Below are 55,925 nucleotides of genomic sequence, written 5' to 3'. Positions count from 1 at the left end.
AGGCCATGGGTGCCTCGCACACCTGGCATCCGACTTACATTCGTTTTGGCGACGACACGGTTCGCCCGCCCAGGGAAGGCATTGACCCACTGCGCACGCTGCGTGCCACCGATATCGTGGTGGTCGACCTCGGCCCGGTGTGGGACGGCTATGAGGGCGACTATGGCGACACCTTCGTCTTCGGCGAGTCAGCGCTGCACCGCGATTGCTTCAAGGTCTTGCATGAAGTGTTCGATGAAACCCGCGAGGCCTGGATGCGTGGCCTGACCGGCTGTGAACTCTATGACTTTGCCGAGGAACGGGCCGTTTCCAAGGGCTGGCGGTTGTCGCGCAACCTGGCCGGCCACCGTATTGCGGATTTCCCCCACGCCTTGTTCGGCAACCAGGAGTTGGCCGCGCTTGAGATCACGCCGAGTGAAATGGTGTGGGTGCTGGAGATCCAGCTCTGCCACCCCACCGAGCCGGTCGGCGGGTTCTTTGAAGATATCCTGATGCTTGAGGCTTGAAGGGCTACAGCGCAGCCCGCCATGGCCGCGGGTTGCGAAGCCTGGTAGGCCATTTCCCTGTTTTGCATGAACTTTGTGAGCGTTGTCCGCTCATACAGCCATTGGCCATCAAGGCGATTCTTGCTGCTCAAGTGCCGTTCTGGTGCTTGATGCGCGGCAGGAAAATTTCACAAAGACGCGAAATGGAAGTGTTTTTCCGGCCAAGGGAGTCTCTGGCTCGTTTTGGCACGTTGTACTCAATACGATAGGGACATCACCTGTGAAAAATGCCATCTGCGCCACCTTGGCGCTGTTACTAAGCGGCTGTCTGACCATGTCGGGTGAATACACCGTGACGGCTCAGGACGCCTCCGGCGCCCCGTTAACCAAGCTCGGCACGTTCACCGCCGAGGGCCATAACATTTACCCCATACGTAATGCGTTCTGCCTCAATGCGCCGGGGGCGACGGTGATCATTCGCGATGCCCGGACCGGCGAAGAACTGCGCAGCGAAAGCCCTTATCACTGCCGTTAGGCCTCAAAAAAAGGATTTCCATGAGAGCGTTTCTGATAGCCGGCCTGGCCGTGGCCGTGAGTGGCTGCGGCAATATTTCCAATATCCGTGCTTACAACACGCCCTATGTTGAACCCACAGCAGGGGATACCGCACGCTTGCGCGTGATCACCAATGGCATGGCGCGTGGTGTGCCGGGCCGTGATTGCATCGACTGGCGTGTGCCTGGCGCCGGGGTGATGGCCGTGTCCGAATCCGGCTTTGCGGGTCAGAATAATGGCCACAGCCTGGGCATGCCCGAGAGCAACCGCCGGGTGGAGGCGCAAGGCTCGGCACGTAGCGAACTGAAGGTGCCGGCAAACAAGCCTTTTGCCATGAACTTCCAGAGTGAAGGCTATGTGTCTGGCGGCAATGCCTATAACTGCAGGCAAAGCTTTCACTTCACCCCCAAGGGCGGGGAGGATTACGAGCTGATCCTGCTGGACGGTGGCCAGTGCCTGATTGCGTTGCAGCGCCTGAACCCGACGGGCAAATCAGAGAACGTGCCAGTGGAGAAGGCCAAGCTGTGCAATGCGATGGATATGTTTTAGGCCGCAAGCCCGACCTGTTTAACCACAACGCCGATCAATCTTGATCGGCGTTGTGGTGTTTACCTTCGCGTATCAGAGCTTCGGCAGTTGCCCCACACGGCCCATCATTTCCGTGACGATCTGCAGGTCCAGCAAGAACTGCTCGACGGTCTTGAACTCACCGTCGGTGTGCCCGGTGTACTTCACGTCCGGCTTCGCCAGGCCGAATTGCACGCCATTGGGCAGTTCGTGTACAGAGGTAGCGCCGGCCGACGTGCCGAACGTGTGCTCCATACCGAGGTTTTCGCTGGCCACCGCCAACAGGGCTTTCACCCACTCACCTTCAGGGTTGCGGTACATCGGCTCGGCCACCGAGTAGGTGACGTTCATCGCCACGTTGGTGTGCTTGTCCCAGGCGCTGATTTTCTCTTCGATTTCAGTTTTGAGCACCTCCGGCAATTTGCCTTTGGGGATGCGCAGGTTCACCGCCAGCTTGAAGGCTTTGTCATCCTGGCCGACAAACGTCAGCGAGGTGGTCAGCGGCCCCATGAACGCATCGGAGAAGCCCACACCCAACTTGCCGCCCAGGTAATCCAGGCCCCAGTTGTCAGCCGCATAGTGTGCAGCGTCGGTGATGTGGTTGTGCTTCAGCGCGATCTTGCCGTCAATGCTGTGGATCAACTCCAGCATGCGTGCGACCGGGTTGACGCCCGCTTCCGGCTCGGAGGAGTGCGCCGACACACCGGTGAGCGTCAACTTGACCTCTTTGCCGACCACCTTGGCCGTTACGTCGAAATTGCCGCCATTTTGCTTGACGTAGTCAGCACCGGCTTTCTGCAGGCTGGCGGCCAGTTCAGCAGGCTTGTCGCTGAGCAGGGTGGCGACCGAGGCCGACGGAATCTGGTTGGTGGCCATGCCGCCGGTCATCGAGATAATTTCCGCGCCTTTGCCAGTGCCTTTGCGCACCGGGAAGCTCGCCATGACGGTGCCGTAGCCTTTCTCGGCAATCACGACCGGGTAGCCGCCATCCAGCGCCAGGTTGTATTGCGGCACCGGGTTGTGTTCGAAGTAATAGGGGATCGCGTCGCCCATGGTTTCTTCAGTGGTGTCCACCAACAGCTTGAAGTTGCGCGCCAGCGGCAGCTTCTCTTCCTTGATCACCTTCATGGCGTACAGGGCGACCACTATGCCGTTTTTGTCATCCTCGGTGCCGCGGCCATACATGCGATCGCCAATCAGCGTGACCTTGAACGGGTCGAGCTTGGTACCGTCCTTGAGCACCCAGTTTTCCGGGGTTACTGGCACCACGTCGGCGTGGGCGTGAATGCCGACGACTTCATCGCCGCTGCCTTCCAGCGAAATTTCGTACACGCGGTTGTCGATGTTGCGGAAGTTCAGGTTGAAGGCTTTGGCCAGGCTCTGGATCTTGTCGGCGATCTTGAGGAATTCCGGGTTTTTGTACTGCGGCAGGCCGTCGACGTTGAAGGTTGGAATTTCGACCAGCTCGCGCAGGGTTTCGAGCGCGGCTTTGCCGTATTTAACGCGGGTGTAAATACCCAGCAGGCGGTTGATTTCGTTCTGCTGGTCGGCGGTCAGGGTTTTGTTGGCCAGGAAGGCGTCGATGGCCGGGCCGACATCATCGGTTTTCGCCAGGTCGCTCTTGGCCAGGGTGCCGAGGAAACCACGGAAATCGGTGGCTGGGGTTTCGCTGAAATGTTTGATAATGGTCGCGCTTTGTTCAGCGCTGATGTTGGCGAATGCGGGTGTGGCAATGGCCGAGAAGCTGGCCGCGAACAGGGTGGCAGCCACCAGTTTTTTCAGTGGGAAGTGCATGACTAGAGGCATTCCTTTGCAAAAGAGGAGTGGGAAAATTTCTGATCGAAATGTCAGAAACAATTTCACACACTACCATCACCAAGGAGTGGTAGGGGAGACCCGGATGAGGGAAATGTCCTACCTCGGTAGTTGAGCCATCAAGCATCAAATGTGGGAGCGGGCTTGCCCGCGAAGGCGGAGTGTCAGCCAGCGTCTATGTTGACTGACACGCCGCTATCGCGGGCAAGCCCGCTCCCACATTGTTTTTTTGCGTAGGAAGAACCGAGTTCAGCTCAAGGCTTGCCAGGATGCGGGTCCGGATACTGCTCCGCTACAGCCAGTGCCTTGGCATACGGCCCATCCCACAATTGCGCATGCATCACCACTTCCAATTTGAGCCACCAAAATTCAAATGTGGGAGCGGGCTTGCCCGCGAAGGCGGTGTGTCTGCCAGCGCCTGCGTTAACTGACACTCCGCTATCGCGGGCAAGCCCGCTCCCACATTGTTTTTTTGCGCAGGAAGAACCGAGTTCAGCTCAAGGCTTGCCAGGATGCGGATCCGGGTACTGCGCCACGACATCCAGTGCCTTGGCATACGGCCCATCCCACAATTGCGCATGCAGCTCGCCCACCCGCTTGGCCATCGACGCGTCATGCATCACCACTTCCAGGTTGCGCGAGTTATCCAGGTACCCGCCCAGCCAGTTGCTGGTGCCGATCCATGCTACTTGCCCGTCAACTTCCATGGTCTTGCTGTGGATCACTCGCGCGTAAGGGATAAACCCTTGCTTGGCCTGCGGCAGGGTGACGATTTTGACCTCAACGTTGGGCAGCACGGCCAGGCTTTTGAGGTAGGGCAGTTCCAGCGAGTCGGTGTTCCAGTTGGACACCATCAGCTTGATTGACACCCCACGCGCGGCGGCGGCGCGCACGGCGTTGTCGATCACCGCGTAGTAGGGGCGGGTTCGGTCCGGCCCGTAGGACAGCGGCGCGTAGTCGAGCAGTTGCACGCGCACTTCTTTCTTGGCCTCGCTCAACAGGCGCGGCAGTTCCAGCTGTGAATCGCCTACGCCGGGCGGGTTGTAGCGTTGCGGGCTGGCCACCAGATAGTTGCCGGTGCGTGCCGGCTCCTGGCCCGCAGCCGGCAGCGGCACGGCTTGCTTATCTGCAAGCGCGGCCTGGGCCTGCCAGTCCTGATTGAAGATCGCCTGCACCTGGTTGACCACGGTGGCATCACTGATGCGCAAACCGGTCTCGTGGATATGTTCCAGCGAGCGCCAATCGAAATTCTGGCTGCCGATAAACGCCTGCCTGCCGTCCACCACCATGTACTTGGCGTGGATAATCCCGCCGCTCAGTTGCCCGTACGAGAGCACGCGAAAGGTCAGGTTGGGAATTGCGCGCAAGCGCTCCAGGGTAGAAACCTCCGACAGCCGAAGGCCTTTTTCCTCAAGCAAAAAGCGAATCTTCACACCACGTTTGCCGGCGGCTTCCAGGTGTTCAATGACCTTGTCCATCACCGAACCGGGATGGTCGGCGGCGTAGAACTGGCCGATATCAATGCTGTTTTTTGCGCCATCAAACAACGCGATCCACACCGGCCCCGGCTGGCGCAAATCGGCCGTGCCCAGCGTGGTATCCACCGGCACGGTGTGCACCAGTTCAAAGCCTGGAATTGAAAAGTCCGCCTGGGCCAGCGGACTGAGGAGCAAGCCAGCGAGGCCTGCGATACGCAACTTTATCGATAGGGACATACACGTCTCACCGGACAAAAAGAATGGCGGGCGCATTGCGCGCCCGCCCAATGGTCACGCCGTGCGGCTGTGCAGTGGCGTGGGCACCAGGTGCGGCACTTCATTGTGTACGCGGGCACCGGTGGCGGCGCGGATCAGCAGGATTTTCAGCTGGTCGTTGATGCGCTCCAGGCTGTCCTGGAAGAAGTTGTGGAACACCACGCAGAACAGCGCGATGGCGATGCCCAAGCCGGTGGCGAACAACGCCGTCCCGATGCCACCGGAGATCTGGCCTGGGTCGGACACGCCGGCACTGGCCAGCGCCTTGAAGGTGTCGATGATGCCCAGGATGGTGCCCAACAGGCCGAGCAGCGGCGCGGCGGTGGTGATGGTCTCGATGATCCACAGGCTGCGCGACAGCGGCGCGCGGGTCTTCAGGTACTGGGTTTCGATTTCGTCGTCCAGGTCCTTGCGCGAACCCTGAGAAGCCTTTTGCGCCAGCACCGGCAGCACCATGTTCAGTGGCAGGCTGTCGCGACGGGGCAGGCTTTGCGGCAAGTCGCGCTCGCTGTGCACATTGGCGCCCAGCACCTCAGTCAAGGCCCGCGCCTGGCGGCGCACGTAGGCGAAGTAAATACCGCGTTCGATGGTGATGAAAATCGCAATCGCCATGGCGGCGTACATCACATAAAAGGTGATGTCGTGAAGCAGGTTCATGTCCATGATCTATAGCCTCGCAGTTAGAAATTCGCTTCCAGGGAAACAGTGACGGTACGGTCCAGGCCAACGATGTAGGCCGGGTCGCCATCGCGGAAACCGCTGTAGCTCGCCGCGTTGGTTTTGGTGGTGTACACGCCGTCCAGGTACTTCTTGTCGAACAGGTTGTCGACGTTCAGGCGCAGGGTCGCGTCCTTGACGACTTTCTTGTCCACGGGCAGGTAGATACCTGCGCCGAGGTTGAAAATGGTGCGCGCAGAGATGGCTTCGTCGTTGGTCAGGTCGCCATAAAGTTTGCTGGTGAACTTGCCGCCGAAGGTGCCGTAGAAGCGCCCGTCGTCATAGCCGACGTTGGCCGCCAGCATATTGGTCGGCACGTTGGCGAACTGCTTGCCGCTGGTGGGCAATACGATCGGTCTGCCGGCGCTGAAGACGGTCAGGTCGTCCTGCTGCTTGGAGCTGGTGTAGGTGTAGGAGGTGTAGTAATTGAAGTTGTGCGCCAGCTTGCCGCTCCACTCCAATTCCAGGCCTTTGTTGATCACGGTGCCGGCGTTGATGTCGGCCGAGTCCCCGTTGCTGTCCAGGGACGTGAGCTGGCGGTTCTTGAACTGCATGTAGAACAAGGTGGCGGCGAGGGTCATGTCTTCGCCGGTGTAGCGCCAGCCCAGTTCCTGGTTCCAGCTCAGTTCCGGCTTGGAGTCCAGCGAGCCGACGCCTTTGTCGTACAGCACGTAGTTCTGCGGAATGCGCATGTTGCGCGACAGGCTGTAGAACAGCTGATCACGCTCGTCGAGCTGGTATTTCAGGCCGGCATTGGGCAGCAACTTGTTGTAGGTCTGGTCAGCTTTGCCCGGTTGCTCGGTGAGGCTGCCGTGGTTGGTGCCTTCGCGCTCGACGTTCATGTAGGCAAGGCCGGCGATCAGGGTCCAGTCCGAATTGATGTACCAGGTGTCCTGGGCCCAGACTTTTTGCGCCGGCGTCACGGTGTAGCGATCGCGGCCCTGTACGGTATTGCCGTTGGCATCGACCACCGAGTCGCCATCCGGCCAGGTGTCGCTGGGCTTGCCGCTGTTTTTGAGGGCAATGAACGGCTGGGTCTGGCTTTGGCGCGCGCGTTCGTACCAGTAGCCGAATTGCAGGCTGTGATCACCCAGGTCCCAGTTGAGTTTGGTGGTGATGCCAGGGCGCCAGGTCTGTGTGCGCGAAGGGCGGTAGTAGACGCCCGTGGTGGACGAACCGTCGGCGTTGTACTGGGCCTGCGTTGGCAGGTTGCCGAGGTCGAAAACGCCGCCCTTGTTCGAGCCGCTGTTGAGCGCATAAGCGGAGGAGCCCACGCCACTGCCGTTGCCGTAGTAGTAATACGGGATCACCGACAGCGCCAGGTTGTCGCTCAGCTTGTACTGGGTGTTGAGCACGGCGGTAAAGGTCTGGAACGGGTTCTGCGCCAAGTCGTAGTAGCTGCTGATCTTGCCATTGGCGCCCAGCGCCGGCTTGGCCGGGTACGGGTCATATTTGCGGCCGAACTGCTGGAACTGCGCCTTGGTCAGCTGGCTGTAACTGTTGTTGTCCTGCTCGTGGTACTTGAGGATCAGGTTGGCGGTGTTGCCGTTGCCGGCGTCGAAAAAGCTGTTCCACTCCACCTTGTCCGCACGCACCGCGCCCGAGCCACGCCACATCTGGCCTTCGGTGTGCGAGGCCGACAGCCAGTTGCTCAGGCCGTTGACTTCGCCGGTATTGAGCCGCGCAAAGGTCTTGCGCGTGGCATTGCTGCCCACCACTTGTTTAACGAAGGCACCGGTTTCCTTGGTCGGGCGGATGGTCACAATGCCGATGTTGCCGCCGCTGGAACCGATATGCGGGCCGTCGGCTTCCGACGAGCCCTGGGTGACGAAGATCTGATCGATGTTTTCCGGATCGCCCAGCAGGTTGGAATACAGCGCGTAGTTGCCGGAGTCGTTGATCGGCATGCCGTCGACCGACATGCCGACCTGGTCGGAGTTCATGCCGCGCATGGTGAAGCGAAAGCCCGACAGACCGGTGTTGTCCTCACTGGAAATGTTCAGGCCCGGCGTGTACTTGAGCTTGTCGATGGCGTTGCCGGTGGCGGTTTGCTTGTCCAGCGCTTCCTTGGTGATGGTCGAGCGGCCCTTGGCGCTCTCTTCCTGGACCATGTAACCGCCCCCCGCGGTTGCCTTGCCCCCCTGTATTCCAATCGTGCCGACGTCACTGTCATTGGTATCGGCCATGACCACTGCGTGGCTCATGCTAGTCGCGGCAACGAGTGCCAGATGAATACGGGTGAACCTCATCACTGTCGTCCTGGTGTCGGGTGCTTATTGCACGCTGTAGTTGAAGGTGGCGGTGAAGCGTTGCTCGTTACGTCCACCGAAGGCTTGTTCGGGGAACGGCTTGACCTGCTTGATGCGACGCAGGCTATTGGTAGCGGCTCGGTTGAGCAGCATGCTCGGCGCCGGGGTCTGGATTCCGGCATCGAGCACGCGGCCTTGTCGGTCCACCATCAACCAGACCACCACCTCGCCACTTGGGCGTTCGAGAGACGCCTGGCGCCCGGTGGGGTATTGCTTGTACGTGTCCAACTCGTTGCGCAGGCCTTTGAGGTAGCCGCCTTCCAGTGCCTGGCCATCTACTTTGGGTGGCGCCGGCGGGGCAGGTGGCGCAGGTGTCGGCGCAACGGCGGCCTGTACCGGTTTGGCGGCGACCGGCGCCACTGGCGCTGGCGTTGGCGTCGGTTTGGCGGCGACCACCGGCTTGGGTTTGGGTTCAGGTTTTGGCAAGGGTTTGGGCGGTGGTGGCGGCGGGGCCGGTTCGGCCTCTTCATCCTCGATTATCGGCGGCGGTGGCTCCTGCTCCACCACGGGCTCGGGGACCACTTCGGGCTCGGGCTCGACCAGGGCAAGTTCAACCGCCGACTCGTCATACTGCGGCTGGATTTTCAGGGGTTGGGACTGGATACCCAGTGCAATCAGCACCAGGGCGATCAGGGCCGGGACACTGCCCAGCAGCCGACGCGCACGAAACAGGGCATACATGATCAGGACTTACGCGTGGCGATGGACACGGAGGTAAAGCCACCCAGGCGCAGGGTGTCCATGACTTCCACCAGGCGCGCAACTTCCACGCCTTTGTCGCTGTTGACGATGATGGTCGACTTGGTATCGGGCTTTTCAGCGGCTTTCAGCGCAGGGACCAGGGCGTCGACCGTGAGGTCCTTGCCATCGAGTTGCAGCTGGCCTTGCAGGCCCAGGGTGAGGATGAATTTGTTCTGCGGCTTGAGTTGCTGCGAGCTGCTGGCGCTGGGCAGTTGAGTCTTCATGCCGAGTGCCGGAATCACGTTCAAACTCACCAGTACGAAAAACACCAGGAGGAACATCATCACGTCGATCATCGGGATCAGCTCGATGTGCGCCTTGCGTTTCTTGGGTTCATCCCAGGTTCTCATTCTGTTGCCCCGTCATTGAATTAGGGGCGACACGCTAACAACCAAAAATGACCGAATGGTTAACTTTAATTGACGTTTTGAAGGCTCTAGGACGAGTCTTTCAGGCGTTTTGCCTTGCGGTTTCATGACGTAATGAAACTGACACGAAGGGCGTACATTCTGAAAGAATTTACCTCGAGGGCTGCCCCGTATGCCGACTGCACTGCCTCAAATATCCACACCACGACTTCTATTGCAGGCGCTGGAAATGAGCCAGGCCGAGATACTTTTCAGCCTCGTCAACGAGCCCACCATTGCCGACAACACCGCGAACATTCCGTCGCCGTACACCTTGGAAGTCGCGCAGACGTTTATCGCGCAGATGCAGGAAAAATACCGTGCGGGCGGACTGCTGGGCCTGGGCATGCACCTGCGCGAAACCGGTGAATTGATCGGCATGGTCAGCCTGCGGATCAACGCCCGTCATCACTATGGTCACCTTGGTTACTGGGTGGCGGCCCATCGTCGCAACGCGGGCTACGCCGCAGAAGCGGCGCGTGCAGTGATAGACTTCGGCTTCACCGAACTGGGGTTGCAGCGGGTGGGCAGCCAGTGTTTTGGTCGCAACCAGGAATCGGCGCGGGTCATGCAGAAAATCGGCTTGCGCTATGAGGGCTGCATGCGCGAAGCGTTTCTCAAGAATGGCGTGTATGAGGACTTGCTGGGATTCGCCAGCGTGCGTGACGACTGGGAGCGTGCGTTGTGAAGGGCGGCGTGGACGCTGATCGGCGCCGCGTACTGAGCGGTCTGGCGGTTGCCACCGCGTTTTCGATCTTAAGCCCGTTTGCGCGCAGCGCCGGTGTGGATTACCCGTTCACCCTCGGCGTGGCCTCCGGCGACCCGTTGCCGGATGGCTTTGTGATCTGGACGCGCCTGGCGCCGCTGTTCAATGCTGCGGACGGGCGCGGCGGGTTGAGCCGCGCCGTGCCGGTGCGTTGGCGCGTGGCCAGTGACGCGGCGATGACGCGTATCGTCAAGCAAGGCGATGTCATGGCGACTGAGCGGTTTGCCCATTCGGTGCATGTCGAGGTTGCCGGGTTGGAAGCGGGCAGGCCGTATTGGTATCAGTTCGACGGCCTCGGCGCACAGAGCCCGGTGGGCCAGGCACGTACCGCGCCGCCGCTGCACGCCATGGCGGCGGCCACCGTGGGGTTTGTCTCCTGCTCGCACTGGGAGCGCGGCTACTTCAGCGCCTACCGTCACCTGGCGGCGGAGCAACCCGATCTGGTGTTTTTTCTCGGCGATTACATCTACGACAGCTCGTATGCAGCGGACTCAGGCAAGATCATCCGCCCGCACGGCAGCGGCAATGCCGTGAGCCTGAGTGACTACCGCAACCGCTACGCGCTGTATAAAACCGACCCGGACCTGCAGGCTTTGCACGCGGCAGCACCCAGCGTGGCCACGTGGGACGACCATGAGGTGCAGAATGACTACGCCAACCGCTGGTCCCAGGACCCGAAGATTCCGGTTGAGCAGTTTTTAAGGCAACGAGCGGTGGCGTACCAGGCGTTTTACGAACATATGCCACTGCGTGTCAGCAGTGTGCCGAAAGGGCCGGACATGCGCATTTACCGGCGCCTCGATTATGGTCGGCTGGCGCGTTTTCATGTGCTTGATGGCCGCCAATACCGCTCCGAGCAGCCGTGTATTCAGGCTAACGGCAGTCACCAGGGGCATATCGCCGCCAACACCTGCAAGGGCCTGCGCGACCCCGGCCGCACGATGCTTGGCTGGCAACAGGAAGCCTGGCTCGACCAGGGTTTTGCCCAGTCGAAAGCGCAGTGGAATGTCATCGCCCAGGACTTGCTGGTGGCGCCGCTGATCCAGCGCGATCTGACCAGCCATCAGGTCGGGCATTGGACCGATGGCTGGGACGGCTACATGGCCAACCGCTCACGCATGCTGGCGTCCATCACGCGCAATCAGGTCAAGAACCCGGTGTTCTGGGGCGGTGATATCCATTCGTTCTGGACCACCGACCTGCATGCCGACGGCAACAATCCGGACTCGCCCATCGTTGCCACCGAGTTCGTTGGCAGCTCGGTCACCTCCGATGGCCCGCCCTTTGAAGCCTTCAGCCAGATCTTGCCGCTCAATCCGCACGTGAAGTTCTTCGACAGTCGCCAGCGTGGGTACGTGTCGGTGAAGCTTGAGGCGTCGAAGATGCTGACGAACTTCCGGGTGATCACTGACCCACGTGACCCGGCGGCGACGGTGTCGACGCTCAAATCGTTTGTGGTGGAGCCGGGGAGGGCGGGGGCGATTGCGGTTTGATGCAGTGGGGTGTGTGCAGGTTGGGTGTGGCGAGCGGCTTGCTGTGGCGAGCGGGCTTGCCCCGCGTTGGGCTGCGAAGCAGCCCCCAAAGCCTGACAATTACCTCTTTCTGAAAAAATGCGGTGACTGTATTGGGGCCGCTTCGCGCCCCAACGCGGGGCAAGCCCGCTCGCCACAAGCGGCCCTGTCGCTGGAATTTTAGTCGAGGCTGTAACGCACCGACAGCGCGCCCTTTTTCTCCGACAGGGCCAGGATCGTGACGTGGCCCAGTTCGCTCAAGGCTTGCACATGGGTGCCGCCACACGCATAAGCGGGCAATTTGCCGAAGCCGACTTTGCGGGTGCCATCTTCCAGCGTCATCTGGCGCGCGTGGTCCTCGGCGATCCATTGGTTGATCTGCGTTTGAAACGCCTCGGCGTCAACGGCTTGCGCCGCTTGTCCACGGATAAAGGTGATTTTGCATTCGCCCGGCCAGTGATGGGCTTTGATCGGCATCCAGCCCAAGCTTTCCCCGGCATTGCCGATCAGATGCCCGGCCGAATGCAGGCGCGTGTACAAGGCGCGGCGCTGTTCATCGACCCGTGCGGTGATCGGGCCGGGCGCCACAGGGCGGTCAACATAGTGCACGACGCGATCGGCCTCCTGGGTGACGCGCACCACCTGGCTGTCGCCGAGCCAACCGGTGTCGAACGGTTGCCCGCCGCCCTGCGGGTGGAAGAGGGTTGACTGCAGCGTGACGGCAAACTGGTCCTCGTGCGGCGTACAGGCCAGCACTTCAAGCTCGGCGGTCAGGTGGTCATGGGTAAAAAACAGGCGCTCGGTCATCATCTACATCCGCATCAGGGTTCTACGGGCAGTATAAATAGTGCGTAGATAGGTGATAATCCGTTCAATTATCAATGGACCTGTGCGTCATGAGCATCAATCTTCCTCTGCCCCTGCTGGGTGAAATGGCGATTTTCGTCAAAGTCGTGGAAACCGGCAGCTTCTCTGAAGCCGCGCGGCAACTGAGCGTTTCACCCTCGGCGGTGAGCCGCAGTATTTCGCGCCTCGAACAGGCCCTGGCCACGCGGTTGCTGCAACGCACTACACGCAAATTGCGCCTGAGCGAGGGGGGCGAAGAGGTGTTCAAGCGTTGCCAGGAAATGGTCAACGCGGCGCGTTCGGTAATGGAAATCAGCGGCCAGTTTACCCATGAAGCCGAAGGGCTGGTGCGGGTCAGCGTGCCCAAGGCGGTCGGGCGATTCGTCGTGCATCCGCACATGCCGGAGTTCTTGCGCCGCTGTCCCAAAGTGAATGTGCAGCTGATTCTTGAAGACCGGCATGTGGACTTGATCGATGACAATGTCGACCTGAGTATCCGCATCACCGACAGCCCACCGCCCGGGTTGGTCGGCCGACAATTGTTGCCCATCGAACATTTGCTGTGCGCGACGCCGCAGTACCTGGCCGAGCACGGCACGCCGGGCCATCCGCATGATTTGCTCGAACACAGTTGCATTTACCTGGGCGAGACCCCGGGCGATTCGCGCTGGAAATTCCGCCAGGGCGGCAAAGCGGTGACGGTCGGCGTGCGCGGACGGTATGCGGCGAATCACACCGGGGTCCGGCTGGATGCGGTGTTGCAGCATGTGGGCATTGGCAGCTTGCCGTACTTCACTGCGCGGCATGCGTTGGAGGAGGGGCGTTTGGTGCAGGTGTTGCCGGCGTGGGATTTTATTGCCTCTTATCATGGCGAGGCGTGGTTGCTGCATTCGCCGACGCGGTATCTGCCGCCGAAGTTGCGGGTGTTTATCGATTATCTGGTCGAGTGTATGGCACGCGAACCGACACTGCGTCGAAGGTAGGGAACGCGGTTAAAAGGTGGGAGCGGGCTTGCTCGCGAATGCGGTGTGTCAGTCGCCAAACATGTTGACTGATCCGCCGTATTCGCGAGCAAGCCCGCTCCCACATTTAGTTCGGTTGTGGCCTGCAGATCAGTGCTTGCTCTGGTCTTGCGGCATGGCCAGCAGCTGCTTTTCCTGGTTCCAGTCGAACGGTTCGTCGTTCTGTTCGGCCTCGAAGCGACGCTCTTCCAGGGCTTGGTACAGGTCCAGTTCTTCATCCGGCATGAAGTGCAGGCAATCACCGCCAAAAAACCACAGCAGGTCGCGCGGCACCAGGTGGGCGATCTGCGGGTAGCGCAGGATGACTTGGCTCATCAGGTCCTGGCCCAGGTACTGGCTCTCGATCGGGTCGATTGGCAGCAGGGCGCGCAATTCGTCGAAGCGCTCCAGAAACAGGGTGTGGCTTTCCTCGGGCACCTGTTCGGCTTCGCCGACGGCAACCAGGATGCTGCGCAAGTGGTCGAGCAAGACGAGATGATCGGCAACGACGTTGGACACGAGATAAGTCCTCTAAAGCAAAAACGGGCGCGAGAGTATATAGCTCAAGCGCCCGTTTTTATATGACCGCTGGTATCAGCGGACTTTACCCTCAGCCTGGGTCAGCTCTTCCTTGCTGAAATCATCCACGTCGATCACCTTGCGCCGTGCAGCTTCGGCGTCGCGCAGGGTTTGCGCTTCGCCCGGTTGCAGCACGCCGGCGTGCAGGGCGGTGTCGATGGCGTGTTCGCCAGCGTTAGGTTTGACCTGACCGCTTTTGAGCGCCGCGTGGAGTTTTTTCTGCAGCGGGTGGCTGGCACCGAGCAGGTCGTAAGCGTGTTGCAGGGCGCCGACCGGGTCTTCTGCCGATTGCGGGCGGTAGCAGCCCGCCAGCAGCTCTTCGAGGGTCGGGTCGCCTTTGGCACGACCAATCACCGCGGCCACCTCGGCGTCCAGTGCATCGGAAGGCCCGGTGTGGCGGCGCCCGAACGGGAACACGATGACCCGCAGCAGGCAACCGAGCACCCTGTTAGGGAAGTTGCTCAGCAGCTCATCCAGCGCACGCTCCGACTCGCCAAGGCTTTCTTCCATGGCCCAGGCGAACAGCGGTTCCAGATGGTCCGGCGAATCCAGGTCGTGGTAACGCTTGAGCGCTGCCGACGCCAGGTACATGTGGCTCAGTACGTCGCCCAGGCGTGCCGACAGGCGTTCGCGACGTTTCAACTCGCCGCCCAGCAGCATCATGCTCAAGTCAGCGAGCAGGGCGAACGCAGCAGCCTGACGGTTCAGTGCGCGGAAGTAACCCTGGCTCAGGCGGTTGCCCGGCGCTTTCTCGAAGTGACCTACGCCCAGGTTCAGGACCAGCGTACTGGCGGCGTTGCTGACGGCGAAACCGATGTGTTGCATCAGCAGGCCGTCGAATTCCTTCAACGCCTGATCGCGGTCTTCGCGGCCGGCCAGGGCCATTTCCTTGAGCACGAACGGATGGCAGCGAATCGCGCCTTGGCCAAAGATCATCAGGTTGCGCGAAAGAATATTCGCGCCTTCCACGGTGATGAAGATCGGTGCGCCTTGCCAGTTACGGCCCAGGTAGTTGTTCGGGCCCATGATGATGCCCTTGCCGCCGTGCACGTCCATGGCGTGGCTGATGCATTCGCGGCCGCGCTCGGTGAGGTGGTACTTGAGAATGGCCGACAGCACCGAGGGTTTCTCCCCCAGGTCGACTGCATTGGCGGTAAGCATGCGTGCGCTGTCCATCAGCCAGGCGTTGCCGCCGATGCGCGCCAGGGCTTCCTGGATACCTTCGAACGCCGACAGCGGCACGTTGAACTGCTCACGCACCTGGGCATATTGGCCCGTTACCAGGCTGGTGAACTTGGCCGCACCGGTACCGACCGCAGGCAGGGAGATCGAACGGCCCACCGACAGGCAGTTCATCAGCATCATCCAGCCCTTGCCGAGCATTTCCTGGCCACCGATGAGGAATTCCAGGGGGATGAACACGTCTTTGCCGGAGTTGGGGCCGTTCATGAACGCAGCGCCCAGCGGCAAGTGACGACGGCCGATTTCGACGCCGGGGGTGTCGGTGGGGATCAGCGCCAGGCTGATGCCCAAGTCTTCTTTATCGCCCAGCAGGTGGTCCGGGTCATGTGCCTTGAACGCCAGCCCCAGCAGGGTCGCGACCGGGCCGAGGGTGATGTAGCGTTTTTCCCAGTTCAGGCGCAGGCCAAGGGTTTCCTTGCCTTCCCATTCACCTTTGCAGATCACGCCGGTGTCGGGCATGGCGCCGGCGTCGGAGCCGGCCAGTGGGCCCGTCAGCGCAAAGCATGGGATGTCATCGCCCCGCGCCAGGCGCGGCAGGTAGTGGTTGCGTTGCTCGTCGGTGCCGTAATGCAGCAGCAGCTCGGCCGGGCCGAGGGAGTTGGGCACCATCACGGTGGATGCCAGGTCGCCGCTGCGGGTGGCGAGTTTCATCGCGACCTGCGAGTGGGCATAGGCCGAGAAACCCTTGCCGCCGTATTCCTTGGGAATGATCAGGGCGAAGAAGCCGTGGGTCTTGATGTGCTCCCAGGCGGCGGGCGGCAGGTCCATGGCCTGGCCGATTTCCCAGTCGCTGACCATCGCGCAGAGTTCTTCGGTGGGACCGTCGATGAAGGCCTGTTCTTCTTCGGTCAGTTGCGCCTTGGGGTAGGCCAGCAACTTGTCCCAATCGGGGCGGCCGCTGAACAGTTCGCCATCCCACCACACGGTGCCGGCATCAATCGCGTCGCGCTCAGTCTCGGACATCGGCGGCAGGACTTTCTGGAACCAGCTGAACAGCGGCTTGGTGAAGTATTGACGACGCAGGTCGGGCAGCAGCAAGGGCAGGGCCACGGCGGCGATCAATACCCAGAAGATCAGCAGCAGCCAACCCGGTGCGTGGCTCCAGGCACCCATCGCCAGCAGGTAAACGGCGACCACGCCCAGGGCGGGCAGGGGCGCGGTGCGGCGGTGTGCCAAGTAGGCAATGCCGACCACCAGAACCAGTATCCACAACAACAGCATATTCAATCCTCCGTGAAACCAGGGGCGAAACCACCATGGAGCTTAGTCTGCATCCGAATAAGCGCGGTGATCAGGGTGTAACGAGTTGTACGCGAAGCACCGACCACCAGGCGCCGACATTTGGCCGAATCGTCGTTATCTCTGTGCCAGACCAGTCGTTAGACTCAAGGCTTCCTTCGGAGATAACGCGCATGGATACGTACCTGAGTCCCAGCCGCTTCATCGATAGTGACCACCCTGCGGTGGTGGAGTTCGCCGAAAAACATCGCGGCCCGAGCGCGGATTTACGTGACCAGGCAGTCAGTCTTTATTACGCCGTGCGTGAGGCGATTCGCTACAACCCTTACACCTTCAGCCGCGACCCAGGCACCTTGAGCGCCAGCTTTGCCCTCGCGGCCGGTGAGAGCTATTGCGTGCCCAAGGCCACCCTGCTGGCCGCCTGTGCCCGCCACTGCGGCATCCCGGCACGCATCGGCCTGGCGGACGTGCGCAATCACCTCTCGACACCGCGCCTGATCGCGCTGCTCAAAAGCGATGTGTTCGCCATGCACGGCTACACCGAGTTGTACCTGCGTGGCCGTTGGGTCAAGGCCACGCCGGCGTTCAACCAGCAGCTGTGCGAGGTGTTTGATGTACCGCCGCTGGAATTCGATGGGATCAACGACAGCGTGTTTCACGCCTTCAACCGCCAGGGCCGGCGCTCGATGGAGTACGTGCGGGACCACGGGCAGTTTTCCGACGTGCCGGAGGGGTTTTTCTTCGCGCATATTCAGCAGTGTTACCCGCACCTGTTTGCCGAGGACATGCCGACCCTGCTGGGGGACATGCAGAGCGATTTAAGCCGCGCCTGAACCGGCGTATGCTGCTGCGTTCATCAAGCCATGTTCATCAACGATAAGGCGCGGTCATGCTGAAAATCTGGGGTCGTAAAAATTCATCAAACGTCAGGAAAGCACTGTGGTGCGCCGAGGAACTCGGCCTGGACTATGAAGCAATTGATGCGGGCGGGGCATTTGGTGTGGTCGATACACCGCAATACCGCGCGCTGAACCCCAATGGCCGGGTGCCGATGATCGAAGATGGCGACTTTGTGCTGTGGGAGTCCAACACCGTCGTGCGTTATCTCTGCGCCAGGCAGGCGTCGAGCTGGTACCCAAGCGACCTGCAAGCCCGGGCCAATGCCGAGAAGTGGATGGACTGGACCACCTCGACCCTCGCCGAACCGTTCAAGGCGGTGTTCTGGGGCATCCTGCGCACCCCGCCGGAAAAACAGAACTGGGACAGCATCAATGCCGGGCGCCAGGCCTGTATCGACGCATTGAGCACCGTGGATAAAGCCCTGGCAGAGCAGCCTTACCTGTCGGGCAACGAAATTGGCATGGGCGATATCCCGCTCGGCAGCTTTATTTATGCCTGGTTCGAAATGCCCATCGAACGGCCTTCGATGCCCCATCTAGAGGCCTGGTATCACCGTCTGCAGCAACGGCCGGCGTACCGTAAAGCGGTGATGACCGCGTTGACTTAATACCCACTATTAATACGGGTGACTGTACTTGTGCGGCGCGGGCAAGCACCATGCCTGTCATGCGCCGCCGTTGAACTACCTGGGCTGCGCCCTCATCTACTGTTTCTATTCCCTTCTTTGGTGCGTATTCCGATATGAGTTCCGCTCTGTCCATCCGGCAGCTAACCAAAACCTACGGCAACGGTTTCCAGGCCCTGAGTGGTATCGATCTGGATGTTGCTGAAGGTGACTTCTTCGCTTTGCTTGGCCCTAACGGCGCCGGCAAATCCACCACCATCGGTATCCTCTCCACCTTGGTCAACAAGACCAGCGGCACGGTGAATATCTTTGGTCATGACCTGGACAAATCCCCGGCGGCGCTCAAGCGTTCCATCGGCGTAGTGCCCCAGGAATTCAACTTCAACCAGTTCGAAAAGACGTTCGACATCGTCGTGACCCAGGCTGGCTATTACGGCATCCCGGCGAAAGTCGCCAAGGAGCGCGCCGAGCAGTACCTGACCCAGCTGGGCCTGTGGGACAAGCGCGACGTGCCTTCGCGTTCGCTGTCCGGCGGCATGAAGCGCCGCCTGATGATCGCCCGTGCGCTGGTGCACGAACCGCGCCTGCTGATCCTCGACGAGCCCACCGCAGGTGTGGACATTGAGTTGCGTCGCTCGATGTGGACCTTCCTCACCGAGCTGAACGAGAAGGGCATCACCATCATCCTCACCACCCATTACCTGGAAGAGGCTGAGCAGCTGTGCCGCAACATCGGCATCATCGACCACGGCACCATTGTCGAGAACACCAGCATGCGTAACCTGCTGGGCCAGCTGCATGTGGAAACCTTCCTGCTCGACCTGAAAAACAACCTGTCGGTGGCGCCACAGCTGCTTGGCTACCCAAGCCGACTGGTCGATGGTCATACCCTGGAAGTCCAGGTGGACAAAGCCATGGGCATCACGGCGTTGTTCACCCAATTGGCCGCGCAGAACATCGAAGTGCTGAGCCTGCGTAATAAAACCAATCGCCTTGAGGAGTTGTTCGTGTCCCTGGTGGAGAAAAATCTGGCGAAGGTGGCGGTATGAGTTCCGAACTGCAACCCAACCTTGTCGCGCTGCAGACCATCGTTTACCGCGAAGTGAAGCGCTTTACCCGGATCTGGCCGCAGACGCTGCTGCCGCCGGCGATCACCATGGTCCTGTACTTCGTGATCTTCGGTAACCTGATTGGCCGCCAGATCGGCGACATGGGTGGCTTCACTTACATGGAGTACATCGTGCCGGGCCTGATCATGATGTCGGTGATCACCAACTCCTACGGCAACGTGGTCTCCAGCTTTTTCGGCAGCAAATTCCAGCGTTCCATCGAAGAACTGATGGTGTCGCCGGTGTCGCCACACACCATCCTGATCGGCTACACCCTGGGCGGTGTGCTGCGTGGCTTGATGGTGGGCGTGATCGTGACCTTGCTGTCGCTGTTCTTCACTCACCTGCAAGTGCATCACCTGGGCGTCACCATTTTGGTGGTGGTGCTGACGGCGACGATCTTTTCGCTGCTGGGCTTTATCAACGCGGTGTTCGCGCGCAATTTCGATGATATTTCGATCATCCCGACCTTCGTGCTGACGCCACTGACCTACCTGGGCGGGGTGTTCTACTCCATCACTTTGCTGCCGCCGTTTTGGCAGACCGTGTCGCTGGCCAACCCGGTGTTGCACATGGTCAATGCCTTCCGCTACGGCATCCTGGGCGTGTCGGATATCAAGATCAGCGTGGCGATCACCTTCATGCTGGTGGCCACCGTGGTGCTGTATGTCGGCTGCGCGCGGTTGCTGGTGAGCGGGCGCGGGATGCGTACGTAAGCAGTCAGTTGGAATAAAAAAAGGCCTCTTTATGAGGCCTTTTTTATGGAGTGCACGAAAACCGTGTGGGGGCTGGCTTGCCTGCGTTCGGCCAGCGTGGTTGACGGGGCCTGTCAGATCAAGATCAAAAGCAGAGCACGGCGGCCTGAAAGCCGACCTGAGTGGTAGAAGCAAAAGCAGGGCAAAAGCACAGCAACACATTTCTATCTGAAGTACAGAGATCCAAATGTGGGAGCGGGCTTGCCCGCGAAAGCGGTGTGTCAGCTACACATGAGTTGACTGATCCACCGCCTTCGCGAGCAAGCCCGCTCCCACAAGTTGATCGAGTTTAGCTCTCAAGATCTGGTGGTCTGTCAGACTGCCAAGCGCTGCTTTTCTGCAGGCGCTGGGCCCTTAGCCTTTCAGTGCCAGCTCGATCAGTTCATGCAGTTCTTCAACCGGCAGCGGCGCACTGGCAAACAGGCTGCGGTACACCGTGGGCGCGGCGATCAGGTTGAGCAACCGGTCCAGGCTCGGCAGTACGTCGTGGGTGCTCTGGTAGCGGTCGAGAATGACCTGCATCTGGCCCATCAGGATGTTGCTGCAGTAGTCCCGGGGATGGCTGCACTGCACGTCGCGCATCATGTTGCGCCCAAGCTCGGAACTCATTTCGTCCAGGTATTGCTCGCCCCACGCACGCAAATCGCCGCGCAGGCTGCCGGTGTTGGCGGGTTCACTGTCTGGGCGCAGGCGTTCCAGCGCCACGTCGGCGAGCAGCGCAGACAAGTCGCCCCAGCGGCGGTAGATGGTCGACGGCGTGACGCCCGCGCGCGCAGCGATCATCGGCACGGTAACGCTGGAACGCTCATGGGCTTCCAGCAATTCGCGCGCGGCGTTATGCACTGATTCTTGAACCCGGGCACTGCGGCCCCCCGGGCGAAGGCCTTCTTTAATCGCCATGCGTAAAACCTTAACACAAAGAATTTGCTTTAAGCGCTTGCGAGTAGCACACTCTGCAAAAGCAAAATATTAGCTTTAGCGGAGTGTGCACATGTCTAGCGTCATTTCTCAACGTTCCAGCCTGGCGTTCCTGGTCATCACGATGTTGACCTTCCTGGCTGCGTCCAGCGCGCCGACGCCGTTGTATCAGGTGTATCAGGACAACCTGCATTTCTCCGCAGCAATGCTGACGGTGATCTTCGGGGTGTATGCCGTGAGCTTGCTGGCGGCGCTGTTGACCGTCGGTTCGCTGTCGGACCACGTGGGGCGCAAGCCGGTGATTTTCGCCGCGCTGTTGCTGAATATTGTGTCGATGCTGCTGTTTATCAATGCTGACAGCACCGCCTACCTGATTGCCGCCCGGGCGCTGCAAGGTTTCGCCACAGGCACGGCAACTGCAGTGTTGGCGGCAACGCTGTTGGACACCGACCGCCTGCGCGGGCCGATGCTCAATAGCCTCGCGCCGCTGTTGGGCATGGCCTGCGGTGCCTTGGGCAGTGGCCTGCTGGTGGAATACGCGCCACGCCCGACCCAATTGATCTACTTCACGCTGCTGGGCCTGATGGTGCTGCAGGCGCTTTATGTGTGGCGCTTGCCGGAAACCGTCAGCCGCCTACCGGGTGCCTTGAGGTCGCTGGCGCCCACCCTGCATGTCCCCGCGCAGGCGCGTCGGGCCTTGTGGCTGGCGATGCCGCTGAATGTGGCGGTGTGGGCGCTGGGCGGGTTCTTTTCATCCCTGGCGCCTTCGCTGGTGCGGGCGGCGACCGGTTCGACCTCGCATTTGATTGGCGGCGGCCTGGTTGCAGTCGTGACCTTGAGCGGTGCGGTGATGATTTACAGCCTGCGCGAGCACCCGGCAGACAAGGTCATGCGTCTCTCCGCGGTCCTGCTGGCGGTGGGCGTGGCGTTGTTGCTGGTTGCGGTGCAGAGCGCCAGCCTGTGGCTGTTCTTTGTTGCGAGTGTGATTGCAGGCTTTGGCTTCGGCGGCGGGTTCATGGGCAGTGTGCGCAGTATCGTCAGCCTGGCGTTACCCCATGAGCGGGCCGGGCTGATGTCGGCTTTTTATGTGCTGAGCTACCTGGCGTTCTGCGTGCCGGCCCTGCTGGCGGGCAACCTGAGCCGCGTGTTTGGCCTGATCGCCACCACCGATGGTTATGGCGCAGTGCTCATCGTATTGGCGCTCGGCGCGCTGGCAGGCTTGCTGATCCAGGGGGCGGCGCAAGCCAAGGCAACGGTTTAGCTCGAGTGTCTATATTGGCAAAGTAGATAACAGATAGAGATATTACCCGTTATATAGATATTCAATCCGGTTCTATGATGGTCTCAACCTCATGCGAGGAAGAGGATTGCCATCATGACCTGCTCAACTGCCATTACCTACAAACCCTTCAGTCACCTGGCCCGTCCACGGGAAGTGATTCGCCAGTTCACGCCCAACTGGTTTGCCGCCACCATGGGCACCGGCGTGCTGGCCCTTGCGCTGGCCCAAGTGCCGACCCGCTTGCCCGGCTTGCACACCATTGCCGAAGGGCTGTGGATGTTCACCGTCGGCCTGTTCGTGCTGTTCAGCGTGTTGTACGCGGCCCGCTGGCTGATGTTTTTCCACGAGGCGCGGCGGATTTTCGGGCACTCCACCGTCTCGATGTTCTTTGGCACCATCCCCATGGGCCTGGCGACGATTATCAATGGCTTGCTGCTGTTTGGGCTGCCGCGATGGGGCGCCGATGTGGTGCCGTTGGCCGAAGCCTTATGGTGGCTGGACGTGGCGATGGCCCTGGCCTGCGGCGTGCTGATCCCATTCATGATGTTCACGCGTCAGGAGCACAGCATCGATCAGATGACCGCCGTGTGGCTGTTGCCGGTGGTCGCCGCTGAAGTCGCTGCCGCCAGCGGTGGCCTGCTGGCGCCGCACCTGGCCGACGCTCACTCGCAACTGGTGATGCTGGTGACCAGCTATGTGCTGTGGGCGTTTTCCCTGCCGGCAGCCTTCAGCATCCTGACCATCCTGATGCTGCGCATGGCCTTGCACAAACTGCCTCACGCCAACATGGCCGCGTCCAGCTGGCTGGCCCTCGGCCCTATCGGCACCGGTGCATTGGGCATGTTGTTGCTGGGCGGCGACGCACCGGCGATCTTCGCGGCCAACGGTTTGCCAGGCGCAGGGGAGATGGCCAACGGCCTCGGCCTGGTGGCCGGCATTACCCTGTGGGGCTTTGGCCTGTGGTGGATGCTGATCGCCGTGTTGATCACCCTGCGTTACCTGCGCGCCGGCATTCCGTTCAACCTGGGCTGGTGGGGTTTTACCTTCCCGCTGGGGGTTTATGCCTTGGCCACACTGAAGCTTGCGAGCCTGCTGCACCTGGGGTTCTTCAGTGTGTTCGGGTGCGTGCTGGTGGTGGCGTTGGCGCTGATGTGGCTGATCGTTGCCACGCGCACTGTGCAGGGCGCCTACAAAGGTGAGCTTTTTGTATCGCCATGCATTGCAGGACTAGGGAATAAGTAAGCGGGATTAGGTAAAGTCGTGGCCTGTCTTTTTATAAAAAACCGGCAATCAAGCCTACCAGGCCACGCAGGAACACGGACGATGAGCCACCCCTCACAATTTACCTTGCTGCGCACACGGCGTTTCCTGCCGTTTTTCATCACCCAGTTGCTGGGCGCCTTCAACGACAACATCTTCAAGCAATCGCTGATCCTGGCCATTCTCTACAAGCTCACCATCGACGGTGACCGCTCGATCTGGGTCAATCTGTGCGCGTTGTTGTTTATCCTGCCGTTCTTCCTGTTCTCGGCGTTGGCCGGGCAATTCGGCGAGAAATTCAACAAGGACGCGTTGATCCGCGCGATCAAGATCGGTGAGATCGTGATCATGAGCGTCGGCGCCACCGGTTTCCTGTTCAATCACCTGGAGCTGATGCTGCTGGCGCTGTTTGCCATGGGCACGCATTCGGCGCTGTTCGGGCCGGTGAAGTATTCGATCATGCCCCAGGCCCTGCAGGACGATGAATTGGTGGGCGGTAACGGTCTGGTGGAAATGGGCACGTTTCTGGCGATCCTGGCCGGCACCATTGGCGCCGGGATCATGATGTCTTCGACCCATTACGCACCGATCGTGGCCGTGGCAATTATCGGTGTGGCAGTGCTGGGTTACTTGGCCAGCCGCAGCATTCCGCGCGCGGCGGCGTCTACCCCAGGGCTGCGCCTGAATTGGAACATATTCAGCGAATCGTGGGCCACCTTGCGCCTGGGCCTGGGGCAGACCCCGGCGGTGTCACGTTCGATTGTCGGCAACTCGTGGTTCTGGTTTGTCGGCGCGATCTACCTGACGCAAATCCCGGCCTACGCCAAGGAGTGGTTGTACGGCGACGAAACTGTGGTGACCTTGATCCTCACGGTGTTCTCGGTCGGTATCGCTCTGGGCTCGATGCTCTGTGAAAAGCTCTCCGGGCGTAAGGTGGAAATCGGCCTGGTGCCCTTTGGCTCATTTGGCCTGACAGTGTTCGGGCTGCTGCTGTGGTGGCACTCCGGCGGCTTCCCACAGAGTGCTCAGGAACATGACTGGCTCGGCGTACTCGGCTACGGCCAGGCCTGGTGGGTGTTGTTCGATATCCTCGGCCTGGGCGTGTTCGGCGGCTTCTATATCGTGCCGCTGTATGCGCTGATCCAGTCGCGCACCGCCGAAAACGAGCGTGCACGGGTGATCGCGGCCAACAACATTCTCAATGCGCTGTTCATGGTGGTGTCGGCCATCGTGTCGATCCTGCTGTTGAGCGTGGCCAAGCTGTCGATTCCCGAGTTGTTTCTGGTGGTGTCGCTGCTCAATATCGCGGTCAACACCTACATCTTCAGAATCGTCCCCGAGTTCACCATGCGTTTCATGATCTGGCTGCTCAGCCATTCCATGTACCGCGTGGAGCACCGCAACCTCGAGCTGATTCCGGATGAGGGCGCGGCGTTGCTGGTGTGCAACCACGTGTCGTTTGTCGATGCGCTGTTGATCGGCGGTGCAGTGCGTCGGCCGATTCGCTTTGTCATGTACTACAAGATCTACCGTTTGCCGGTGCTCAATTTTATCTTCCGCACTGCGGGGGCGATTCCGATTGCCGGGCGTCACGAGGATATCCATATCTACGAAAAGGCCTTCGCGCGGATTGCCCACTACCTGAAGGAAGGCGAGTTGGTGTGCATTTTTCCGGAAGGCAAGCTCACCGGGGACGGTGAGATGAATGAGTTCCGCGGGGGCGTGACGCGCATTCTGGAAGAGACGCCGGTGCCGGTGATTCCCATGGCGTTGCAGGGCTTGTGGGGGAGTTTTTTCAGTCGCGATCCGAACAAGGGGTTCTTTCACCGGATCTGGTCGCGGGTGGTGCTGGTGGCGGGTGAGCCGGTGACGGTCGAGGCCGCGACGCCTGCGCAGTTGCAGGAGCGGGTGGGGGTGTTGCGCGGGACTGTCAGGTAGTTTTTTACTGACTGTTCGGGCCTCTTCGCGAGCAAGCCCGCTCCCACAGTTGACCGAGTTGTTCAAGCGAACGCGGTTTAATGTGGGGGCTGGCTTGCCTGCGATAGCGACAGTGAATTAGGCGCTAATCTTAAGGCCAATCAGCCCGCAGATAATCAACGCCACACTGGCCAACCGGAACAACGCCATGGACTCGCCAAACAGGATGATCCCGGCGATCACCGTGCCCACCGCGCCGACACCGGTCCAGATGGCATAGGCGGTGCCCAGCGGCAGTTCTTTCATGGCAAGGCCCAGCAGGCCGAGGCTGATGGCCATGGCGGCAATCGTCAGGGCGGTGGGCAATGGCTTGCTGAAACCATCGGTGTACTTCAAGCCGACTGCCCAGCCCACTTCAAACAGCCCGGCAAAAAACAGGATGATCCAGGACATGATGACCTCTCTTCTAAAAGTGGGGTCGTCCCCTGGAATAGCGCTCGACAGCGTCGCGGGGTCGTCCCCGCGAAGCTCGGTAGAGTGCCGAATATCGATCTGGTGATCAAGTTTGCGGCGTGTTTTCCAGTACACGGCGGTCTTCCTTTTCGCTCATGCGGCGGAAGTAGGTCGACAGCAACGCCCCGGAAATATTGTGCCAGACGCTGAACAGCGCACTGGGTACCGCCGCCAATGGCGAAAAATGCGCACTGGCCAACGCGGCGCCCAGCCCGGAGTTCTGCATGCCGACTTCCAGTGCCAGCGACTTGCGCTGGGCCAGTGGCAGTTTGAATAACCGGCCGGTGAAGTAACCCAGCAAGTAGCCGAAGCTGTTGTGCAGCATCACCACGGCCATGATCAACAGGCCTGATTCAGCGATCTTGGCCTGACTCGCCGCCACCACGGCCGCAACGATGATCACGATGCTCACCACCGACACCAATGGCAGCACGTCCACCGCATGGCGCACGCGCTCGCCGAGCACACGTTGCGCGACCACGCCGAGCACGATCGGCAGCAGCACCACTTGCAGGATCGACCAGAACAATTCCATGAATGACACTGGCAGCCAGGCCGACGCCAGCAGCCAGATCAGCGCCGGCGTCAGCAGTGGGGCGAGAAGGGTTGTAACGGCGGCAATCGCCACCGACAACGCCAGGTCACCACGGGCCAGCCAGGTCATCACGTTGGACGAGGTGCCGCTTGGGCAGCACCCGACGAGGATCACGCCGACGGCAATTTCCGCCGGCAGGTGGAAGGCCTGGCACAGCAACCACGCCACGCCCGGCATGATCACAAAGTGCGCGACCACGCCCAGGGCCACGCGCCACGGATGGCGGGCAACCTCGGCGAAATCTTCAAGTTTCAAGGTCAGCCCCATGCCAAACATCACCAGGCCCAGCAGCGGCACAATGGCGCCTTTCAGGCCAATGAACCAGCCGGGCTCGAGGAAGGCGAGCACCGCGAAAATCAACACCCAGTAGGCGAAGGTATTGCCGACGAAGCGGCTCAAGGCGGCGAGTGCGCGCATGGGGATGTCCTTGTTATTAGAGTGTTCGGGAGAGCAGCGCGATCAAATGTGGGAGCTGGCTTGCCTGGGATGCAGGCACCTCGGTTTGTCAGTAACACCCAGGTGATGCTATCGCAGGCGAGCCAGCTCCCACATTGACCGTGCCCGTATAAGGCCTGTGTTGCGTTTAGATGCCTTGTGGGGTTTCTTCGCCGCCCAGCGCTTCAACCAATGCCGGCAGAAATTCGCCGAACGTCAGCATCATCAGGGTAAAGCTGGCGTCCAGTTGGCCCAGGGCTTCGTCGCCGCCGTCCTGTTCGGCCTGGTCTTGCAGCAGGTCTTCGAACTTCAGGCGCTTGACGGTCATCTTGTCGTCGAGCATGAAGGACAACTTGTCCTGCCAGGCCAGTGACAGTTGGGTCACGACTTTGCCGGTGGTCAAGTGCAGCTGGATTTCTTCACCGGTCAGGTCCTGGCGCTTGCAGCGCACAATGCCGCCGTCTTCATGGGTGTCGCGCAGTTCGCATTCGTCAAGGACGAAGAAGTCATCGGCCGGTTTCTGCGTGGTGACCCAATCGGTCATGATCGCGGTTGGCGCGGTTTTTACCGTGAGTGGGCGAACCGGCAGGGTGCCGATCACTTCACGCAGGGTCGACAGCAGGTCTTCGGCGCGCTTGGGGCTTGCCGAGTTGACCAGGATCAGGCCCTGTTTCGGCGCAATGGCGGCGAAGGTCGACGAGCGACGGATAAAGGCGCGCGGCAGGAAGGCCTGGATGATTTCATCCTTGATCTGGTCGCGTTCTTTTTTATAGACCTTGCGCATTTGCTCGGCCTCGATCTCTTCGACTTTCTCTTTGAGTGCGTCACGCACCACGCTACCCGGCAGGATACGTTCTTCCTTGCGCGCGGCGATCAGCAGGAAGTCACCGCTGACGTGAACCAGGGGAGCGTCTTCACCTTTACCAAAAGGGGCGACGAAACCGTAAGTGGTCAACTCCTGGCTTGCACAAGGGCGCGCCAGTTTGGTGGCCATGGCCGCTTCCAACGCCTCGGCATCAACAGGCAGATCTTGGGTCAGGCGATAGATAAGCAGGTTCTTGAACCACATGGGGTGAGTCTCTCCTTTATACAAAGGGGGGCATTATTCTCTTGATAGCGCTCGAGGCCAACCCTGCCTAAGCCATTGGAAGGGCTGAAAAAAAAGATTTAAGAAAGTGCTTGCCAGACCTAGGGTCGCTCCGTAGAATGCGCGCCACACCGAAACGAAGGGTGATTAGCTCAGCTGGGAGAGCATCTGCCTTACAAGCAGAGGGTCGGCGGTTCGATCCCGTCATCACCCACCATTCGCTTCATGTGTTACGCGCAGCGGTAGTTCAGTCGGTTAGAATACCGGCCTGTCACGCCGGGGGTCGCGGGTTCGAGTCCCGTCCGCTGCGCCATATTCGGTAACCTGGAACGCTGAACGCCAGGTCACCACAGAAAGCCCGCTCATTGAGCGGGCTTTTTGCTGTCTGGGGTGTGCGAAACCTCAAAAAACGCCGCCGATCATTTCCGATGATCGGCGGCGTTTTTTATTGGCCGGTTAGAAATCACAGCGCACGCCACCGCCGACGGTTAACTTGTCCAGGTTGGCCTTGAGTTTGTAGGTGGAGATTTTTGCGTCCTGGTCATCACGCACGATCTTGTGGGTATAGCCGGCCTGCAGCTGCCAGCCCGGCGCCAGTTCGCCAGTTATTTCCAGCTCATAACCCTTGGTCACCGCCTTGGTGCCTTTGAAGGCATAGTGGGTCGGGGTCGGCGTCTGGGTGTTGTAATCGTCGTCGGACACCGAGCGATTGTTTTCGTGGATTTCGAAATAGGCCGCGCTGGCGCTCAGGCGTCCGTCGAAGAAATCTGCCTTGGGGCCTAACTCGCAATACACTTGAGTTTGCGGGCTAGAAGCCCGGTTTTCCGGGGGCGTGCGCTGCGCTTGAGAAAATATTTCAAATAAAGTGCATTTAAATCAAGACATTGCGAATTTTTGGTGTATGATGCCGCCCACACCGAAAGTGAAGGGTGATTAGCTCAGCTGGGAGAGCATCTGCCTTACAAGCAGAGGGTCGGCGGTTCGATCCCGTCATCACCCACCATTCGCTTCAAAGTGTTACGCGCAGCGGTAGTTCAGTCGGTTAGAATACCGGCCTGTCACGCCGGGGGTCGCGGGTTCGAGTCCCGTCCGCTGCGCCATATTTGCTTCCACTAAGGCCCATTGAACGCCTGGAAGCCACGGAAATAGCGGCCTTGAGCCGCTTTTTTTTGTTTTCTGAATTCCACTGGAATCCATCCCCAGCCACGGTTTTTAAGTACACATTTAAGTACACCGCTGGCACAGCCTTTTACGATGCCTTGCGCATCAATTTTCGTATTGGTCCGTCTACCGCTGAGTTGTATTCCCCTCCTTGATGCAAAAGGAGGTGTCTGATGGCGCTGACAGATACAGCGATCAAGCAAGCCAAGCCTGCCAGCAAGCCTTATACGTTAACCGATGGGGATGGCTTATCTATGCAAGTGCCACCGACAGGTTCGAAGCGCTGGCATTTCCGTTTCTATTGGCATGACAAGCAATGGCGTATTTCCCTCGGCATCTATCCAGGCGTCAGTCTCAAGGAGGCTCGCCAGCGGAGGGAGGCGGCAAGTGCGCTGGTGGCCAACAATATCGATCCCCGCTCCATCGTCGCGCCGAGCGGCAGAAAGCCTCTCACGCCGCCAACAACACGTTTGAAGCGGTTGCCTATCGCTGGCATGAGTTCCGAAGTAAAAAGTTGACGAAAAGTAAGGCTTCTTTATGTGTCTTCTTTGGCCGAGGGTCGACAGCTGACCTGCTATTGGATGCGGACATCACGTCGCTCTTTGATGGGCGCTGATATTTCTGGGACACCGGATTGCTGACCGACGGGTGCTCGGGCTAATTTGAACCTCAAAGGGGGATATGGGTTGTCGACAAGACCTGGCGCAACCCCATGAACGAGCGAATCTGGCGAACCCCGGGCAGGTAAAGCAATTGCTCCGCATGGAGCCGGTTGAAACTGTTGCTGTCCTTGGTGCGCAGCAACATGAAGTAGTCGAACTCCCCTGTCACCACATGGCACTCCATGCAGCCGGACACTTTTTGTGCCGCCGCCTCGAATGCAGCGAAGGATTCCGGTGTGGAGCGGTCCAGTACCACGCCGATCAAGACCACCATCCCCGCATCCAGCGCTTCATTGTCCAGCAGGGCGACGATGCCCTTGATCAGGCCGGCCTGTTTGAGCCGTTCGACGCGCCTGAGGCAAGCCGGTGCACTCAATTTCACCTTCTCTGCAAGCGCCACGTTGGAGATGGAAGCATCTCGCTGCAGGGTCTTGAGAATGGCGCGGTCGGTTCGATCCAGCGGCTGCGGCAACGCGACTGTTTTGCCCTGCTTCACTTGAGTATTTGTTGCGTTCATATGGATTTATACGCAATTAAAGTATGTTTAATGTTTCCTGTGGAAAATTATGTTTCTTTATCTAATAGAAATTTGCAACACATATTTTTCGAACTCTTCTTAATATTGAACTCATCGAAGCCCCTCTGAAAGAGCCTGGAACGCAGCCTCTTTTGCCTTTCGGTCTGGCGCTTTGATACTCAATAAACAAGGAGCAGAGTCATGAACCTGAATCGTTTTAAACGTTATCCGCTGACCTTCGGTCCTTCTCCCATCACGGCCTTGAAACGCCTCAGCGAACACCTGGGCGGCAAGGTCGAGTTGTATGCCAAACGCGAAGACTGCAACAGTGGCCTGGCCTTTGGCGGCAACAAGACGCGCAAGCTCGAATACCTGATTCCCGAAGCACTCGAACAGGGCTGCGACACCCTGGTGTCCATCGGCGGGATACAGTCGAACCAGACCCGTCAGGTCGCCGCCGTCGCTGCCCATCTGGGCATGAAGTGTGTGCTGGTCCAGGAAAACTGGGTGAACTACTCCGATGCGGTGTATGACCGCGTCGGCAATATCGAGATGTCGCGCATCATGGGTGCGGATGTACGGCTGGACGCCGCCGGGTTCGACATTGGCATCCGGCCCAGTTGGGAGAAGGCCATGAACGATGTGGTGGAGCGGGGCGGCAAACCCTTTCCGATCCCTGCGGGGTGTTCCGAACATCCCTACGGCGGCCTTGGGTTTGTCGGCTTTGCCGAGGAGGTACGGGAGCAGGAAAAACAACTGGGGTTCAAGTTCGACTACATCGTGGTCTGCTCCGTGACCGGCAGTACCCAGGCCGGTATGGTCGTCGGTTTCGCCGCGGACGGCCGTTCGAAGAACGTTATCGGCATTGATGCCTCGGCCAAGCCAGAGAAAACCAAGGCACAGATCCTGCGTATCGCCCGGCACACCGCAGAACTGGTGGAATTGGGCCGCGAGATCACCGAAGAGGATGTGGTGCTCGACACACGCTTCGCCTATCCGGAATACGGTTTGCCTAACGACGGTACGCTGGAAGCCATTCGCCTGTGCGGGAGCCTGGAAGGTGTGCTGACCGATCCGGTGTACGAGGGCAAATCCATGCACGGGATGATTGAAATGGTCCGCCGTGGCGAGTTCCCCGAAGGTTCGAAAGTGCTTTACGCGCACCTGGGTGGGGCGCCTGCGCTGAATGCCTATAGCTTCCTGTTCCGCAACGGCTGATTAACGCCAATCACCTGTAGGAGCGAGCTTGTTCACGGAGCGGTGGGTCAGTCGGCATCAATATTGAATGTCACGACCTCATCGTCAGATCGCCGTCCGGAGCAAGTGGCTCCTACCAAACCGCCGGGAGTACCGCCATGCATGCGATATCGCAATCTGCAGTCTGGATCAAGCAACCTTCGGCGGATGCCGGAGTGGTCATCGTTACCAGCGCCGCGTTGCCCCAATACATGATCGACAAGCTGCACGTGGCGATAGATGACTGGGACCAGGTGGCTTATCTAGCCATCAAGCAATCCGAGGCGTTGAGGGTCGACTGGTTACGGGCGGGGTCTAGCCCGGAGAACTCTGCCGGGGGCGATGCGTGTTTCGTCAGCCAACTGTTGTGCTCCGTCTCCCACGGAAGCTTTTTACTGGATGTCGAAGTTGGCATGGTGTCTGGCCTGACCTGGCTGGGATCCGTCTGCGGCCACCCGCTGCGCGTCGTCGAACTTGGAAAAATAGCCTCATCCACGGCGGCGATGGATCAACAGGTTGAAGAGGTGTTATCGGCGGCCCGCAGCCTGGCGAAAAGCCTGCTGCAGGCGCGGGGCGTGATTTAACCAATGCCCTCGTCAACCCGCCTGTTGCAACAAGAAAGGCAACGCATATGAGCCAAGCTGCCGATTGCCGTAGCCACGCAATGAAGTGGGTGCGCGAGCCTTCAAATTGCACACGTATCGTGGTCATCGTGTGCGGACTTGATAGCGACCATATTGATTTGATCCATCAGGGTTTCAGCTGTTTTGACAATGTTGCGCTGATCCATGTCGATACGGTGAACACCGCGCCTGGCAAACGCGTCGAAGTGCGAGTGGCCAAGAGTGACTACTGCTTTGTGGTACTCGGTGAACTTGATGAGCGTTTATTGCACGACCTTTCCATTGGTCAGTCATGCATCTACCCGATAGCACCCGACGAGGCGGCTGAACGTTCCGTCATTGCGGCAGTAGAACAGGTTAAAAGCCTCGCCCGAGTGAACCATTCGCGCCACCTTGAAGTGATACCCGACACCAGCAGAAGTTGCCTACGGGCCTGTCTGATACCTTGACCCCGGCGATTCGTAGAGACCCATTACCTCAAACGCTGTCGCCGACAGCCAGAATGGTCGCCACCAACGCCAGGGCGCGAGGCACCAGCGTGTCCAGTTCCAGGTATTCACGATCAGTGTGGACCTTGCCACCCACTGGGCCCAGGCCACACAGGGTTGGAATGCCCAGGCTGGCGGTGAATCCGGAGTCGGCGCAACCGCCGGTGAACTCGCCTTCGACGCTGAAACCCAGCGCCAGCGCTTTTTGCTGGTAGATGTGCAGCAGGCGTTCGCTGTGATGTGCTTCCATCGGTAGAAAGGTTGTCGCTTCCTTGAGGACGGCGCTGGTACCGATCAGTTCTTCTTCTGCGACGATGTCCTGGATTGCGGTGAATATCTGGTCCCAGTGCTTGAGTTCGATGAAGCGCACGTCCAGCCGGGCGCAGGCGCCAGGCGCGACGGTGTTGCTGGAGGTGCCACCGGATATCAGGCCTACGTTCGTGGTGATGCCTGCCGGGTAATCGGTCAAGGCATGGAGCTTGACGATCTTGCGCGCCAGGGCCTCGATCGCGCTGGCTCCGTCGGCATGGTTGACCCCCGCATGCGCCGCGCGGCCGCTGACTTCGATGATCAGCGTGGCACCGCCCTTGCGTGCGCTGACCACGTTACCGCTGGCCCGGCCGGGCTCGGTATTGAGCACGGCGCGGGCGGCCCGGGCGGCCTTTTCGATATGGGTTCTGGCGCTGCCGGAGCCTATTTCCTCGTCACCGGTGTACAGAACCTGCACCGGGTAGGGCAACCGACCGGCGCGCTTGAGTGCCTTGAGGGCGAAGCAATTGAGCACCAGGCCACCTTTCATATCGGCGACACCGGGGCCATAGGCGAAATGGGTGTCGCGGCTGTAGCCGCGAGTCGTGGTGGTACCTTTGGGGAAAACCGTGTCGCGATGGCCCAGCAGCAACACCGGCTTTCCAGATTCGCCTGGCACTTCGGCGAGCATCACGTCGCCAAAACCATCGACCGGTATGCGCTTGAGCAGGATGCCGTCGGCTTCCAGTTCCGCCGCGAGCAGCGCGCCCACAGCGTCGACGCCCGCCTTGTCATAGCTGTTGGAGTCGGTGTCGACGATGCGCTGCAGCAGCGTTTCCATGGCTTGGCGCTGGTCAGCCAGCCAGTCCAGCGCCTGTTGCGCAGAGGCGCTCATTGCGCCCGCTCCCGTAACTGATGTTCCTGGGTCAGGCGTGCCGCGTCGTTGCCCAGGTCCCAGAACAGCCCGGCCATGATTTGCAGGCTTTCCTTGACCACCGGTGCCAGCAAGTGCTCGTTCGGCGCATGTTGCGAGCATGCAGGGTACGAGTGCGGCACCCACAATGTTGGCAGGCCGAGCACGTCCGCGAACACGTCGTTGGGCAGCGAGCCGCCGAGGTTTGGCAGCAGCGCAGGCTTTTTGCCGGTGGTCTGTGCCAGGGAGCTGAGCGCCCAACTGACCCACGGGCTTTGCGGATCCAGCCGAGTGGCATGCATCACATCGATGCGGCTTTGCTTGACCTCGACATTGCTGAAACCATGAGCATCCAGGTGGGCACGTACAGCCGGGATAAAGGTCGTGTAGTCGCTGTTCACCACGAAGCGGATATGGCAGTGGGCGTTGGCCTTGCCAGGGATCGCATGCACAGGTGCGTCCGGGTTGCCGGTCTTGAAGGCGATGACGTCGAGGGTGTTCCAGCCGAACACCTTTTCGCTCAGCGAGAGCTGCGGGTTACCCCAGTTGGCGTCGATTTCCGGATCGCCCGGTCCGCCACCGACGTCAATATCGGCCAGTGCCTGTCGAACCGGCTCCGGCAGTGTCTCGGGCATCAGGCCCGCAACTTTCACCCGACCGTGTTCATCGACCATGCTCGCGATGGCATTGGCCAGAATAATGCCGGGGTTGGCCAGCAACCCGCCCCAGTTGCCGGAGTGATGAGCGCCTTCGCGCAAATTGACCACCAGCTCGAAGTTGAATACACCGCGTGAGCCGAGAAAAATCGTCGGGCGTGATGCCGCAAGACGCGGGCCGTCCGAGGCGATGAAAACATCCGCAGCGAGCTCTTTACTGTGTGCGGCACAGAACGCATTCAAGCCCGGCGAGCCTTCTTCTTCGCCCATTTCCAACAGCAGCTTGACATTGAAACCCAGCTTGCCGTCGCGAGCCTTGAGCGTTTGCTCCAGCGCGGTCAGGTTGATCAGGTGCTGGCCTTTGTTATCCGCCGTGCCGCGGCCGTACCAGCGATCGCCTTCGACCGTGACTTGCCACGGCGACAAGCCTTCACGCCATTGCGCTTCATAGCCGCGCACCACATCACCGTGGCCGTAGCTGAGCACGGTCGGCAGTTCTGGATCTTCAATGCGTGTGGCGATCAGGAAGGGGCCGCGTTCTGCCACCGGGTTGTTATAGACCGTGACGCTGAAGCCCATCGCCTCGACATGCGGGGTGATGAAGTCATTGAGGTAGCGATACAGCTCGGGCTGGCTATCCGCTGCCTGGCTTTCGGTGTGCAAGGCGACGCTACGTTCGAGCAGATTAAAAAAATCGCCGTTGTCGAATTGCTCTGTGGTGTTGCTGATGGCCAGTGAACGACTCATGAGTGGATAAGCTCCAGTGTTTGGGCAGAATTGTCGTGAAGGTGGCAACGCACGTTGCCGCCGATAAGCGGACCATTGGCCGGATAGGCCGTTGTGCAGGGGGCGAAGCAGCTCGGGCAGCGCGGATGAAAGGCGCAACCGGACGGCGGTGACATGGGGTTGGGGAAGGTGCCGTGCAGGCCGATTTCAGGAATGCCCAGGCGCGGATCGGGCGTGAGCACCGAATCCAGCAAGGCGCGGGTATAAGGGTGGCCGGGGTTGGCGAACAACGATTCGCGAGTGCGTTCTTCGACGATGCGCCCCAGATACATCACTGCGACCCGGTCTGCGAGGTGTTCGATGACCGCCAGGTTATGGCTGATCAGCAGATAGGTCAGGCCGAATTCGCGCTTGAGGTCCTGCAGCAGATTGAGGATCTGCGCCTGCACCGACACATCCAGCGCTGATGTGGGCTCGTCGCAGATCAATACATCAGGGCGCATGATCAGCGCCCGTGCAATCGCCACCCGCTGGCGTTGCCCGCCAGACAGCTGGCTCGGGTAGCTGTCGATCACCCGCTTGGGCAGGCCGACCACATCAAGCATCTCTTCGGTCTTCTTGCGTCGCTCGGCGGTGCTGCCGATGTCATGCACGATCAGCGGCAGGGTGACGATTTCGCGCAGGGTCTTGCGTGGGTTCAGCGAGGAGTACGGGTCCTGGAAAATCGGCTGGATATGCCGGGACATTTCCTTGCGATCAGTCGCCGCCAGATGTTTGCCATTGACCAGCACATTGCCGCTGGTAGGCGGCAACAGACCGAGCAGCATCTTGGCCAGGGTACTTTTGCCGCAACCGGACTCGCCCACCAGACCCAGGGTCTCGCCACGCATCAGGCGCAGGGAAACGCCGTCCACGGCCTTCAGGGTGGCGGCGGGTTTGAAAAAGCCCTTGTTGATCCGAAACTCGCGGCGGATGTCACACAGCTCTAAAGCGATGTCTTTTTTCATGACCTTGCACGCTCCTGAAGGCGAATCGGTGCCGGGTTCGGTGCGGCGAGCAGGCAGCGCGCCATGTGTCCGTCCTGTTCGACTTCGGGGATGTTTTGCGCGCAGTCCGGTGTCGCCTGGCTGCAACGATTGCGGAACGCACAACCTTGCTGTTCGCCTACCAGACTCGGCACAAGGCCCGGAATCGAACCCAGCGCCTCACCCGGTTTAGTCCGGCCAGGGATTGGAATACTCGCCAGCAGACCGCGGGTGTAAGGATGCTGCGGGTTCTCGAACAGTTGCAGGGCAGGGGCGGTTTCGACGATTTCCCCGGCATACATCACTGCGACCCGATCGGCGATCCGTGCCACCAACCCAAGGTCGTGGGTGATAAAGATCACCGCCAGGCCGAGTTCTTTCTGAATGTCGCGAATCAAGCGCAGGATCTGCGCTTGAATAGTCACATCCAGTGCCGTGGTTGGCTCATCTGCGATGATCAGGTCCGGTTCGCACATCAACGCCATGGCGATGATTACCCGCTGGCGCAAACCGCCAGACAATTGATGCGGATACTGACGCAAGCGCTCGGTCGCATTGCTGATACCGACTTTCTCCAGCATCTGCGCGGCGCGAGCCAGGGCATCCTTGCGCGACACCTTGCGATGCTGAGTCAGTACTTCGCTGAGCTGATCGCCAATGCTGTAGGCGGGGTTCAGCGAGGTCATCGGTTCCTGGAAAATCATCGCCAGACGGTTGCCGCGCAGGTCGCACATGCGCCGCTCGCTCTGGTTTAGCATGTCGATACCGTCCAGCGTCAGCCGTGACGCGGTGCGTTTGGCCTTGCGTGGCAACAGGTCCATCAGCGCCAGTGAGGTCAGGGATTTGCCGCAGCCGGATTCGCCGACGATGCACAGCATTTCACCGCGCTCGACTTCAAAATTCAGACCGCGCACGGCATGCAGCATGTCATCCGGTGTCGGGCTGTTGCCCATTGGAATGTCCACGCGCAGGTTTTCCACATGGAGTAGTGCCATGTTCGGTACCCTCTTTAGTTACGGCCGTCTATCAGTTACGGCCGTCGGGCAGGATCAGATCGCGCAGGCCGTCGCCGACCAGGTTGATGCCTAGCACCAGAATCATCAGGGCGACGCCGGGAATGGCGATGACCCACGGGGAAAAGAACATGTAGGGTTTGCCTTCAGCGATCATCAAACCCCAGGACGGCGTCGGCGGCTGCACGCCGACCCCGAGGAACGACAGTGCCGACTCCAGCAGGATCGCGTGGGCCATTTCCAGCGTCGCGACGACGATCAGTGCACCGACCAGATTGGGCAGAATTTCACTGACCAGAATACGCAGGGTCGAGCAGCCAAGCGCCTGGGCCGACGCCACATATTCAGCATCGCGAATCTGTTGCACCGAAGCCCTGACCACCACCGCGAAGCGATCCCATAACAGGCAGCCGAGCAGCACGATGACCACTTTCAGTGAGCCACCCATCAGCGAGGCCGAGGCCAGTGCGACCATCACGACCGGCATCGCCAGCCGGGTGGTGATCAGGTAGCTGATAAACGCATCGACCTTGCCGCCGTAGTAACCCGCCAACAGGCCCATGACTGTGCCGATAAAGCCGGAAATCAGCGCCGCCGCAATGCCAATGAACAGTGAAATACGTGCGCCGTAGAGCAGTCGCGACAGGTAATCACGGCCCAGCTTGTCGGTGCCAAGGACGTATTCCCAGGTGCCGTGGGCCATCCATACCGGCGGTTTCATGCGCAGCATCACGTCTTGCGCATAAGGGTCGTAAGGGGCCAACCACGGCGCGAACAGTGCGCCAGCGAAGATGATCAGCAACAACACCGCGCCGATGGCGAAACCACGATGACGAAAGCTCTTGCCAAGTACTCGGCTCAGGCTGCTCGGTGGTGGCAGGTAGTCATTGATCGTGAGGGTAGTGGGGGTGCTCATGTAAGCCTCCTAGCGCACGCGAATGCGCGGGTCGAGCAGTGCGTTGAGCACATCGGCCAGCAAGGTGAGGATGATGTAGATCACCGCAATCAGCAGGACCACGGCCTGTACCACCGGGAAGTCGTCACGGGCGATGGCGTCCCAGGCGAGTTGCCCGATGCCTTGCAGGGAAAACACGGTTTCGATCACCACCGAACCGCCGAGCATGAAGCCGAACTCCACCGCGGCCAGCGCGACTACCGGAATCAAGGCGTTGCGCAGTGCGTGCTTGAACAACACGCGGGCAGGGCGCAGGCCCTTGGCGCGGGCGGTGCGGATGTAATCGGAACTGAGCACATCAAGCATGCCGGCGCGGGTCAGCCGCATGATTGCCGGAGTCGCGTAGTAGCCCAGGGCAATGGCCGGCATGACGAAGTGCAGCAGGGTCGAGTTGCCGGACACCGGCAGCCACTTGAGCGTCACCGCGAACACCACGATCAACATCAGCGCAAACCAGAAACTTGGCATTGCCTGACCCAGCACCGCAATGCTCAAGGCCAGTCGGTCAACCCAGGTGTCGCGTTTGACCGCGGCCAGCACGCCCAGGGGAATTGCCACCAGCAAGGCGATGCCCAATGCCATGGCGCCCAACCCGAGGGTAATCGGCAAGCGGCTGGCGACGAGGTTGTAGACCGACTCCTGAAAGAAAAATGAATTGCCCAGGTCCAGCCATAGCAAATCGCCCAGCCAGTTGAAGTACTGGGTCGGTAGCGGTTTGTTCAAACCGTACTGCACGCGGATCTGTTCGATCTGTTCGCTAGTGGCTTCCGGTCCGCCAATGGCAGTGGCCAGGTCGCCGGACAGATGCAAAAGAGAAAAGCTGATCACCGACACGGTAATGGCAACGCAAATAGCGATGCCCAGACGGCGCAGAAGGAATCCAAGCATGGCGAGTTTCCTCATATCTATTGGGTGACATGTGTGAGGACGTGTCTGTGGCAGGGACGAGTCCAGGCGCTACGGCACCTTTGGATCAGTCCGCCAGCTTGCGCATTACTTCCACGTGGACTCGACGAAACGCGGCAGCTCATCCGGGTACGGGGTGAACGCGAGTTCGGAGGTGTAGGCGTAGTTCATCGAGTAGTTGAACAGCGGCGCCCAATAGGCCTGTTCGCTGATGCGCTGCAACGCCTTGCGGTAGTTGTCCTTGCGCACTTGCGGGTCGAGGGCATTGTCGGCGGTCTGCAACCAGCCCTGGACTTGTGGGTCCTTGATGTTGTCGTCCGGGTTGCCCTTGAACCAGGTACCGGCCGACGCCGAGGTGTCGAGGATCGAGAACGAGCCCCAGGCCTGAAACGACATGGGTACCTTGCCACCACGTTGCTGATCGCGCAGGGCGGCGTACTTCAAGTAGCGCAGCTTGGCGTTGATGCCCACGGCGCGCAGGTTGCCGATGATGGCTTCGACGTAATCACGGTCGCGATAAGCGAAGATTTCTGTCTCGAAGCCATTTGGGTAACCGGCTTCGGCGAGCAGCGCCTTGGCCTTGGCCGGGTCATAGTTGTAGACCGTGGCTGCGGTAGTATCGCAGCCGAACTGGCCTGGATAACAGGCAACCTGCAGGGGTTTGGCTTCGCCACCCACCAATTGCGTGGCCAGCGCATTGCGGTTGATCGCATGGTTGATGGCCTGACGCACCTTGAGGTTCTTCATCGGCGAGTTTTCAGTGGAGGTGCCCCGAGCATCAAGAATCAGGAAGCCGATGCGCATGGTTTCGCCGCTGGTCACGGTCAGGTTCGGCATGCCTTTGAGGTCGACTGCCTGATCCGGGGTGACACGCCAGGTCCAGTCGACACCATCGGTCATCAGCTCGGCCAGGCGGGTTTCCGCATCCGGGATCACCCGGAACTTGAGGTGGCTGATATGTGGCTGGCCTTGTGGGCTGTCCGGGAAGTAGTCCTTGTTGATCTCCATGGTCACGCCTTCGCCGGCCACCACCGACACGGCTTTATACGGCCCGGTGCCAATGGGCTTGCGACTGAATTCGGCCAGGCCGACCTTCTCGAAATACTGCTTGGGAAACATCGGAACGGCGTTGGACAGGTATTCCAGTGCGGGAGGGAAAGGCTTCTTCAAATGCAGGCGAACGCTGTAGTCACCGGTTTTTTCGGCGCTCTTGATCCAGTCTACGTTTTGCACGGTAACGACTTTCGCTTCGGGCGACACCACGTAGTTGAGGGTGAACACCACGTCGTCGGCGGTGAACGCATCACCGTTGTGAAATTTGACGCCTTTGCGCAGCTCGAAGTCGATGGTGGTGTCGTCGACCTGTTTCCAGCTGGTGGCCAGCATGGGTTTGTATTCGCCGCTTTTGGGATCGCGGTAGATCAGGTTGTCCCAGATCAGCCGGCCGAGAATCACACCTTCGCGTAAATCGTTGTGATAGGGACTGATGTTTTCAGGCTCGCTGTCTGAAGCGTAAACCAAGGTGTCGTTGGCTTTACCGGCATGAGCCGGAAAACTGATGATGATGCCCATCAGCGCAATACTGCAGGCGAAACCTTTGATGCCCATGCCGTCGTCTCCGTTGGCGAGTGTGGTTGAATCAAAGGGCAGCGGGTCGCAAATGCGTAAGGAGGATGAAAGCTCAAGCAAGGTTTTTTTGGTCTGGACACGAATGTAGGGAAAGGCTATCAATGCCACAAGAATAATATTTCGATACTTCCTTTGCCGAAAAGGCAACCCTTGGGGGCGCCGATGCAACTGTATGGCGTGCAGTCCACAGCACTGCGCTATTTTCTCGAAGTCGCGCGATGCGGGTCGATCAGCGAAGCCTCATTGCGGCTGAATGTAGCGGCATCAGCGGTGAGCCGACAAATTTCCAAGCTTGAGGTGGCTCTGGATGCCAGCCTGTTTGAGCGTCGTGCCCGGGGCATGGTGCTCAGCGAGGCGGGGGCGCGATTGGCGGCATATGCGCGCAAGTCGCAGCTTGAGGCCGAGCAGGTGGTCCTGGAAATTACCGAGCTGCATGGCTTGCGGCGGGGCCATGTGCATGTTGCTTGCTCGGAAGGATTTGCACTGGAATACATGCCCAGGAGCATCAGCGCGTTCAGGCGTGAGTATCAGGGCATTCATTTCACATTGGAGGTCTGTGCGCCTGCGCAAGCAACTGAGAAAGTTCGTTCCGGCGAAGCCGATCTGGCGATGACCTTCAGCCTGACGCCGCAAAAGGAAATCAAGGTTGAACATGTCCTGAGCGGGGCGATTTTCGCCGTGGTCTCCAATTCTCATCCCTTGGCCGGGCGTGAAGCGGTCACCCTTGCCGAGTTGCAACCCTGGCCCATTGCGTTACCCAAGGCTGACACCACCATACGGCAGCTGTTTGACATCTGTTGCGGCGTACAGGGGTTGTTGTTCGACCCGGTGTTGACCACCAATTACGTTGCCGCGCTCTACAGCTTCGTCCGCGAAGAAGGCGTTATCAGCCTGGCCAGCGAAATGACCTTGCACAAGCAGGTGGCGGACAAGGCGCTGCAATGCGTGCCGATCCTTGATGAAGGCATGCAGGCACGCCGCATCGAACTGCAGAGCATGGCTGGGCGCAATTTGCCGGCAGCGGTTTCAGCGTTCAGGGATTTTTTGATTGCTGAGCTGGTGAAAGCCAAACGTCGCTGAACACCATCAGTAGGGCGTTGCCGCCGAGTTCAAGGGCAACGCGATTGATGGGTTGGCCGACCGTGGCGATGCGTCCGGTGTTACGTCCCTCATCCGTAGATGACCTGCGCACAGGTCAGTCCAGAAGTTCTGCTCTGTGCGCCAGTGCGGTCATGAGTTGTGAAAGATTGTCGGCAAGGGTGAGGATCTGCTGGCCTTGCACTTCATCCTGTTCGCTGTCGCGTTGCGAGGTCGGGCGCACGCAACTGATGCTACCCACGACTTTGCCGTCGCCATCGAATATGGGCGCCGCCAGGCCGAAGACGTCAGCATCCACTTCGCTGATGCTCAGCACATATCCCTGGCGGCGCAGGCGCTGCAGCGAGCGTCGGAATTGCTCCCACGTCTTACCCAGGTTGCTGGATTCGACATCACTCGGGTTTTCCAGAAATATCCGGCTTTGGTGTCGCGAGCCCATATTGGCCAGAATGACTTTGGAAGTGGCGCCCATGAACAACGGTCTTGGCGAACCTCGTGAATAGCTCACCTGATTGGACAGATTGCCGGTTTGATGGACGCAGACCACTTGATCCTTGAACGATCGGCACACCAGCCATGCTTGCTCGGCGCCCCACTTTGGAAAGCTGGGCTCGAGTGCATGTGCGGCACGAACCAGCGGATCACTGACGCGCAGTTGGCGATCCCAAGTGATGATTCTCGCGCCCAGAGCGTAGCGCCCGGCCTCTACCTGAAACAGCAAATTGGCCTCGGCCAGTTCACGTACGTAACGGTAGGCGGTGGAGCGTGTGAACCCCAGCGCATTTCCCATCCCATCGACCGTCCAGATTGGATGGCGCTCGGTAAACAGGTCCAGGATTCGCAACATCCGCTCCAGGCTGGAGCCTTTGCTGTCAGCCAGGTGCTCGGTGTTGTCTTCGCAATCAAACGGTTTTTGCATGTCAGCGCTCGTCTACATTACTGGTGCGCAGGATACCAATTCGCTCGATTTCGATTTTGACGATATCACTCGGCTTCATCCAGGCCGGGGCGGCCGGCCGGAATGAACTGGAGGGGAGCACTTTGCCAGGGCTGGCAATAACCGGCAGAAAGCCGATTTCACTCAACCCCAGGCGGGCAGGTCTTTGAGCGCATCAGCGCCCGTTCGCTTTGTGAGCGTGTTGGTTGTTGCTTGCTTGCGGGGTCCAGTCGCAGCAAGGTAATCGCCGTCAGCGCGATGGCGCCCGGGATCAACGCTGCGATGAGGATCTCTGTCAAAACCCAGCCGGCCGCCAGCATCAAGCCTCCGCAAACAGGCCCTGTAATGGAACCCACGCGCCCGACGCCTAATGCCCAGCCGATACCTGTGGAGCGTATTTCCTGTGGGTACAACTCGGCGGCTAAAGCGTTAAGACCGGCCTGCGCGCCCTGTACCAGAATGCCCAGCGCCAGCATCGCGGGGAAAAGCGAATAAAGCGAAACCGGCAATTGGCTGAGCGCCAGCACGACCGCCAGGTAGCCCATGAACTCGAGGGTCAGCACATTGACCGAGCCCCAACGGTTCATCAGCCAGCCTTGTATCACTGAGCCGATCACACCTCCCAGGCTGAACAGAATAATCGCGCGGATCCCCATGCTTAGCGGTGCATGGGCTGCCACCAGCAGTGTCGGGATCCAGCTCATGATGAAGTACAAAATCAGCAGGTTCATGGCGTACGGCAGCCAGAGCAACAGCGTGCGACGCCACATGCCGGCGGTGAAAAGACGGCTCAGGGAAGTAGAGGAGGTTGCCTGTTGACGCGCACGGCCAAGGCTGGCGGGCAGTTCAGCGAGATCGGGTGCGAGCCGCTTGATGATAGCGCTCAGGGCAGGGCGACTGCCGGGCTTGCGACTGAGGAACTCAACCGACTCCGGAAGCCGCCGTGCCACGACGCCGGCGACCAGCAAGGGCAGCGCGCCACCAATCAGGAAAAGGTTTTCCCATCCCCAGGTGGCGAGGAGTTGGTCGACCGTCAAACCTGCCAGCATCGCGCCCAGTGGCATGCCACAGAACAGCAGTGTGACGGCACTGCGCGCATAACGCCGTGGGCTGTATTCAGAGATCAGCGCCACCAGGTTGGGGATCGCGCCGCCGAGACCTATACCGGTCAGGAAGCGCACGACCAGCAATTGCGGAACGCTGTTAACAAAAGCGGTCAGTAACGCGAATGTGCCGAACAACAGGATCGACAACACCAGAATCTTCTTGCGCCCCAGGCGGTCCGCCATAGGGGCAAGTAGCAGGGCGCCGAGCATCAAACCCAATAAACCTGCCGCGAACACCGGGGCCAGGGCTTGGGGCGTCACGTTCAAGGTCGAAGCCATGGCCGTCACCAGGAATCCGACGATCTGGGTATCGAACCCGTCAAGCACTGCAACCAGTACGCAGAGGGCGAGCAGCTCCCACTGCAAGCGACTGACAGGCCGGGCGTCCACTACGTCGCAGAGGATATTGCTGGGGGTAGGTGTGTGCATGAACGTACCTCTTATTGTTTTTATTGTCTGGGGCAGGCAGGTGTCCTCGACTACGGCCAAATCTATTACTAAGCAAAAATCCTGTAAAGACAAAATACTGCAAAATCCCAAATTGCAGGAAATATGTAGTTTTTTATTTGATGGCTCGACCGCGCGCGCCGTTCTTGGCGTGATCTGCCGCATCGGGCTGTTGCCCGAAGAGGGAACGGTGTGGGAGTTGGCCCTGGTTATCGTGCTCTATAAATGCGAGCCAAAATCTTCACTCGGTTTTGAGGCGCGTTGAGGAACAGTGCATTCCTTCGCCCACCCTTTGGGCACTCCATGATGTGGACGAACTTTCTGGGTATGTCCATGGACGCGTAGCTCTGATTGGCGATGCTGCTCACGCCATGTTCCCCCATCAAGGTGCAGGCGCAGGGCAGGGACTTGAAGATGCTTGGTTTCTCGCACGCTTACTGGCTGATCCGCAGGTTCAAAGCAGGTCACGAGGGGCGTTGGTGCGGTAACCCAACGACACCAACACGCCTAAAATGAGTGGAATGAACGTAGATCGTGATACCGCAGTTTTCTTCGTTTACACCCAATCTATTTAAGTACCATCTCGTGGTTCGGACCTGCTGGAGTTTGCATTTCCCAGGCCGCAAAAGCGTTCTCATCCGCGCCCGTACTTTTTCTTGTACAAAGTCGTCCTCGATATGCCCAACTGTCGAGCTGTGGCACTTATGTTGCCGCCATTAACCTGCAAAGCACTTTCAATTGCGCGTTGCTGCGTCTGCCTCAGATCCATCGGCGCTTTTGTAGGCGGTGGCGCAACCGACAGTGATAAGCCCTCAAGCATAATCATCATGTCATTGCCTGCAAGGGCACTCGCCAATCGAAGGGTTTGCTCTAACTGACGAATATTTCCCGGCCAGGCCTGTTCTTGCAGTGCCAGCAACGCATCTGGATGCAGTGGTGGGGCGTCGAAACGCTGGCGCAGCCGTTCCACTAATACGGCAAAATCAGTGCGCTCACGCAGCGCCGGTAGGGTAATAGCCAGGCCATTGAGGCGGTAATACAAATCTTCGCGAAACGCCTTGTGAGCGATGCGTTCAGCCAGATTACAGTGGGTGGCGCTGATCAGTCTGACGTCCAAGGGGGTGCGCACGGCGCTACCCAGACGTGATATTTCTCGCTCTTGAAGCACCCGTAGCAGGCGGGTTTGAAGGGCGAACGGCATGTCGCCGATCTCGTCCAGCAGCAAAGTGCCGCCGTTGGCGGCGGCAAGTTGCCCAGCGTAGCCACCTTTGCGTGCACCGGTGAAAGTGCCTTCGGCATAGCCGAAGAGTTCGGACTCAATCAGGCTTTCCGGAATTGCGGAGCAATTGATCGCAACGAAGGGCGCTTCAGGATGCAAATGCTCGTGCAGCGCACGAGCGAAGACTTCCTTGCCGGTGCCGGTTTCACCCTGCAGCATAATCGGCACGCCAGCGGCGAACGCCTTGTGTGCTTGTGCCAGTTGGCGGTTAACAGTGGGGTCTGTGCCCATAGGGGTCGACAATTGCGGACTTGAGACGATGATCTTGGATTCCGGTAACAGCATCTTGGCGTATAAACGCGAGCCATCCGTGAGGGTTAGCTGTTGGGCGTGCTCCGCGCTGGCAACGGTTCGGGTTTCAAACAACTGCTCGATGTGGCACTCGATTGGGGCGAATTGCTCTAACCCCAACAGGCGTTGTGCGGCGCGATTGGCGTTACAAATACGCCCTCTGGAGTCGATCGCGATCAGTCCTTGCAACGGGGTGCCCAGCAGACGCCGATCATGCTGGAGAGACAGGATCTGGCAGTTCTTTAGCGTGCCAAATAGCAGATTTTCAGCTGCCATAGCGGCATGGCTCAGTTGCTCCAGGACCGCTGCAATCTGCCGTTCGCCAGTGCCCGTGATATCAAGCCCGCCGATGAAATCCCCGTTCAAGCCGCGAATGGGGACACTTGCGCAGAATATGTTGCCGAAGTCGTTGAGATAATGCTGGTTGCCAATCAGCACCGTCGGGGCACAGGTGGCAATGGTGCAACTGGGTGCCGTAGTTCCGAGATCCGCCTCCTGGATTCGCCGACCGACCTGCAGCTCGCGTAGAGGTCCATATAACTCAGGCGCCTGCCTGGCGTGGACGATAACCCCTTGCGGGTTGACGCAGAACAATGTCCACGAGGCCCCACCTATTTGCTGCCATAACCGATCGATCTGAGGCCCGACATACTCAGCCAGTGAACGATCGTTGTCGTTCAGCGGGATCAGGCTCTCAGGGCCCGCGCGCCAATGGTCTGACGGCAGCAGGCCGCTTGCACGTGAGCGAAACCACGATTCGGCTACGACGGGGGGAACCAGACCGACAGGCAAGTCTGCGCCTTCACTGAAGCGCCTACGGGCATGGAAAAGGCGTTGCTGGTCGACCAAGGCGTGGGCATCCATTAAAGACACCTCTAATAATTATAGGGATTACTGCTCGGACCACACAGCATAGGCAGGGCCCGCGATAGCCACTGATTTATACCCAACGACCAGCAAGGTCAATATCTGCATAACAATCAGAACACCAACAGCGCACGCAAATTAATACCAACGTCCTCCTGAAAGCCACCGACAGCTCGCACGTCGTGGGTCAATTGCGCGCTAAGTTGGACGGTGCGTCCGACCATCTGTTGAAACTCCATTCGTACCTGCTGAACCTCGGTCTTCTGCCCTGTGTAATCACCGTCCAGATATTGCTTACCGCCGATGCTGGCGCTGTAGCCGAGGGCCATGCGCTGCGTCGGATTAAAGTCATAGCGCAGATTGCTCTGCACCTGGTAGGTGGGGTCCTGTTTGAGCGTCTGATTTCCAGTGCCTGCATTAGCGTTGTGACCATAGGCTACGACATCGCCGTACAGCTCCATGCCCAGTTTGCCCCACAGCGGTTCGACCCAGCCCAGCTGCAGGTCGCCTTTGTAACGGTTTTCGCCCAGGTTCAGCGCGTCGTGACGATCGTAGTTGCCCCAAGGCAGGTAGAGCAAAGGTGTAATGCCGAAGTAGCGACCGCTGACGCCGGCCTCTGGCTGGTTAACCAACCAGAAGGTCGCGCCCAAAATAGGGTCGGCCAAGCCACTGGCACTGCCCAGCGCATGCCCACCGATACGCGCGTCGTAGACATGTCCAAACGGCAGGAGAATCTGTGGGTCGACCGTGATTCCGCCAATCTCGGTGAAGTGGATCAGACGCAGGATGCTGATATTGGATTTCAGGCTGGTCTGACGTCGGCTGTCTCCGGCCCCGTCCGTATCGTAGCGGTCGGAATGACTGTATTGCTGATACCAGGCCGCGACACTGGTGCCAGCGGGAAGGGCTGTATAATCGCCAACATTGACGTCGACTGCCCAGGCGGGGGTGGAACTCAGGGCGAGCGCGATGGCGCCCACGTAAACGCGAGATATAAGTCGCATGTTCGACTACCTTTCTTGTTTTTATTTGCGTGATATGGCCCGGAGCATCACTGCCCCGGGTCAAAAGGTTATGGCGCGATGCGAATGATCGGCTTGAGCGTTATGCCTTTCTCGCTGTCCTCAGCGGCCTGGTTGATCTCGTCGAAGCGGTAGAATTTCACCAACTTGTCGAAGGGAAAGCGCCCCTGCAGATAGAGGTTCACCAGTTCCGGGATGAACTTCTTCGGCACGCTATCGCCTTCGACGATGCCGCGAATGGTCTTGCCACCCAGTAGCAGATCATTGACGTCGAACTCGGCGGTGGTGCCTAGCGCGGGGGCGCCAACGACGCCGAGGCTGCCGCGACTGCCGAGTGCATCGACGGCTAGACGCAGCACCGCCGGACGCCCCGTAGACTCCAGGGCAAAATTGACACCGCCGCCCGTGATCTCGCGGATGGCCGCTACCGGGTCAGTGTCCTTGCTATTGATGACATGGGTCGCACCCAACTCCGTGGCCAAGGTCAACCGTGACGGCACCACATCCACGGCAATGATGGTGGTGGCGCCCGCGACCCGTGCAGCGAGTACTGCGCTCAGGCCCACCGCCCCCCCGCCAAACGCGGCGAAGCTGCTGCCGGGGGTGACCTTCAGCGAGTTGATTACCGCCCCGGCCCCGGTCTGGATCCCGCAACCGAGCGGGCCGAGCAATTCAAGCGGTGCTTGGCGACTGACTTTGATCGCGTTGTTTTCACGACTCAGTGCAAAGCTGGCAAACGACGATTGGGCGAAAAAGTGATCGTTCAGACGGGATCCCGCCTCATCCTGCAACGCGCTGCCGCCCTCCGGATCGCCACCACTGAAGTTACGGCCAAAAAACTCCTGGCAGTAGGACATGTGCCCGGCACCGCAAGACAGGCATTGGCCGCAATAGCCGTAGGTGAGCACGACATGGTCGCCCACTTGCAGGCCCTGGACAAGCGGGCCCACGGCCTCGACGATGCCTGAGCCTTCGTGGCCCAGTACCGCCGGTAACGGCACGGGGTAGTACTGGTCGCGGACGATCATATCGGTGTGACACATGCCGGTGGCAACGATACGTACGAGTACTTCATCGCCCCGCGGTTCTCGAATCCGCGCATTTTCCAGCACGAAGGGCGCGCCTTTACCACGGGTAATAGCAGCAGTTATGGGGCGGTAGACTTGGGTACTCATTATTTTTATTCTCCTGGTTTTAAAGCGGATAAGCCGGTGCTTCACCTTTAACGGTGAGCCACTGCCATTGTGTGAATTCTTCCCAATTGGCTGGCCCGCCAATACTGGTCCCGTTGCCGGAGGCGCCCACGCCACCGAACGGATTAACCACTTCGTCGTTTACTGTCTGGTCGTTGATGTGCAGGAGGCCGACTCTAAGCTGCTCGCCTAGCTTCAGCGCACGGCCAACGTTCTGAGAAAGAATGGCGGCCGACAGTCCATACTCGGTGTCATTGGCCAATTCGATGGCCTCGGCATCAGTGTCAAACGGCACGACCACGGCCACAGGGCCGAAAATCTCTTCGTGAAACGCCGGGTTGTCGCGGGTCACACCGCTGAGTACGGTGGGTTTGAAGAACAGTCCCTCCGATGTGCCTCCTGCCGCCAGCGTCGCACCTGCCTGCACGGAGGCATTGACGACATGCAGCGCATGGTCACGTTGGTGCTGATTGATCAAAGGCCCCAGATGTACCTGCCCACTGGCGGGGTCGCCAACCACAAGGCTGTTGGCCTTGGCCACCAACTTTTCCAGCAGGCGCTCGTAAATGCCTCGTTGCACCAGCAGGCGGCCCGTCGACATGCAGATTTGCCCCTGATGCAGATAGACGCCCCAGGTGGCATTGGCCAGGGCCAGCTCCAGGTCGGCGTCGTCCAGCACAATAAGGGCGTTTTTTCCGCCCAGTTCCAAGGAGACTTTTTTCAGGTTGCGGCCCGCGGCCTCACCGACCTTGCGACCGGCACCGGTGGAGCCGGTGAACTGAATCATCGCCACGTGCGGATCGCTGGTGAGCGCGGCGCCGGCTTCCGCTCCTCCTGGTAAAACGTGCAACAGGCCCATCGGAAGACCTGCCAATTCGAAAATCCGGGCGATGACAAAACCGCCGCATACCGCCGTACGTAAGTCGGGCTTTAGCACCACACCGTTGCCTGTCGCCAGGGCTGGGGCGACCGCGCGGATGGCCAAGTACAAAGGGAAGTTGAACGGCGAAATAACCCCGACCACGCCTAGCGGTCGACGGCGAGCAATGCTTAAACGCCCAGCGCTTGAGGGCAACACCTCGCCTTGGCTTCGAGATGGCATGGCCGCGCTCTCATGGAGCACCTTGATGCTAAGGCTAGTTTCAAACTCCGCCTTGGGCCGCGTGGAACCACTTTCCTGAATCAGCCATTGCACGATGGCCTCAAAATTGTCCTCTGCGGTTTTTGCAGCCCGGCGTAGTACGGCCGAGCGCTCGTCGTAGTGCAATTGGAACCATGCGCTTTGCGCGAGGCTGGCCGCCTGGGCTGATTGCGCCACTTGGCGGGCATCAGCGCAGGCCAGGCTACCGAGCGTGTGGCCCGTCGCCGGTTCCAGCACATCTGCAGAGCTGGCCGTCGTCGTCCAAGTGCCCGTGAACAGCCTGTTATTCCACAGCGCCGCAGGGAGGAGATCACTTTGTAATTCGCTGCTCATATCGAGGGTGCCCTTGTCAGACCTGATTCGTGGGTGTGTGGTCATCTGACAGCAGGGGACGTGCCAAAACGATACTTAAATCGCAACTTATTGTTTTAAAAGGAAATTATTAAAATAAGTTTTACGTCTTACCGATCCACTGTTCAGAATCTGGACGCTTCGCTATGGGCAGGCGTCCATTTTCTGAACACTCAAGCCAACTCAGAAATTCCAAGCAATTCCAGGCACGCCTTCAATACGGTCGATTTATCGCCTGCCCGATAACTGACGACGATTGGGGAGCTCACGCTGGCATCCAGCAGCGGTGTGTAGCCGATGTCGTCTCGGTGCAGGCGCTGCACCGAGGCAGGCACCAGCGTGATCCCCACGCCCGCGGCCATCAACCCAATTGCAGTCTGCAGCTCGTTGGCCATTTGAGCCAAATGGATGCTTAAGCCGCGCAGGGCAAATACCCTCAAGCACATGGTCGGCATAACTTGGACGGGGGCTGCCGGGATAGAGAATGAAAGGTTCAGCGGCCAATTGCTGAAAGCTCACCGGCGCGCCCAACAGCGCATGCCCGGCGGGCAATGCTGCAACCAGCGGGTCTTGGTGAACCACTTGCTGAGTAATGGACGGAGCATCGAACAGTAAGCGACCGAAGCCGATCCCTAGCCACCGCTTGCTGCCCGATGCGACACGGCGGGTGTCCTCGCACACGCGCTCGAGTTGAGCAAGCAACAAGTTGGAGTGCTCCTGAAAAAACGCCCGGCCTCGGTCAATCGCAGGGGCCGGCTGGGGTCGAGTAACGGCACGCCAATCTCGCATTCCAGTTGCTGGATCTGCTGACTCAACGGCGGCTGGGCGATGTGCAGTTCTTCAGCCGCGCGGGTGAAATTCAGGGTGCAGGCCAGCACCCTGAAGTCACGCAAATGGCGCAGTTCTATGATACCTCCAAGGTATGGCGAGAGACTTATTCAATATTGGACGGGCCATTTAGCGGAGGTCAATCTTTGATGAAGAACAAATAGAATGCACACGGAACGCTCATGACTGCTATCACCATCGAACGCTTCGATACCCATATTGTGGTTCGCACCGCTGCTGACCGGCCAGAATGCCAGCGCCAGCGTGCGCGTCGATATCAATCAGGCCTGGAGTGAAGCGGTGGCAGTACGCGCTTGCCATTTGCTGGCCGATGCTGGGGGCGAGATTGTCGCGCCATGACCGGGCTGGCGTGGTGCGTCTGAGTGCCCATAGTCCTATTCCGTTGAGGGCGGATGAGGCGATTGAGTCAGTGCCTGACAGCTTTGCCTTGGCCCAGATGGGCGCCGCCTCGATCTTTGCCCTGAAGATTGCCACGTATGGCGCGCTTTGCCCGCCGCTGATCATCTTCAAATAAACAGGAATCCACGCCATGCTTTTTCAGGTACGCATGACCGTCAAGCTACCTACCGACATGCCAGTAGAGAAGGTGAATAAGCTCAAGGCGGATGAAAAGCAATTGGCCCAGCACCTGCAACGAAAGGGCATCTGGCGACATCTCTGGCGCATTGCTGGGCTTTACGCCAACGTCAGCATCTTCGACGCTCCGGATAATCAAGCGCTGCACGATACCCTGATGCAGTTGCCGCTTTACCCGTTCATGGAGGTCGACGTCACAGCCCTGTGCCGACATCCATCTTCGATCCACACCGACGACCGCTGAGTTCATCCAGTCAGCGACACGTAAATCGACAAAAACAATGAATTGATGAGGGTAAGTACCATGATCGTACGTATTTCCCAAACCGCTGAAGTGCAGCAATTTTTCGAAGGCGCAGCGGGCTTTGATCAACCGGCTGGCAGTCAGCGAATGAAGAACGTGGTGCATCGCGTGCTGAATGACACCATCAGGATCATCGAAGACCTACAGATCACCCCCGAAGAGTTCTGGAAGGCCGTCAATTACCTCAACGATCTTGGCAACCGTCAGGAAGCCGGGTTACTGGTCGCAGGCCTGGGGCTTGAGCATTGCCTTGACCTGCTGATGGACGCCGAAGACGCGCAGGCCGGGCATGTCGGCGGCACCCCACGCACCATCGAAGGTCCGCTTTACGTGGCTGGCGCTCCCCTGTCGAAGCACTACGCGCGGCTGGACGATGGCCAGGATTCCGGCACGGTATTGTTCATGACCGGTCAGGTTCGCGGCACCGATGGCGCGCCGCTGAGCAACTCCACCGTCGACGTTTGGCACGCCAACACCGGGGGCACGTACTCATACTTCGACCCCTCGCAATCGGAGTTCAACCTGCGCCGTCGCATCCAGACTGACGCCGAAGGCCGCTACCGCTTCCAAAGCATCGTGCCGTCCGGCTACGGTTGCCCGCCAGATGGCCCGACCCAGCAATTGCTTGACCAACTGGGGCGCCATGGTCAGCGTCCGGCGCATATTCATTTCTTTATCTCGGCGCCTGGCCATCGTCACCTGACGACGCAGATCAATCTGGCTGGGGACAAATATCTGCACGACGACTTCGCCTACGCGACCCGAGACGAGCTGATCGCCGAGATTCGTTTCACCGAGGATGCCAACGGTCCGCGTGCAGATATCGAATTTGACTTTGTTTTGCAGCCGACCGCCGCGGCGGAAGATGAACGTCGGCATGAACGGGTAAGGGCATTGGAAGTCTGATCAGTCATTGCCGCCCGAGCCTGCGTAGCGTTTGCTGGCGGGGGCTTTGTGGCTTCTATCAGGCCTTGCATAAAAGAATAAGAGAGGCGCAGACATGACCGTGTTTTTGACTGAGCGCAGTCAGATTTTCGACCGCGCAGATGCCTATGCAGTGTCCGACTACGTTAACCAGCATGTGGGCAGTCACCATATTCGGCTGCCGCCCAAAGGCCACCCCCGGGCGAGTATCAGCCATCGCAACTTTTCGAGTCTGGACTTGTGTCGCATCAGTTATGGAGCCCCGGTGCAGGTCATTTCTGAGGCGCTGGAGACGATCTATCACTTGCAGATCCTACTTCACGGTCATTGTCGATCGGTAGCCTGGGGACGGGAGCAGATTTTCCGTGCGGGCGAGGTCTTGCTGATCAATCCGGATGACCCGGTCGATCTGACCTATTCCGCCGACTGCGAGAAATTCATCGTCAAATTGCCTGTCAGGCTGCTCGAAAACGCCTGCCTGGAGCAGCACTGGGTGCTTCCCCAGCAGGGCATTCGTTTTGTTGCCGAGCGCCATCAACTCAGTGCAATGAGTGGCCTTTTACAACTGCTGGGTTTGATTTGCCACGAGGCCGAGAACACAACGCAAGGTGAGGTTCAGGCGCTGTACGAACGGATTGTCGCGAACAAACTGCTGGCGCTATTGGGCAGCAACGTTTTGCGGGTTGTCCCCCGAACTGAAGGCGGCGGCGGATTTGATCGGGTGCGACAGTTCATCGAAGAGCATCTGACCGAGGACATCAGCATCGAACAGCTCATGGTCGTGGCGCGGGTCAGCGAGCGTTCGCTGTATAAATTGTTCGAGCGTCAGGTCGGCCTGTCCCCCAGGGACTACATGCGCCAGTGCAAGCTGGAACGGGTGCATACAGAGCTGCAAATGGCAGCCGCGCGAAGCGTCACCGAAGTTGCGCTTGATTATGGTTTTCTGCATTTGGGGCGCTTCTCTGAAGCCTATCGCAAGCGTTTTGGCGAACTGCCTTCGCAGACCTGGCGGCGCCAGCGTCAGCAGGTTGCGCCAGGCGGATAGTGATTTGCAGTCATCGGATATTGTTGGGGTAGGCGAGCACGTAGGGTGAGGGGGCCTGATACAAGAATAACCGAGGGCCTACCCCATGATCAGCACTCTCGACAGACTCGCCCGTCAACTCAGCGAATCCGTTCAGGAAGATCCCGCTACCGGGGTTTTCCGTTGCCGCCGTGACATCTTCACCGACACCGAACTGTTTGCGTTGGAGATGAAGCATATTTTTGAAAGTGGTTGGGTGTACCTGGCGCATGAAAGCCAGGTGCCAGAAATCAACGACTACTTCACCACCTACATCGGTCGTCAGCCCGTCGTTGTCACTCGCGACAAGCAAGGGGCACTGCACGGGCTGGTCAACGCCTGCGCCCACCGCGGCGCTATGCTGTGCCGCCGCAAGCAGGGCAACAAGGGTTCGTTTACCTGCCCGTTCCACGGATGGACCTTCAGCAACGCCGGCAAGCTGCTCAAAGTAAAAGACGCCAAGACCGGTGCCTACCCCGACAGCTTCGATTGCGACGGCTCTCACGACCTCAAACGTCTGGGCCGTTTCGAAAACTATCGCGGCTTTTTGTTTGGCAGCCTCAACGAAGCGGTTCCGGAACTGAGTGATTACTTGGGCGAAACCCGGGTCATCATCGACCAAATGGTCGACCAGGCACCGCAGGGGCTGGAGGTCCTGCGTGGTAGCTCGTCTTATGTATACGACGGTAACTGGAAGCTGCAGATCGAAAACGGTGCAGACGGTTATCATGTCAGCTCAGTGCACTGGAATTACTCGGCAACCATGGGGCGGCGTAATTATGAGGCCCAGGGCACGCGTGCCGTCGATGCCAATGGCTGGTCGAAAAGTCTTGGTGGCGTGTATGCGTTCGAGCATGGCCACATCCTGCTGTGGACCCGCCTGCTTAACCCCGAAGTCCGACCGGTGCATGCCCATCGTGCAGCGCTCGCCGAGCGCCTCGGGCAAGAACGTGCGGATTTCATTGTTGATCAGACCCGCAATCTTTGCCTGTACCCCAATGTCTACCTGATGGATCAGTTCTCCACGCAGATCCGTGTGGTGCGGCCAATCTCTGTAGATAAGACTGAAGTGACGATCTACTGCATGGCGCCCAAGGGCGAGAGCGCTCAGGAGCGCACAACCAGAATTCGCCAGTACGAAGATTTTTTCAACGTCAGTGGCATGGGTACGCCCGATGACCTCGAGGAATTTCGTGCGTGTCAGACCGGCTATCAAGGCGCGACGACCCTGTGGAACGACCTCAGTCGCGGTGCCAAGCAATGGATCGAAGGCGCTGACGACAATGCCCTGGCCATGGGCATGAACCCTCAGCTCAGCGGCGTGAAAACTGAGGACGAAGGCTTATTTGTGCGTCAGCACGCGTACTGGGTGACCAGCCTGCAACGAGCGATCGAGCTGGAAAAACAGGGCCTGATTGCGACTGACAAGGAGGCACTGTCATGAGCATTTCCCGTGAGAGCCTGCTGGCTTTTCTCTACCGCGAAGCGCGTTTGCTGGATGACCGCCAGTGGGACGAATGGCTGGAATGCTACTCGCCAAAGGCCGAGTTCTGGATGCCTGCGTGGGACGATCACGATACGCTAACGGAGGACCCGCAGAGCGAAATCTCGTTGATTTATTACCCCAGCCGCGACGGCCTGGAAGACCGGGTGTTTCGCATCAAGACCGAACGTTCCAGTGCCAGCACCCCAGAGCCGCGCACTGCACATTTCATCACCAACCTCGAAGTGCTCGCCGAAGACGCCGGGCATGTGGAACTGCGCTTTAACTGGCAAACCCTCAGCCAT

General features: G+C 59.5%; 51 protein-coding genes, 4 tRNA genes and 4 pseudogenes (2 of these 59 cut by a window edge). 30 read left to right on the top strand and 29 right to left on the bottom strand.

Annotated features, from left to right (window positions below):
* From ACM530_RS00575 to ACM530_RS00565, 3 genes are all read left to right on the top strand, one after another.
* Window positions 1–506 carry the final stretch of a M24 family metallopeptidase gene (locus ACM530_RS00575; protein ID WP_416364053.1) on the top strand. It extends 1,156 nt beyond the left edge of the window, so 506 of the gene's 1,662 nt are visible here — the last part of the coding sequence; its start codon lies off the left edge, out of view; it ends in the stop codon at window positions 504–506.
* A 259-nt stretch (window positions 507–765) separates the two neighbouring features.
* Complete coding sequence (locus tag ACM530_RS00570) at window positions 766–1,020, top strand: hypothetical protein (protein ID WP_404487462.1); 255 nt, start codon at window positions 766–768, stop codon at window positions 1,018–1,020.
* Window positions 1,021–1,040: 20 nt separating this feature from the next.
* Window positions 1,041–1,589, top strand: coding sequence for a hypothetical protein (locus ACM530_RS00565; RefSeq protein WP_416364052.1), 549 nt, complete (start codon window positions 1,041–1,043; stop codon window positions 1,587–1,589).
* A gap of 72 nt (window positions 1,590–1,661) precedes the next feature.
* Here ACM530_RS00565 and ACM530_RS00560 read toward each other — a convergent pair whose 3' ends face one another.
* The 6 genes from ACM530_RS00560 to ACM530_RS00535 form a co-directional block, all read right to left on the bottom strand.
* Window positions 1,662–3,401, bottom strand: coding sequence for a dipeptidase (locus tag ACM530_RS00560; protein ID WP_416364051.1), 1,740 nt, complete (start codon window positions 3,399–3,401; stop codon window positions 1,662–1,664).
* A gap of 518 nt (window positions 3,402–3,919) precedes the next feature.
* Window positions 3,920–5,137 carry a phospholipase D-like domain-containing protein gene (locus ACM530_RS00555; RefSeq protein ID WP_416364050.1) on the bottom strand — a complete coding sequence of 406 codons (1,218 nt, stop codon included), beginning with the start codon at window positions 5,135–5,137 and terminating at the stop codon, window positions 3,920–3,922.
* 54 nt (window positions 5,138–5,191) lie between these two features.
* Entirely contained in the window at window positions 5,192–5,839 is a 648-nt protein-coding gene (locus tag ACM530_RS00550; protein ID WP_262206872.1) for a MotA/TolQ/ExbB proton channel family protein, read from the bottom strand.
* 17 nt (window positions 5,840–5,856) lie between these two features.
* Window positions 5,857–8,142, bottom strand: a complete 2,286-nt coding sequence (locus ACM530_RS00545) for a TonB-dependent receptor (RefSeq protein ID WP_145166070.1) — start codon at window positions 8,140–8,142, stop codon at window positions 5,857–5,859.
* Between the two features lie 24 nt (window positions 8,143–8,166).
* Window positions 8,167–8,883, bottom strand: a complete 717-nt coding sequence (locus ACM530_RS00540; protein ID WP_416364049.1) for an energy transducer TonB family protein — start codon at window positions 8,881–8,883, stop codon at window positions 8,167–8,169.
* A gap of 2 nt (window positions 8,884–8,885) precedes the next feature.
* On the bottom strand, window positions 8,886–9,293 hold the full coding sequence (locus tag ACM530_RS00535) for an ExbD/TolR family protein (protein ID WP_145166068.1): 408 nt from the start codon (window positions 9,291–9,293) through the stop codon (window positions 8,886–8,888).
* 190 nt (window positions 9,294–9,483) lie between these two features.
* Here ACM530_RS00535 and ACM530_RS00530 point away from each other — a divergent pair, with 190 nt between their 5' ends.
* Together ACM530_RS00530 and ACM530_RS00525 are read left to right on the top strand one after the other, a co-directional pair.
* Complete coding sequence (locus ACM530_RS00530) at window positions 9,484–10,038, top strand: GNAT family N-acetyltransferase (RefSeq protein WP_416364048.1); 555 nt, start codon at window positions 9,484–9,486, stop codon at window positions 10,036–10,038.
* Window positions 10,035–11,609: an alkaline phosphatase D family protein gene (locus tag ACM530_RS00525; RefSeq protein ID WP_416364047.1), complete on the top strand. Its 1,575-nt coding sequence runs from the start codon at window positions 10,035–10,037 to the stop codon at window positions 11,607–11,609. Before ACM530_RS00530 ends, ACM530_RS00525 begins: the two co-directional genes overlap by 4 nt.
* 198 nt (window positions 11,610–11,807) lie before the next feature.
* On the opposite strand, the gene ACM530_RS00520 is transcribed toward ACM530_RS00525, so the two are convergent.
* Window positions 11,808–12,434, bottom strand: coding sequence for an alanyl-tRNA editing protein (locus ACM530_RS00520; protein ID WP_416364046.1), 627 nt, complete (start codon window positions 12,432–12,434; stop codon window positions 11,808–11,810).
* Window positions 12,435–12,523: 89 nt separating this feature from the next.
* Between ACM530_RS00520 and ACM530_RS00515 the strand changes: the two genes are divergently transcribed.
* Complete coding sequence (locus tag ACM530_RS00515; protein WP_416364045.1) at window positions 12,524–13,456, top strand: LysR family transcriptional regulator; 933 nt, start codon at window positions 12,524–12,526, stop codon at window positions 13,454–13,456.
* 129 nt (window positions 13,457–13,585) lie between these two features.
* Here the strand turns inward: ACM530_RS00515 and ACM530_RS00510 are convergent, their stop codons facing one another.
* Window positions 13,586–13,993, bottom strand: a complete 408-nt coding sequence (locus tag ACM530_RS00510; protein WP_010567536.1) for a PA2817 family protein — start codon at window positions 13,991–13,993, stop codon at window positions 13,586–13,588.
* A gap of 75 nt (window positions 13,994–14,068) precedes the next feature.
* Window positions 14,069–16,516: an acyl-CoA dehydrogenase gene (locus ACM530_RS00505; protein ID WP_416364044.1), complete on the bottom strand. Its 2,448-nt coding sequence runs from the start codon at window positions 16,514–16,516 to the stop codon at window positions 14,069–14,071.
* Between the two features lie 191 nt (window positions 16,517–16,707).
* On the opposite strand from ACM530_RS00505, the gene ACM530_RS00500 reads away from it, so the two are divergent.
* The 4 genes from ACM530_RS00500 to ACM530_RS00485 all read left to right on the top strand — a co-directional run bounded on the left by ACM530_RS00500 (window position 16,708) and on the right by ACM530_RS00485 (window position 19,884).
* Window positions 16,708–17,367: a transglutaminase-like domain-containing protein gene (locus tag ACM530_RS00500; protein ID WP_119735554.1), complete on the top strand. Its 660-nt coding sequence runs from the start codon at window positions 16,708–16,710 to the stop codon at window positions 17,365–17,367.
* Window positions 17,368–17,423: 56 nt separating this feature from the next.
* Window positions 17,424–18,041 carry a glutathione S-transferase gene (locus ACM530_RS00495; RefSeq protein WP_416364043.1) on the top strand — a complete coding sequence of 206 codons (618 nt, stop codon included), beginning with the start codon at window positions 17,424–17,426 and terminating at the stop codon, window positions 18,039–18,041.
* A gap of 134 nt (window positions 18,042–18,175) precedes the next feature.
* Entirely contained in the window at window positions 18,176–19,108 is a 933-nt protein-coding gene (locus ACM530_RS00490; protein WP_145166060.1) for an ABC transporter ATP-binding protein, read from the top strand.
* Complete coding sequence (locus ACM530_RS00485) at window positions 19,105–19,884, top strand: ABC transporter permease (RefSeq protein WP_058420148.1); 780 nt, start codon at window positions 19,105–19,107, stop codon at window positions 19,882–19,884. The genes ACM530_RS00490 and ACM530_RS00485 overlap by 4 nt, the downstream gene beginning before the upstream one ends.
* Window positions 19,885–20,277: 393 nt before the next feature.
* Here the strand turns inward: ACM530_RS00485 and ACM530_RS00480 are convergent, their stop codons facing one another.
* Window positions 20,278–20,823 (bottom strand): TetR/AcrR family transcriptional regulator, encoded by a 546-nt coding sequence (locus tag ACM530_RS00480; protein ID WP_145166059.1) that lies wholly within the window; start codon window positions 20,821–20,823, stop codon window positions 20,278–20,280.
* Between the two features lie 91 nt (window positions 20,824–20,914).
* On the opposite strand from ACM530_RS00480, the gene ACM530_RS00475 reads away from it, so the two are divergent.
* The 3 genes from ACM530_RS00475 (at window position 20,915) to ACM530_RS00465 (ending at window position 25,321) form a co-directional block, all read left to right on the top strand.
* On the top strand, window positions 20,915–22,102 hold the full coding sequence (locus ACM530_RS00475) for an MFS transporter (protein ID WP_416364042.1): 1,188 nt from the start codon (window positions 20,915–20,917) through the stop codon (window positions 22,100–22,102).
* A 114-nt stretch (window positions 22,103–22,216) separates the two neighbouring features.
* The gene (locus tag ACM530_RS00470; protein ID WP_416364041.1) at window positions 22,217–23,365 is read left to right on the top strand and encodes a TDT family transporter; all 1,149 of its coding nucleotides are present in this window, start codon (window positions 22,217–22,219) and stop codon (window positions 23,363–23,365) included.
* Between the two features lie 81 nt (window positions 23,366–23,446).
* Complete coding sequence (locus tag ACM530_RS00465; RefSeq protein ID WP_416364040.1) at window positions 23,447–25,321, top strand: MFS transporter; 1,875 nt, start codon at window positions 23,447–23,449, stop codon at window positions 25,319–25,321.
* A gap of 117 nt (window positions 25,322–25,438) precedes the next feature.
* Here the strand turns inward: ACM530_RS00465 and sugE are convergent, their stop codons facing one another.
* From sugE to rdgC, 3 genes are all read right to left on the bottom strand, one after another.
* Window positions 25,439–25,753, bottom strand: a complete 315-nt coding sequence (gene sugE, locus ACM530_RS00460) for a quaternary ammonium compound efflux SMR transporter SugE (RefSeq protein WP_010166396.1) — start codon at window positions 25,751–25,753, stop codon at window positions 25,439–25,441.
* A 106-nt stretch (window positions 25,754–25,859) separates the two neighbouring features.
* Window positions 25,860–26,825: a bile acid:sodium symporter family protein gene (locus ACM530_RS00455; protein WP_145166055.1), complete on the bottom strand. Its 966-nt coding sequence runs from the start codon at window positions 26,823–26,825 to the stop codon at window positions 25,860–25,862.
* Window positions 26,826–26,991: 166 nt separating this feature from the next.
* On the bottom strand, window positions 26,992–27,912 hold the full coding sequence (rdgC, locus tag ACM530_RS00450) for a recombination-associated protein RdgC (RefSeq protein WP_003172886.1): 921 nt from the start codon (window positions 27,910–27,912) through the stop codon (window positions 26,992–26,994).
* Window positions 27,913–28,071: 159 nt separating this feature from the next.
* On the opposite strand from rdgC, the gene ACM530_RS00445 reads away from it, so the two are divergent.
* Together ACM530_RS00445 and ACM530_RS00440 are read left to right on the top strand one after the other, a co-directional pair.
* Window positions 28,072–28,147, top strand: a tRNA-Val gene (locus tag ACM530_RS00445).
* A gap of 19 nt (window positions 28,148–28,166) precedes the next feature.
* Window positions 28,167–28,243: transfer RNA gene (locus ACM530_RS00440), tRNA-Asp, on the top strand.
* 155 nt (window positions 28,244–28,398) lie between these two features.
* On the opposite strand, the pseudogene ACM530_RS00435 reads toward ACM530_RS00440, so the two are convergent.
* Window positions 28,399–28,719: pseudogene (locus ACM530_RS00435) on the bottom strand (TonB-dependent receptor domain-containing protein); the annotation flags it as partial.
* 138 nt (window positions 28,720–28,857) lie between these two features.
* Here ACM530_RS00435 and ACM530_RS00430 point away from each other — a divergent pair.
* The 3 genes from ACM530_RS00430 (at window position 28,858) to ACM530_RS00420 (ending at window position 29,609) form a co-directional block, all read left to right on the top strand.
* Window positions 28,858–28,933 (top strand) — tRNA-Val (locus tag ACM530_RS00430).
* Between the two features lie 20 nt (window positions 28,934–28,953).
* Window positions 28,954–29,030, top strand: a tRNA-Asp gene (locus ACM530_RS00425).
* A gap of 234 nt (window positions 29,031–29,264) precedes the next feature.
* Window positions 29,265–29,609: an Arm DNA-binding domain-containing protein gene (locus ACM530_RS00420; RefSeq protein WP_416364039.1), complete on the top strand. Its 345-nt coding sequence runs from the start codon at window positions 29,265–29,267 to the stop codon at window positions 29,607–29,609.
* Window positions 29,610–29,760: 151 nt separating this feature from the next.
* On the opposite strand, the gene ACM530_RS00415 is transcribed toward ACM530_RS00420, so the two are convergent.
* On the bottom strand, window positions 29,761–30,270 hold the full coding sequence (locus ACM530_RS00415) for an Lrp/AsnC family transcriptional regulator (RefSeq protein WP_410017235.1): 510 nt from the start codon (window positions 30,268–30,270) through the stop codon (window positions 29,761–29,763).
* A gap of 201 nt (window positions 30,271–30,471) precedes the next feature.
* Between ACM530_RS00415 and ACM530_RS00410 the strand changes: the two genes are divergently transcribed.
* The 3 genes from ACM530_RS00410 (at window position 30,472) to ACM530_RS00400 (ending at window position 32,578) form a co-directional block, all read left to right on the top strand.
* Complete coding sequence (locus ACM530_RS00410) at window positions 30,472–31,488, top strand: 1-aminocyclopropane-1-carboxylate deaminase (protein ID WP_416364038.1); 1,017 nt, start codon at window positions 30,472–30,474, stop codon at window positions 31,486–31,488.
* Window positions 31,489–31,625: 137 nt separating this feature from the next.
* Complete coding sequence (locus ACM530_RS00405) at window positions 31,626–32,090, top strand: transketolase (RefSeq protein ID WP_242193628.1); 465 nt, start codon at window positions 31,626–31,628, stop codon at window positions 32,088–32,090.
* Window positions 32,091–32,137: 47 nt separating this feature from the next.
* A complete protein-coding gene (locus tag ACM530_RS00400) occupies window positions 32,138–32,578 on the top strand; it encodes a hypothetical protein (RefSeq protein ID WP_416364037.1) in 441 nt (146 codons plus the stop codon).
* A gap of 28 nt (window positions 32,579–32,606) precedes the next feature.
* On the opposite strand, the gene ACM530_RS00395 is transcribed toward ACM530_RS00400, so the two are convergent.
* The 7 genes from ACM530_RS00395 to ACM530_RS00365 form a co-directional block, all read right to left on the bottom strand.
* Window positions 32,607–33,761, bottom strand: coding sequence for a M20 family metallopeptidase (locus ACM530_RS00395; protein ID WP_416364036.1), 1,155 nt, complete (start codon window positions 33,759–33,761; stop codon window positions 32,607–32,609).
* Window positions 33,758–35,182 (bottom strand): M20 family metallopeptidase, encoded by a 1,425-nt coding sequence (locus tag ACM530_RS00390; RefSeq protein ID WP_416364035.1) that lies wholly within the window; start codon window positions 35,180–35,182, stop codon window positions 33,758–33,760. The genes ACM530_RS00395 and ACM530_RS00390 overlap by 4 nt, the downstream gene beginning before the upstream one ends.
* Window positions 35,179–36,168, bottom strand: a complete 990-nt coding sequence (locus tag ACM530_RS00385; RefSeq protein ID WP_416364034.1) for an ABC transporter ATP-binding protein — start codon at window positions 36,166–36,168, stop codon at window positions 35,179–35,181. Before ACM530_RS00385 ends, ACM530_RS00390 begins: the two co-directional genes overlap by 4 nt.
* Window positions 36,165–37,181 (bottom strand): ABC transporter ATP-binding protein, encoded by a 1,017-nt coding sequence (locus tag ACM530_RS00380; RefSeq protein ID WP_145166156.1) that lies wholly within the window; start codon window positions 37,179–37,181, stop codon window positions 36,165–36,167. Before ACM530_RS00380 ends, ACM530_RS00385 begins: the two co-directional genes overlap by 4 nt.
* 31 nt (window positions 37,182–37,212) lie before the next feature.
* Window positions 37,213–38,115: an ABC transporter permease gene (locus tag ACM530_RS00375; RefSeq protein WP_145166157.1), complete on the bottom strand. Its 903-nt coding sequence runs from the start codon at window positions 38,113–38,115 to the stop codon at window positions 37,213–37,215.
* A gap of 9 nt (window positions 38,116–38,124) precedes the next feature.
* Window positions 38,125–39,042 carry an ABC transporter permease gene (locus ACM530_RS00370; RefSeq protein ID WP_416364033.1) on the bottom strand — a complete coding sequence of 306 codons (918 nt, stop codon included), beginning with the start codon at window positions 39,040–39,042 and terminating at the stop codon, window positions 38,125–38,127.
* 105 nt (window positions 39,043–39,147) lie between these two features.
* Complete coding sequence (locus ACM530_RS00365) at window positions 39,148–40,668, bottom strand: ABC transporter substrate-binding protein (protein WP_145166158.1); 1,521 nt, start codon at window positions 40,666–40,668, stop codon at window positions 39,148–39,150.
* Window positions 40,669–40,851: 183 nt separating this feature from the next.
* Between ACM530_RS00365 and ACM530_RS00360 the strand changes: the two genes are divergently transcribed.
* Window positions 40,852–41,769 carry a LysR substrate-binding domain-containing protein gene (locus ACM530_RS00360; protein ID WP_145166159.1) on the top strand — a complete coding sequence of 306 codons (918 nt, stop codon included), beginning with the start codon at window positions 40,852–40,854 and terminating at the stop codon, window positions 41,767–41,769.
* A 115-nt stretch (window positions 41,770–41,884) separates the two neighbouring features.
* Here ACM530_RS00360 and ACM530_RS00355 read toward each other — a convergent pair whose 3' ends face one another.
* Entirely contained in the window at window positions 41,885–42,706 is an 822-nt protein-coding gene (locus tag ACM530_RS00355) for an IclR family transcriptional regulator (protein ID WP_242193620.1), read from the bottom strand.
* A gap of 158 nt (window positions 42,707–42,864) precedes the next feature.
* Complete coding sequence (locus ACM530_RS00350) at window positions 42,865–44,196, bottom strand: MFS transporter (protein WP_416364032.1); 1,332 nt, start codon at window positions 44,194–44,196, stop codon at window positions 42,865–42,867.
* 61 nt (window positions 44,197–44,257) lie between these two features.
* Between ACM530_RS00350 and ACM530_RS00345 the strand changes: the two genes are divergently transcribed.
* Together ACM530_RS00345 and ACM530_RS00340 are read left to right on the top strand one after the other, a co-directional pair.
* Window positions 44,258–44,542, top strand: coding sequence for a hypothetical protein (locus ACM530_RS00345; RefSeq protein WP_416364031.1), 285 nt, complete (start codon window positions 44,258–44,260; stop codon window positions 44,540–44,542).
* Window positions 44,535–44,738 (top strand): annotated as a pseudogene (locus ACM530_RS00340) (FAD-dependent monooxygenase); the annotation flags it as partial. The gene ACM530_RS00345 and the pseudogene ACM530_RS00340, both read left to right, overlap by 8 nt.
* Window positions 44,739–44,911: 173 nt before the next feature.
* Here ACM530_RS00340 and ACM530_RS00335 read toward each other — a convergent pair.
* From ACM530_RS00335 to ACM530_RS00315, 5 genes and pseudogenes are all read right to left on the bottom strand, one after another.
* A complete protein-coding gene (locus ACM530_RS00335; RefSeq protein ID WP_145166163.1) occupies window positions 44,912–46,711 on the bottom strand; it encodes a sigma-54-dependent Fis family transcriptional regulator in 1,800 nt (599 codons plus the stop codon).
* Between the two features lie 116 nt (window positions 46,712–46,827).
* Window positions 46,828–47,718, bottom strand: coding sequence for a transporter (locus ACM530_RS00330; RefSeq protein WP_416364030.1), 891 nt, complete (start codon window positions 47,716–47,718; stop codon window positions 46,828–46,830).
* Between the two features lie 68 nt (window positions 47,719–47,786).
* The gene (locus tag ACM530_RS00325; protein ID WP_369302640.1) at window positions 47,787–48,911 is read right to left on the bottom strand and encodes an NAD(P)-dependent alcohol dehydrogenase; all 1,125 of its coding nucleotides are present in this window, start codon (window positions 48,909–48,911) and stop codon (window positions 47,787–47,789) included.
* Between the two features lie 19 nt (window positions 48,912–48,930).
* Entirely contained in the window at window positions 48,931–50,403 is a 1,473-nt protein-coding gene (locus ACM530_RS00320; protein ID WP_416364029.1) for a benzaldehyde dehydrogenase, read from the bottom strand.
* 191 nt (window positions 50,404–50,594) lie between these two features.
* A pseudogene (locus tag ACM530_RS00315) lies at window positions 50,595–51,329 on the bottom strand (LysR family transcriptional regulator).
* A 178-nt stretch (window positions 51,330–51,507) separates the two neighbouring features.
* On the opposite strand from ACM530_RS00315, the pseudogene ACM530_RS00310 reads away from it, so the two are divergent.
* The 6 genes and pseudogenes from ACM530_RS00310 to benB all read left to right on the top strand — a co-directional run.
* Window positions 51,508–51,751, top strand: a pseudogene (locus tag ACM530_RS00310) (enolase C-terminal domain-like protein); the annotation flags it as partial.
* Between the two features lie 48 nt (window positions 51,752–51,799).
* Window positions 51,800–52,090: a muconolactone Delta-isomerase gene (gene catC, locus ACM530_RS00305; RefSeq protein WP_416364028.1), complete on the top strand. Its 291-nt coding sequence runs from the start codon at window positions 51,800–51,802 to the stop codon at window positions 52,088–52,090.
* Window positions 52,091–52,150: 60 nt separating this feature from the next.
* Window positions 52,151–53,056, top strand: coding sequence for a catechol 1,2-dioxygenase (catA, locus tag ACM530_RS00300; protein ID WP_416364027.1), 906 nt, complete (start codon window positions 52,151–52,153; stop codon window positions 53,054–53,056).
* A 94-nt stretch (window positions 53,057–53,150) separates the two neighbouring features.
* Window positions 53,151–54,119 carry an AraC family transcriptional regulator gene (locus tag ACM530_RS00295; RefSeq protein WP_416364026.1) on the top strand — a complete coding sequence of 323 codons (969 nt, stop codon included), beginning with the start codon at window positions 53,151–53,153 and terminating at the stop codon, window positions 54,117–54,119.
* An 85-nt stretch (window positions 54,120–54,204) separates the two neighbouring features.
* Window positions 54,205–55,581, top strand: coding sequence for a Rieske 2Fe-2S domain-containing protein (locus ACM530_RS00290; protein ID WP_145166170.1), 1,377 nt, complete (start codon window positions 54,205–54,207; stop codon window positions 55,579–55,581).
* Window positions 55,578–55,925, top strand: the 5' portion of a protein-coding gene (benB, locus tag ACM530_RS00285) for a benzoate 1,2-dioxygenase small subunit (RefSeq protein WP_145166171.1). 141 nt of this gene lie beyond the right edge of the window; only the first 348 of its 489 coding nucleotides appear in the window; the start codon lies at window positions 55,578–55,580; its stop codon lies beyond the right edge, outside the window. Before ACM530_RS00290 ends, benB begins: the two co-directional genes overlap by 4 nt.

It is taken from the genome of Pseudomonas sp. NFX183 (assembly GCF_047943075.1).
Lineage (GTDB): Bacteria > Pseudomonadota > Gammaproteobacteria > Pseudomonadales > Pseudomonadaceae > Aquipseudomonas.
Note: the sequence above shows the minus strand (reverse complement) of the source record. Positions and strands in the feature narration are given on the sequence as shown.

What these genes read in the sequence shown, in the direction of transcription:
- ACM530_RS00565 (WP_416364052.1), top strand. Translation starts at nt 1,041, where the DNA reads ATGAGAGCGTTTCTGATAGCCGGCCTGGCCGTGGCCGTGAGTGGCTGC.
- ACM530_RS00560 (WP_416364051.1), bottom strand. Translation starts at nt 3,401, where the DNA reads ATGCACTTCCCACTGAAAAAACTGGTGGCTGCCACCCTGTTCGCGGCC.
- ACM530_RS00555 (WP_416364050.1), bottom strand. Translation starts at nt 5,137, where the DNA reads ATGTCCCTATCGATAAAGTTGCGTATCGCAGGCCTCGCTGGCTTGCTC.
- ACM530_RS00550 (WP_262206872.1), bottom strand. Translation starts at nt 5,839, where the DNA reads ATGGACATGAACCTGCTTCACGACATCACCTTTTATGTGATGTACGCC.
- ACM530_RS00545 (WP_145166070.1), bottom strand. Translation starts at nt 8,142, where the DNA reads ATGAGGTTCACCCGTATTCATCTGGCACTCGTTGCCGCGACTAGCATG.
- ACM530_RS00540 (WP_416364049.1), bottom strand. Translation starts at nt 8,883, where the DNA reads ATGTATGCCCTGTTTCGTGCGCGTCGGCTGCTGGGCAGTGTCCCGGCC.
- ACM530_RS00535 (WP_145166068.1), bottom strand. Translation starts at nt 9,293, where the DNA reads ATGAGAACCTGGGATGAACCCAAGAAACGCAAGGCGCACATCGAGCTG.
- ACM530_RS00530 (WP_416364048.1), top strand. Translation starts at nt 9,484, where the DNA reads ATGCCGACTGCACTGCCTCAAATATCCACACCACGACTTCTATTGCAG.
- ACM530_RS00520 (WP_416364046.1), bottom strand. Translation starts at nt 12,434, where the DNA reads ATGACCGAGCGCCTGTTTTTTACCCATGACCACCTGACCGCCGAGCTT.
- ACM530_RS00515 (WP_416364045.1), top strand. Translation starts at nt 12,524, where the DNA reads ATGAGCATCAATCTTCCTCTGCCCCTGCTGGGTGAAATGGCGATTTTC.
- ACM530_RS00505 (WP_416364044.1), bottom strand. Translation starts at nt 16,516, where the DNA reads ATGCTGTTGTTGTGGATACTGGTTCTGGTGGTCGGCATTGCCTACTTG.
- ACM530_RS00500 (WP_119735554.1), top strand. Translation starts at nt 16,708, where the DNA reads ATGGATACGTACCTGAGTCCCAGCCGCTTCATCGATAGTGACCACCCT.
- ACM530_RS00495 (WP_416364043.1), top strand. Translation starts at nt 17,424, where the DNA reads ATGCTGAAAATCTGGGGTCGTAAAAATTCATCAAACGTCAGGAAAGCA.
- ACM530_RS00490 (WP_145166060.1), top strand. Translation starts at nt 18,176, where the DNA reads ATGAGTTCCGCTCTGTCCATCCGGCAGCTAACCAAAACCTACGGCAAC.
- ACM530_RS00485 (WP_058420148.1), top strand. Translation starts at nt 19,105, where the DNA reads ATGAGTTCCGAACTGCAACCCAACCTTGTCGCGCTGCAGACCATCGTT.
- ACM530_RS00480 (WP_145166059.1), bottom strand. Translation starts at nt 20,823, where the DNA reads ATGGCGATTAAAGAAGGCCTTCGCCCGGGGGGCCGCAGTGCCCGGGTT.
- ACM530_RS00475 (WP_416364042.1), top strand. Translation starts at nt 20,915, where the DNA reads ATGTCTAGCGTCATTTCTCAACGTTCCAGCCTGGCGTTCCTGGTCATC.
- ACM530_RS00470 (WP_416364041.1), top strand. Translation starts at nt 22,217, where the DNA reads ATGACCTGCTCAACTGCCATTACCTACAAACCCTTCAGTCACCTGGCC.
- ACM530_RS00465 (WP_416364040.1), top strand. Translation starts at nt 23,447, where the DNA reads ATGAGCCACCCCTCACAATTTACCTTGCTGCGCACACGGCGTTTCCTG.
- sugE (WP_010166396.1), bottom strand. Translation starts at nt 25,753, where the DNA reads ATGTCCTGGATCATCCTGTTTTTTGCCGGGCTGTTTGAAGTGGGCTGG.
- ACM530_RS00455 (WP_145166055.1), bottom strand. Translation starts at nt 26,825, where the DNA reads ATGCGCGCACTCGCCGCCTTGAGCCGCTTCGTCGGCAATACCTTCGCC.
- rdgC (WP_003172886.1), bottom strand. Translation starts at nt 27,912, where the DNA reads ATGTGGTTCAAGAACCTGCTTATCTATCGCCTGACCCAAGATCTGCCT.
- ACM530_RS00420 (WP_416364039.1), top strand. Translation starts at nt 29,265, where the DNA reads ATGGCGCTGACAGATACAGCGATCAAGCAAGCCAAGCCTGCCAGCAAG.
- ACM530_RS00415 (WP_410017235.1), bottom strand. Translation starts at nt 30,270, where the DNA reads ATGAACGCAACAAATACTCAAGTGAAGCAGGGCAAAACAGTCGCGTTG.
- ACM530_RS00410 (WP_416364038.1), top strand. Translation starts at nt 30,472, where the DNA reads ATGAACCTGAATCGTTTTAAACGTTATCCGCTGACCTTCGGTCCTTCT.
- ACM530_RS00405 (WP_242193628.1), top strand. Translation starts at nt 31,626, where the DNA reads ATGCATGCGATATCGCAATCTGCAGTCTGGATCAAGCAACCTTCGGCG.
- ACM530_RS00400 (WP_416364037.1), top strand. Translation starts at nt 32,138, where the DNA reads ATGAGCCAAGCTGCCGATTGCCGTAGCCACGCAATGAAGTGGGTGCGC.
- ACM530_RS00395 (WP_416364036.1), bottom strand. Translation starts at nt 33,761, where the DNA reads ATGAGCGCCTCTGCGCAACAGGCGCTGGACTGGCTGGCTGACCAGCGC.
- ACM530_RS00390 (WP_416364035.1), bottom strand. Translation starts at nt 35,182, where the DNA reads ATGAGTCGTTCACTGGCCATCAGCAACACCACAGAGCAATTCGACAAC.
- ACM530_RS00385 (WP_416364034.1), bottom strand. Translation starts at nt 36,168, where the DNA reads ATGAAAAAAGACATCGCTTTAGAGCTGTGTGACATCCGCCGCGAGTTT.
- ACM530_RS00380 (WP_145166156.1), bottom strand. Translation starts at nt 37,181, where the DNA reads ATGGCACTACTCCATGTGGAAAACCTGCGCGTGGACATTCCAATGGGC.
- ACM530_RS00375 (WP_145166157.1), bottom strand. Translation starts at nt 38,115, where the DNA reads ATGAGCACCCCCACTACCCTCACGATCAATGACTACCTGCCACCACCG.
- ACM530_RS00370 (WP_416364033.1), bottom strand. Translation starts at nt 39,042, where the DNA reads ATGCTTGGATTCCTTCTGCGCCGTCTGGGCATCGCTATTTGCGTTGCC.
- ACM530_RS00365 (WP_145166158.1), bottom strand. Translation starts at nt 40,668, where the DNA reads ATGGGCATCAAAGGTTTCGCCTGCAGTATTGCGCTGATGGGCATCATC.
- ACM530_RS00360 (WP_145166159.1), top strand. Translation starts at nt 40,852, where the DNA reads ATGCAACTGTATGGCGTGCAGTCCACAGCACTGCGCTATTTTCTCGAA.
- ACM530_RS00355 (WP_242193620.1), bottom strand. Translation starts at nt 42,706, where the DNA reads ATGCAAAAACCGTTTGATTGCGAAGACAACACCGAGCACCTGGCTGAC.
- ACM530_RS00345 (WP_416364031.1), top strand. Translation starts at nt 44,258, where the DNA reads ATGAACGTACCTCTTATTGTTTTTATTGTCTGGGGCAGGCAGGTGTCC.
- ACM530_RS00335 (WP_145166163.1), bottom strand. Translation starts at nt 46,711, where the DNA reads ATGGATGCCCACGCCTTGGTCGACCAGCAACGCCTTTTCCATGCCCGT.
- ACM530_RS00330 (WP_416364030.1), bottom strand. Translation starts at nt 47,718, where the DNA reads ATGCGACTTATATCTCGCGTTTACGTGGGCGCCATCGCGCTCGCCCTG.
- ACM530_RS00325 (WP_369302640.1), bottom strand. Translation starts at nt 48,911, where the DNA reads ATGAGTACCCAAGTCTACCGCCCCATAACTGCTGCTATTACCCGTGGT.
- ACM530_RS00320 (WP_416364029.1), bottom strand. Translation starts at nt 50,403, where the DNA reads ATGAGCAGCGAATTACAAAGTGATCTCCTCCCTGCGGCGCTGTGGAAT.
- catC (WP_416364028.1), top strand. Translation starts at nt 51,800, where the DNA reads ATGCTTTTTCAGGTACGCATGACCGTCAAGCTACCTACCGACATGCCA.
- catA (WP_416364027.1), top strand. Translation starts at nt 52,151, where the DNA reads ATGATCGTACGTATTTCCCAAACCGCTGAAGTGCAGCAATTTTTCGAA.
- ACM530_RS00295 (WP_416364026.1), top strand. Translation starts at nt 53,151, where the DNA reads ATGACCGTGTTTTTGACTGAGCGCAGTCAGATTTTCGACCGCGCAGAT.
- ACM530_RS00290 (WP_145166170.1), top strand. Translation starts at nt 54,205, where the DNA reads ATGATCAGCACTCTCGACAGACTCGCCCGTCAACTCAGCGAATCCGTT.